Source organism: Ligilactobacillus pobuzihii E100301 = KCTC 13174, assembly GCF_000349725.1.
GTDB classification, from domain to species: Bacteria; Bacillota; Bacilli; order Lactobacillales; family Lactobacillaceae; genus Ligilactobacillus; species Ligilactobacillus pobuzihii.
Map to the genome: position 1 here is coordinate 129,776 of NZ_KB714693.1, position 57,671 is coordinate 187,446.

The following is a 57,671-nucleotide window of genomic DNA, read 5'->3' on the forward strand; positions in this document are numbered from 1 at the left end:
TGTAGCTTAGATTCCAAACATTATTTAAACAAAAAAGCAAACCGCCTTCAAGTTCATAGCACGACAGTTTTTCAAACTAAATCAATTAACTTCCCCTTTGCGAAATACACTTACTTAAGTGCACATCTTTTTATATTTTATCATATTTGGTGACAAATACCGAATTTCACATAGTCAATGTTGTTACTATAATAAACAAAAACACGAAAAAAGGCTGGGGCATAACTAACTGTGCGATTCTAAAAGATTGAAGCCTTACTGTAACAACAATTCTTATTCTGGTCCTTCGCAAAATAATACAATCATCGTTACACATCGGCTTCAAAACATCTTTTGTCTCAATCTTAAATCACATTTGTGCGTTAAAAGTGACGAAGGCCTTTTTAAACCATGGACTCGAAGTCCCAGGGAGTATGAACAACCTTAACCCCACTTTCAGTGTAAACAAAAAGTTCTGATATGAATCGATAAAAATCATTTCATATCAGAACTAATCTTAGATTGTTTATATATTAAACTTTAACGTGGTGTCTTTAATTTCAGATTGAAGAAATACGCGCCTGCAAACATAATTATCGAATACACGATTCCTGATATTAGTGGCTGAAAAGGGTTTAATGCCCCAGCCGTAGCATTACCAGTTTCACCAGCGATCCACATTAAGGCCTGCACGATCCAAGTTAATTTCAAAGAAACTCCTTCGTTAGCACTTGCCAAAACCATAAAAGCAATCAGCGAAACAATTGGCACACCCATGATCAAAGCAATTTGAGTCCGACGCTCAAATAACCCTAAAATACTGCCTATAAACATAAATGTTGCTGCAATACAAATTGTTAATAAAACTAATAAAACAAACGGCATAAAATGATTCATAAAACTATTTGAAAAGAAATGATAATACATCGTTTCTAATGAAAATGCCCCCTCCCTTTCAACTGGAGAAAAAGGGCTTACTAACAAATTATATCCAACACTAACTAAACTACCCACTAGGGCTAACAAGCCAATTACAAGTGTTTTGGAATAAAAATATGTCTTACGGCCAATCCCATTTTGAATCATATTCTGAAAACCATCATAAGTTACCGCACTATAAAATATTAAAAAGACATTTAGAGAAAACTCTAATAACCCAGCTGGTAAGAAATCATTTACACTTAGTGAATTGACTCGACCTACTAAAGCTGTTGTGATAATTGGAACAATGATGATCGCAGCTATGATCCATAGCACAGTCCAACCTAAAAGTTTAGAGCCACTCACTAGCTGATATTGAAAAGCCTTTTTTAATTTCAAAGCTGACCCTCCTTATCTGTTTGTCCGGTCAAATTAATAAACAACTTCTGCAGATCGATTCCTTCAACGGTAACTGTATCAGGTAAAACACGCTCTTCGTCCAATTGCCCAAAAACATAGTCTGAACGTAATTTTCCCAAATTATCATGACCGATCACATTAAGACCCGCAGTGTATTCTTGAACTTCTTTTTCAGGACCGGTCACAGAATAACTCTGCGCCAGTAAATTTTCAGCCGTGTCATCAAGTAGTAGTTTTCCATCCCGTATTAACAACACATTTTCGATCATACCGGCTATCTCCTCGATCAAATGAGTTGAAATCACAAAAGTCCGTGGGCGCTGCGCATAAGTCTCGACTAACTCACGATAAAATAGTTCACGGTGATTAGCATCTAAACCTAAAGTAGGTTCATCTAATAAAATCAATTCGGCATCGACACTTAATGCAATGATATCCTTTAAAATAGACCGATAACCCGTTGATAATTTACTAAAACGTAGATTTTCATTTAGTCCAAACTTAGAAGCCAGTTGATGTGCTAATTCAAAATCAAAACCAGAATAAAAGTGAGCTGTTTGACGAAAAATTTGAAAGACTTTAGCTCGGTTCGGATATAAATTAGCTTCACTCATTAAATAAATTTTCCCAAGTACTCGATCATTATTAATATTTGTTTGCCCGTCGATCAACACACTGCCAGAACTTGCTGGAATACGATTGGTCAAGATATTTAGCAAAGTACTTTTTCCAGCACCATTACGTCCAAGTAAACCGTAGATCGTATCCGGCTTAAGCTGCAAACTAATATCATTTAGGACTGTTTGTTTGCCAAATTTTTTTGTTATTTGATTTAAACTTACTTCTGTCATTTTTGTTTAAATCCCCTTTCTACTAGAGAAATAACGGTATCTTGATTTAAGCCTAAACTTTTAGCTTCAATGACCATTTTTAAAATATAATCCTGAAAGAATTCGTCTTTTCGCTTAACTCTTATTTTTTCTTGTGCATCTTCCAAAACAAACATCCCACGACCCCTTTTTTTCTGAATCAGCCCATCCGAAACGAGAATGTTCATACCCTTTAGAACTGTTGCCGGATTAATTTGAAAGTCGCGAGAGATTTCTGTGGTTGATGGAACCTGTTCTCCGGCCTCAAAACTACCTACGAAAATTGCATTTTCAATTTGCTTTGCCACTTGTAAATATAAGGGCTCCGAACTATCAAAATTAAATTGCATTATCTTCACCAAATTTCATTGTTGGCACCTCTTGTCTTATTTTTACTAGTTAATTTATTCATCCTACTTATCGATTTTTACATCTGGTAAAACGATTTGCTCATACAACTTGACAGTAATCAAATAATAAATCAAATATAACACAATAAAAATTAAAAACGGCAACCAAATTCCACGGTAAGGTGCTAACAGCAATGTTTTAAATAGTTGAAGTCCAAACAAAACATGCACGATCCCTAAAATTCCAGGTAAAACATACAAAACCATTATTTCCCGGGAAATAGAGCGACGTAAAGCTTTTCTTCTAACACCTAATTTATTCAGCATTTCATAACGATGTCTATCGCTGTTTGCTCCACTGAGGATTTTAAACATCAAACAACTTGCTAACATTGCTAAGAAAGCAATTCCCAAGAAAAAGCCCATAAATTCAAAACCACCAAAAATCTCCAAAGCAGACAAATAACTACTATATTCACCAGGAATCTCAGTACGCATTTTTTGATAATTTTCAGGATAAGCTGTTTTAACAATTTGGTCTAAGTCACTTTTATTATGCTTAATATCTTTGACTCTAAACAAATAGAATTCTTGTCGTGGGGCTTGGATCTTCTTAAATTCATCTGCTGAAACTACTTTAACCTCATTTTCAAGATCTTGTTGGTAAGAATACAGTGCGCTTGGATCTTTCTGCAATTTATTCCCATCATAGTTTTTATAGGATATATTGACATTTTTACCCTTAGCAACTTCTTTTAACCATTTATTATCTGTCTTTTGAAATGGTATTTTATTAAATTCATCCTTTAAATAATAAACTGTATTTCCTCTTTGTTTTTGAACATAGCTAACTTTCTTTTCTGTATCCAAATCAGCAACCTTTTTTTTCACCGCTCGGCTTGGATCTTTGATACCCATCGTGTAAGCACTTGTTTCTTGAGTATACAACTCCATGTCTTTTCCAAAACCCATCCCGACAGTAATCGCACCTAAAGCCAAAGCAAACAAAATCGAAACAGTGGCAAGTATTTTAGTATAATTTCTGATCCTAAATCCTAATTGTGACAGAGTAAAGTTATTAACTCCACGTTGCGCCCATTTACTTTTCTTCAGTAATACAACTAACCACACAAAAACAGCGTTAAATAAGAAATATGAACCAAGAACAATTGTGACCAATGCAATCGGGATACCTAATTCTCTAAACTTCAAAAAGTTCACCATTACATAGTATCCAATCGCCAAAGACAAGACACCCAAAACAACCTGGATAATTTGACCGATCGGTTTAAGTTGAGGGCGATTAGGCTGACTGTCTTTCTTCAACAACTCTAAGATTGGTGTTTTAGTTAATTTACGGCGATTGATCAAGCCTGCAATCACAAATAAAACCAAATATAAGCCCAATGTGATCAGAATAGCTGGTAAATAAACTGCTTGAAAGCTAGCAATATCATTTTGTAAGATATTTTGCATTAAATAAGAACCCAAACTAGCCGTTAAGATACATCCCAAAATAACACCTACGACACTTGAAATTAGCCCGATAACCAAAGTTTCTGTCAAAATTAAGTGTCCAATTTTGCTAGGTTTAGCACCTAACATCATAAAAATTCCATAATCGTGTTGTCGCATACTTAACAAAAATGAATTAGCGTAAAAAATATAAACTAACGAGATCACTGTTAATAAAACTGAACCAAATTGGAAAATAAATGAAGCCACACCCATACCATTGGTACTACTTTTCAAAAACAGTGGGTTAGTTGCTAGTGCTTCAAACATATAAAAAACTCCACTAGAAATTACTAAACCTGTAAAGAGAACTAAGTAATCACGTAAGCGACTCTTAATTCCCGTAAAAGCTAATTTTCTCAGCATTCTTATTCAGCCTCCTGCCCCTGAAAAGTACCTAGATTTTCAATGATCTGTTGATAGAATTGCTTAGGTGTCTGTTGTCCACGTTTAAGTTCCTGACCGATCTGACCATCTTGAATAAACAAGATACGTTGGCAATAACTAGCTGATAATGGATCATGTGTCACCATCAATATCGGCACATTCTGTTGTTGATTAACATCAGTTAACATCTCTAACAAATCGATGGTACTTGCAGAATCTAAGGCTCCTGTTGGTTCATCTCCAAATAAAATAGCTGGTTGACTAATTAAGGCTCGTCCTGCTGCGACCCGTTGTTTTTGGCCGCCAGAGATCTCATTTGGATATTTATCTAAGATCTCTGTGATCGATAATTGTTGAGCTAATTTGTCGATCCGCGGTTTTACCTTGGCCATTGCTACATTTTGTAAGGATAGTGGCAAAGCCATGTTTTCTCTATTAGTTAAATTTTCCAACAGTTTAAAGTCTTGAAAAATAAAGCCAATTTCTTGAGCACGAAAGTCTGCGACATCATTTCCACTTAAATTCGTTATATTTTGACCATTAATTGCAACACTGCCCGCCGTTGGTTGATCTAATGTTGTCAAAATATTTAACAATGTCGTTTTCCCAGATCCGGAAGCACCCATGATCCCGATAAACTCACCTGGCTGAACATCAAAACTAATTCCCTTTAATGCTTCGTATTGTTTTTCGCCCTTATGACCATACGTTTTTCTAATATCTTTTGCTGATACGACTGGTTGCTTTTTCATTTTGTATTCTCCTACTTCGTTAGTCGGTTAATTACTTGTGTAACTAACTATATATGTACCCCTTGCTTTTGTCAATCTTTTATAACAGATTTTTTTATACAAAAGGTCAATAAACAACTAACTCACCTTATTCCACAAAAATGTTTCACGTGAAACATTTTATTGGCAAACAAAAAGAGCATCGATTTCTCGACGCTCCCTTGTATTACTTATTGCCCTGCAAAGGTTACTTTAGTAAATTGCTGGTAATGTGTCATCATTTCTTCTGAAATATCAGGATTCGTAATTAGACGATCAACATCATATAAATTATAGAACTGATAAAAATCGTCACGGTTGATCTTAAATTTATCTGCCAACACTATTTTTTCTTTAGCATTATTCAAAGCCACACTTTGAGAAGTCCCTTCTTCAGTGTTAGCTGTCATCATACTTTCATTATGGATACCATTTACACCCACAAATGCCTTATTAAATTTGAGTTCACCTAAAGTATCATTGGCTAGCCCACCAATAAAAGCACCTGAACGCTGACGGTAATTTCCTCCAACTAAAATCAAATCAACGTTATTGTGGTTCTTCCAACTTTGAAAAATCGGAAAACTATTAGTGACTACTCGCAAATTAGAAATATTCGGTAAATATCGTTCGATCAATTCTTGTGTAGTTCCTGGTCCGATGTAAATTGTGTCGCCTTCAGTAATAAATTGTGCCGCTCTTTTAGCTATCTGTTCTTTTTCAGCCAGATGAATCTCTTTTTTTTCAACATGAGATAATTCGTTATTCTCACTACTATCAATGCTTTGAGCACCACCGTGAACTCGGACTAATTTTCCACTTTCAGCTAATTCATCTAAATCACGTCGAATAGTCATGTCAGAGACGCCTAACTGATAGATCAATTCCTTCACGGTAATAATGCCATGCTCTTGAACAAGCTTTTTTATCGTTAATAATCTTTCTCGCTTTAACATGCTCATTTCCTTACCACCTATAACTTAGTTTCGTTAGATTATTTTATGTTTATCATACGCTATTTTTAATGGCTAAAACAGAGGCTATTTATATAAAAAACGAGAGCGGGACGAAAATCGTTTTGAAACCGGTATGTAATGCCATTTACGCCATTTTTGGCCGTAGCAAAGCGCAGGACAGGAATGGCGTAAATGGCATTACATTGAGAATTCAGGCTTTTGAAACACGTTTATGCTATAAAAATTACAAGCGATAATTTGATTATTATTAGCAAAAGAAGAGACTGGAACATTGTTTTGTCCCAGCCTCGCATTCATCTATTTACTAGTATAAACCTCTTGACCAGCTAGGTATGTTGACTTTAAGTTGATTTGTGGATCAACTACGATAAAATCAGCAGTTCTGCCAGCAGCAATCAAACCACATTCATCTTCGATACCTATACTTTGAGCGGGAACATAACTAGCCATGTTAAATGCATCATATAAATCTACACGACCCCATCGTACCAAATTTTGTACAGCTTCTAATAATTTCAAAACACTTCCTGCTAAGCTTCCACCATCTTTCAAACGGGCAGCACCATCCTTAACGATCACTGGAAATTCTCCCAAGACATAATCGCCAGGTGGCATTCCACCAGCACTCATACAATCGGTAACTAAAGCAACATGATAACTACCTTTTTCTTGAATCAATAAATTAGCTACTCCTGGTTTTACATGGTGGCCATCGCAAATCAATTCAGCAAAAGTATTGGGAGTATCCATCGCCGCTCCAACCATGCCCGGAGCGTGATGATCAAGCCCACTCATTCCATTAAAAGTATGCACAAAGATACTTGCACCAGAATAAACAGAAGCTAGGGCTTCCTCATAACTTGCAGAACTATGACCAATACCAACATATACTCCTGATTGACTAACCTTCTCGATAAATTGCTTTGCTCCCTTACGTTCCGGGGCTAGCGCAATTTTTTTTATAAGACCTTGTGCCGAATCTTGCCATTTTTTGAAAATCTCAAAATCCGGATCTATCATATAATCAGGATTTTGTGCTCCCTTGTGTTCCTTCGTGAAAAATGGACCCTCAAAAAAGATTCCTTTGATCCGCGCACCTTCTACCTCAGTGTACTTGTCTCCAATCATTTTACAAATCTCATTCAAGACAGCAACGTCCGCCGTTAAAGTTGTCGGCAAAAAGGAAGTAACACCACAGGACAATAAATTTTTAGAGATCTCATTTAATCCAACAAAATCATTATCCATAACATCATTATCTGCATATCCGTGAATATGTGTATCCACTAGACCGGGGGCAACTGTACTATCACCTAAATCAACAATTTTGGCATTTGTTGGTCTTTGCTTCGTATATTTGCCAAATTTACCATCAGTGATCTCCAAATAACCTTGTTCAGAGAGGCCTGAGGCTAGTATAAACTTAGCTGCATGAACATAATAACTCATGCTTCGACCCTCCTTTAGTTATTTAAATCTATGGATCTTAACACCCTTAACGACACGATTCACTGTTCCTGTTGGTGAGGGTGTATCTGGCTTATTATCAATTTTAACTGAGGTTAACAAAGCCAGCGTTTGAGCAAACATTACATCAGCTAATGCCAAATAGCCATCAGGTAATAATAAACTATCTCGTCCAAATTCAAACTTATCACCACTAAAATTACGTTTACCAGCTTGACCAACAGTAGTCACTTTGACAGCAATATCATCGTCTTTTATTTCTTCCATTACATCAAGGTCATAATCACGTGTATATGCTTCGTTATTAACAAAATCAAAAACCAATGTTTTATCATTTACAAACGATTTTGGTCCATGTCGAAAGCCCATCGAAGAGTCAAATACTGTTGCGACTTGTCCAGCCGTCAATTCTAAAACTTTCAATTGTGCTTCTCGTGTTAGTCCAGACAAACTGCCTGAACCAAGATAGATGATCCGCTCAAAATCATGATCAACGATTTGTTTGATCTCAGCTTCACGTGCAACTACCTCATGCCCTAGCTCACTTAAAGCAGCTACATATTTTGCTTTAGTTTCAATATTTATAATATCAAACGTTAGTAATGCAGCCAATGTCATACAAGTAAAACTACCAGTCATCGCAAAGCCATCATCATTTGACAGTTCTGGCATTAGTAAAACAAAAGTATTTTCTGCCTGTTTTCCATCAACTGCTAAAGCTCCATCTTTAGCACAGGTGATCATCAGATGATGAATATTGTTAATATTGTTGCTTGCTAAATTTACAGCTGCCACACTTTCAGGACTATTTCCACTTCGAGCAAACGAAACTAATAAAGTTGGTTCATCAGCCATTAAAGTTTCATCTGGACAAGAAACGATATCAGTTGTACCAATACTTTCAAATGAATAAGCAGTGGTATCACCATTTTTCCGTAGGTACGGAACTAAAGTATCACCAACATATTGTGAGGTCCCTGCACCCGTAAAAATAACACGAATTTTCTCATCTGCCTGTTGTTTGATCTCATTTAGGAAAGTCTCTAACGCAGCTTGATTTTCTCGGTAAATCTCTAAAGTTTCTTGCCATAATTCCGGCTGTTGTTTAATTTCACGCGTTGTAATATCTGCGCCCATTTTTTCTAATTCTTTTTTTGATAATTCATACATTATATCGCCCTCCCTAATTCCTATTCATCTTCATCGTCTAAAGCCTGTATGGTTTTATTAACATCACATATCCCCTGGACTCCACCTTTTATTGGGTCAGGTTCATTATCTAACATATTAGAATTTAAATAATCGATCACCATCGACATATTCATTCCGGCATACAATTTAAACTGGCTACCTGAAAGCAATAACTTGGAAGCAACATTACATGGTGTCCCCCCATAAAGGTCAGCAAAAACAACGAAATCAGCCAAATCTTTTGTTACTGCTGTGAATTTCTGTAAAAACTCTGTTTGCCCTTCACCTGGTTGGAGATCTACTGTCTGAATCCCTTCTTGTGGGCCCATAATAAGTTCAACACTTTTCTTTAACTCTATACACAAGTTTCCGTGGCTGATCAAAATCAACGGTTTTGCCATCCTTAAACCTCCATTTCTATTTCAACGCAAAAGAGCGGGACAAAAGTCGTTTTGAAGCCGGTATATAACGTCGTTTACACCATTTTTGGCCGTAGCAAAGCGCAGGACAGGAATGGCGTAAATGGCATTACATTGAGGATTCAGACTTTTGAAACGCGTTTATGCTATAAAAATTACAAGCGATAATTTGATTATTTTTAGCAAAAGAAGAGACTGGAATATTGTTTTGTCCCAGTCTCTTAGCTTTTGTTTACCAGTATCCAAGAGACTTAATTTACTCACTTGATTTTATTGAGCTATTACTCCTAACGCTGATAAAGCTACAGAAACTATTAACACAATAAAAATCGCACGAGTTGAAGTCATATTTTTCTTACCTAACATCCAGTAGATAATTCCAACGATAGCTGCTGGTAACAATTTTGGCATCATCATATCGATCGTATTTTGGATATCTAGCGGAACTTTCCCGATCATTGGTTTCCAACCAATATGCACATTGATCATGGTAGCAATCAAAGCACCAACCATAAAAACACCTAGCAAGGTAGCTGCATCAGTTAAAGCGTTCATTTGATTTTGCATGGTTGTTACTAAATTGACTCCCTCTTTATAGGCAAACTTAAGTTGTTTCCAACGAAAAATCATAATAAAAATATTAGCTAATATCCAAATGAACAAACCTGTTGGATTCCCACTGATTGCCATGTTAGCAGCAATTGCACCAAAAATTGTTGGGACTAAGGCAGCAAACAATGAATCACCAATTGCAGCAAATGGACCTAGCAACCCTGCCTTAAGTCCAGCAACAGCATCCAATGACTCTGAACCTTGCTTTTCTTCCAGAGCCAAATCTATCCCCGTAATGATAGTATTAAAGAAATTAGAAGTATTAAAGAATTGAACATGAGTCTTCATCGCTTGTTTTAACTCTGGTGTTCCGTCACCATAAATCTTACGCAACTGTGGCAAAATCAGATAAAGATAGCCGGTATTTTGCATTCTCTCGTAGTTCCAACCTGATTGAAAGAGAAATAAACTTCTGCGGTTGATTTGCTTAAAATCTTTTTCGGTCAGTTGATATCTTTGATTTTCATTAGAGTTCGTCATCTTCGATTTCCCCCTCATCATTGTCATTTTGCTGTGAATCTTCTTGTTTTTCTGAGCTAGAATTCGAACCACTAGATCCAGATCCACCATTATTTTGTGTAATATCTTTCTTATAACTAATAGCCGCTAAACCAAAACCAATCAGAGCAATAGCTAACATTGGTAGTGAGTTAAAGGTACTGGAAAAGTCTTTAGCAACTCCTTGTAAACCGGTCCCTAAGGTTTGAATGCTTGTAAAGATAGTTGACAATAAAGCAGTCAAGGTGAAACCTAAAATCAAATATGGGAAATGTTTCTTAACTGGTAAATAACGAAGTAAAATAGCAAAACCAACTGCTGGCAAAACTGCTCCAGCAACTGAAAGCCCATCACCAAGCCACTTTAAATCTGTATTGAGATAGTTAACGACTTTAGTAACTAAACCTCCACCAAATGCTAAGGCCAAAAATACTGGGATCTGACGTGAAAGAGCCCACGGGATGTTACCAAGAAGAAAGTTACGGTTAATAGCTGAATAATTGAAATCTTCAATATTCTTATCGATCCGATGAGCAAAGAAAGTATTAGTGAAACGAGCTAAAATGTCAGTCTGTATCATTAACGAAGCAACTGGTACAGCGATAGCTGCAATTGCTTGTGTAGGTTTCATGCCGACTGCTACAGAAAAGGCTGTCGCTAAAACAGTACCAGAGTTAGCATCAATTCTAGAAGCGCCACCAAAAGTACCTACACCAAGGATCGTTAATTGCATACTCCCACCGATCAGTAAACCAGCTTTAACATCGCCCATGATCAAACCTGTAATAAAACCTGCAAAAACAGCTGAACCTGCACTAGAGTTTATTTCTAGTTCATCCAAGATCTGATAACCTGCATAAAGCGTCAACAGTAATATTTGCCACCATGAAATATCCATTGATGTTACCTCCTTTTAAGCTTGCAATAATTTCATAAAATCTTCTGCTTTTACACTTGGGTTAAGCTGCGCGAATAAATGCACACCCTTTTGATTTAATTCTTTAAAATCATCAATATCATCTTGTGTTACTGAAATCTGGTGAGTCACAGTCTTAGACGCATTATCGCGTGCCAATGTTCCAACATTGACATCATCTAAGGACACACCAGCATTCACTAAATCAACTAAATATTTAGGTTCTTTAACAATGATCAATAAACGTTGGCTATCGTACTTACCGGCCAAAATATTATTTGTCGCTTTCTTTACTGGCAAAACACTAAGACGGACTCCCGATGGGGTAGCTAACTTTAACCCACTTTTTTCAATCTTATTGTCAGCTACTTCATCATCGATCACCATAATGCGTGAAATTTGTAATTTTGTGACCCATAAATTTGCAACTTGTCCATGTATCAAACGTCCGTCCACTCTAGTCCCAATAATACTCATAACAATGATCCCTCCTACTTGATCGGCTCTTTTACCAGACTAATTTCATCACTAAATTTACCTTCTGTTTCGAAAACTATGACTTCATTATTTTTTGCACGTAAAATCCCATGTGGTAAGTACAAAGAATGAATCGGTCCTTTTTGCCAAAAACGTCCTAAATTGAAACCATTAACAACTACAACCCCTTTCCCAAAGTGTCTTAAATCAATATTTGTATCCAGAATTTTATCTAAATCAAATAAAAAACGGTAAAATGCAGGAACACCTGCTTCCCATTTGCGAGAAAAGTCAAGTCGGTCTACGCGGGAAAAATCTAGTGCATACTGTTCCCAATTTATGATGTAGTGTAAGTCACTCATAACACCAGAGCGGATTCCTTTTCGCTGTGTATCGGCTAATAATTTATGACCATAATTAACACGTCCCATATTTTCCATTAAGATAGCGATTTCATTTTCTGACTGTTCTTGAGTAACAAAGATATCATTACCGATTTCTTCTTGATATTGAGTCATTTGTAATTTCCTATTTAAGAAAAATTGTGCACGATCACGTCCATCGATGATCCGATATTTTTCATTGATCGCATCCCGCTCTGTTTTAGTTCTGTATAGTAAATAACCATAATACTGACCAACTTTTTCCATTGTTTGCGGATATTTTGAAACTGTCCGCTCACTGATCTCATCTAAAACTTCAAATAAACTAACCTTGTCTTGTAATTTTATTTTGCTTAATTCCATACTCTCTTTGGTCCATGGTTTTTCTTGTTGAATTTTCGGAAATCGTTCATGTATCATTTTTTGGATTTTAAAATAACCTGATGTTGGATTACCTTGTTCATTCAAAGGGGCACCATAATCATAAGACGTAATTTGGGGAAGATCATGGTTTTTACGTGCTGAACAACCATTCATAAAGCCGAAATTTGTTCCACCATGAAACATATACATATTAACGCTTCCATGTTCAATTACTTCTTTTAAAGCCGCGACCATTTCATCTTGGTCTCGAACATGGATCGGTTCTCCCCAACGGTCAAACCAGCCATCCCAAAATTCCATATTCATTAATGGTTGAGTTATTTTCTTCTCGTTTTGAAAACTTAAAATATTTGAAAAATTATCATTAGCTTTTGAACCGAAATTACCTGTTTCTAAAATTCCTTCCTCCATCAAGTTACCAGCCGCAAGCGTTGCATGCCACGCACCATCGGATGTAAACAAAGGCACATCTACACCATTTTTAAGCATTAAGTTACGAATACTACGTAAGTAATTTGCATCTTCGCCATATGAACCATACTCATTTTCAACTTGCATCATTATAATCGGGCCATCATGCGTGATTTGTAGTGGTGCTAAAATTTCAAATAATTTTTGATAGTAGTTTGCAACGAACTTTAAAAAATTAGGATCGTCAGAACGAATATCACAATTCTTTTCTAAAAGCCAGGCTGGCAGGCCGCCAAATTCCCATTCAGCACAAATATATGGTGAAGGACGAACAATGACATACAAACCTTCGTTTTGAGCTAATTCAATAAATTTATTCAAGTCAGCCCCTTCTGAAAAATCAAACTGACCTTCTCGTTCTTCATGAACATTCCAAGGTACGTAAGTTTCTACCGTATTAAATCCTAATGCTTTTAAATTGTGCAATGATTGTCGCCAGTCACTGGGATGAATTCGAAAGTAATGAATTGCGCCAGATAGAATTTTAAATTTACTATCATTAAAATAAAAATCATGTTTCCCAACCACAAATTTTTTCATATTATTCATCCTTTCTTCTTTTATTTTCTCACTTAGTATATTAACATAATAAGTATATAATTGTAAACGTTACCATGAATCGAATTAGATAAATATAATTGATCTGTGTAAATTACTATTTCCCTTAATTTATCGAATAGGTTAAACTTACTATAATCACGCATAAAGAAAAGAGTTGCACAATTTGAAAACACCGAAATATCTAACAATCAAAGATGATCTAAAAAATCAAATACTTAATGGAACATACACAAGTGGTGACAAATTTTATAGCGAAGCTGAACTTGTCAAAATATACGACGCTAGCTCGATCACTGTGATACGTGCAATCAAAGAATTAGTTAAAGAGGGTTTTTTAGTCCGCTATCAAGGTAAAGGGACTTACGTTTCCCGTAAACGTGTTAATAAACTTGTCCGTTTCACTGATAAAGAAATTTTTTCGTCTGATGAAGATCATGTAAAAGTTATTTCACTGGCTAAAGAAAATAATCCACAAATTTTAAAAGAATTAAACTTATCCACAAGTGAATATTATTATAAAATTGTCCGTATCAGGACAGCCGATGGTGTGCCTTACATCTATCACCATTCATATATCCCTGCACGATTCATTAAACACCCTGAAGATCCAGATTATTACAGTTCTATTTATTCACGTTTTCGTAGCGATTTTGATATTAATCTTAACGAAATGCCTTCAAAAGAAATCAACAAAATTTGTTTTCCGACGGATACTAAAGTCGCAAATATCCTTCAATTACAGGATAAACAACCTACTGTTTTTCAAGAAAAGAAAACTTGGTTATCATTAAAAAAGACTGTTGCGGAATATATCGTGACCTATAAACGCTGGGATTACTACCAAATCGAAATTGTAAATGATTAAAAAAAGACTCCAAGAAGATTTAACTTCTTGGAGTCTTTTGGTGGATCAATAAAATCCATAATATAGAGCGGATAAATTAACCTATGTTTAAACATCTAATAACATATTCGCTCGTTTTAATTTTAGTCTTCTGTTACGAATGGTAACAAGCCCATGATACGGGCACGTTTTACGGCAATCGTCAACTTACGTTGGTTCTTTGCACTTGTACCTGTAACACGACGTGGCAAGATCTTACCACGTTCAGAAACAAATCTTCTCAACAAATCTGTATCTTTATAGTCAATATATTCGATATGATTGGCTGCGATAAAATCAACTTTACGACGGCGACGTCCGCCTCTACGTTGTTGTGCCATGTTGGTTTCCCTCCTCTAGTTACTAGAATGGTAAATCATCATCAGAAATATCAATCTGCTGGCCGTTATCTGCGAACGGATCACGAGTGTCATCAAAATTAGAATTATTATTATTCTGATTCTGGAATCCACCCTGATTATTGTTGTTAGGATTGCCATACGGATTATTATTCTGCTGTGATGAATACTGTGAAGAAGGAGCAGAATTACCCTGAGAATTTGGATGTTGTTGACGATATTGCTCTGATTGAGCCTTAGACTCAAGTAATGCAAAGTTATCAACTACAACTTCTGTCACAAACACACGATTTCCCTGCTGGTTTTCGTATGAACGAGTTTGAATGCGTCCATCGATACCGATCATAGAACCCTTATGCGTAAAATTAGCAAAGTTTTCAGCTGCTTTTCTCCAAATAACACAATTGATAAAATCGGCCTCTCGTTCGCCTGAACGATTTGTAAATGGACGATCGACAGCAACCGTGAAAGATGCAACAGCGGCTCCGGAAGATGTGTAGCGCAAATCAGGATCACGGGTCAGTCGTCCGACTAATACGGCTCTATTGATCAAAATTCGTTCCCCCTTCTGATTTCAAAAAAATTAAGCTTCACGTTTAACGATCATATGACGTAAAATTCCGTCATTGAATTTAGCAAGACGATCAAATTCATTAATAGCGTCGGCATTGTCTGTCTTGGCGTTTACAACGTGGTAGATACCTTCTGTAAACCCACCAATTTCGTAAGCAAAACGACGCTTAGACCAGTCTTTTGAATCTACAACTTCAGCACCATTGTTCTTCAAAACGTTATCGAAACGTTCTACCAAATCATTCTTGGCAACTTCATCGATAGCTGGGCTGATAATGTAGGTAATTTCATAATTTGTCATGACTGTTTACACCTCCTTATGGACTTTTGGCCCCCTATCCTAACATAGAGGACAAGGAGAGCAATCTAAAATGCTTAGATACTCACGAATTAGAATTATATCACGTTTATATTGCATTTGCAATAACTGCTCAAAACAAACAAAGTTAAAAACTAACAACAACTTCTTAAGTCAAAACTTTAGTATTAGCATGTTTTAACCTGAATATTTATTACATTGTTCATTGATCCACGCTACATAATATATATACGCAAAAAAATGCAATTCGTGTTTGCTAATTTAACTTTTAGTCCAAATCGTCCTTATTTTCATTATCTTCATCATTTGAAGCTTCTACTTCACTTTGTTCATCACCGTTAATTTGAACCGTGTTTTCACTTTCTGATCCTGGTTTTTCTTCGTCTTCAACTTCTTCAGGAGCAACTTTAGCCATCGTTGAAACAAACGAACCTTCTTCTAAATTTATCAAATGAACACCTAATGTTGAACGACCAGTAGTTGATACATTAGCAACATCAAATCTGATCAAGACACCCTTATTAGTGATGACCATGATGTCTTCATCACCGAAAACAGTTGTTAAACCAACTAGAGGACCGTTTTTAGCTGTTACATTCACAGTCTTAACACCTTTACCCCCACGGCCACGAATTGCATATTCGCTGGCTGGAGTTTGTTTGCCATAACCCTGTTCAGAAATAACGAAGACATTGCTGTTTGGTCCCAAAATGTCAGCGCCAATTACATAATCATTTTCATCTAAACGAATGCCACGCACTCCAGCAGCAGAACGTCCCATTGAACGGACATTTTGCTCAGAAAATGAAACGGCATACCCACCGTGAGTACCAATGATCATATTTTGATCACCGTCAGTTTGAGCAACACCGATCAATTCGTCACCTTCACGTAAAGTTATAGCTTTCAATCCATTCTTACGAATATTTAAGAATTCTGAAACAGCCGTCCGTTTTACTACACCATTTTTAGTGGTAAAGAATAGGAACTTATCATCTGTTTCAGCATTTTCTTTATCCTTCTTAGGAACAGTGATCACTGTGGCTATTTTTTCTTCAGGGGCAATATTTAACATATTGATCACTGGTATTCCTTTAGCAGAACGACCGTATTCAGGTATCTGATACCCTTTAGAACTATAAACTTTACCAGTATTAGTAAAGAACAAAAGCTCATCATGAGTTGAAGTAGAGATCAACTGTTCAATAAAGTCTCCTTCATGAACTCCCATTCCTTGTACTCCACGACCACCACGATTTTGAGACTTAAATTCACTAGTTGGCATACGTTTAATGTAACCATTATGCGTCAATGTCACAATAACTGATTCTTCTTCGATCAAATCTTCGTCTTCGATACTTGTCACATCGCCCACAAGTAATTCAGTCCGGCGTTCATCACCAAATTTTTCTTGGATCTGTAACAATTCCTCGTAAATAATTTGGTTGATCCGCTCTTTATGAGCCAAAATATCTTCGTAGTCTGCAATTGCATCCATGGTTTTCTTGTAATCATTTTCGACTTTATCACGTTCCAAGCCAGTTAATCTGACCAAACGCATGTCCAAAATAGCTTGAGCTTGTTTATCACTCAATTGATATTCATTCATTAAACGGTCTTTAGCAATATCACCACTTTGTGAACTCCGAATAATATCAATGATTGCTTGAATATGATCTAAAGCGATCCTTAAGCCTTCAAGAATATGAGCACGTGCCTTAGCTTTTTTTAAGTCAAACTCCGTCCGGCGACGAATAACTTCTTCTTGATGTTTCAAATAATGCTGCAACATCTGCTTCAAGCTAAGTAATTTTGGAGTGCCATCAACAATAGCTAACATGTTAAACCCAAATGAAGATTGCATCAACGTTAATTTATATAAGTTATTTAACACAACTGAAGCACTAACATCGCGCCTAATATCGATCGTGATCCGCATACCTTCACGGTCAGATTCATCTTTGATATCAGTGATACCCTCAATTTTATGTTCGCGTGTTAATTCAGCGATCCGTTCGATCAAGCGAGCTTTGTTGACCATATATGGCAGTTCGTTAACAATGATTTGTTCACGACCATTTTTTAATTCATTGATATCGACCTTTGCTCTTAATACAATATGCCCATGTCCAGTTTCATAAGCCTTACGGATCCCAGATTTCCCCATTACGATCCCACCAGTTGGAAAATCAGGTCCAGGGATAGCTTCCATCAAATCAGCAACAGTTGCATCCGGATCATCCATCAGAATATGCAAAGCAGAAATGACTTCTGCCAAATTATGTGGCGGGATATTTGTAGTCATACCAACTGCGATCCCGGTTGCTCCATTAACTAGCAAGTTAGGGAAACGTGCTGGTAAAACTTTTGGCTCTCTTTCTGTTCCATCATAGTTGGGTTCAAAGTCAATCGTATCTTTATTGATATCACGTAACATTTCTAGTGTGATTTTCGACATTCTTGCTTCAGTGTAACGCATAGCAGCCGCACCATCACCATCAACAGAACCAAAATTTCCGTGTCCATCAACTAACATATAACGATAACTAAAGTCCTGTGCCATCCGTACCATTGATTCATAAATAGCTGAATCACCGTGTGGGTGGAATTTACCCATAACTTCACCGACAATTCTAGCTGATTTTTTATATGGCTTTTCTGGAGTTACACCCAGTTCGTTCATTCCGTATAATATCCGGCGGTGAACTGGCTTTAACCCGTCCCGTACATCTGGCAAAGCACGTGCAACAATAACACTCATCGCATAATCAAGGAAAGATGTTCGCATCACCTTAGATAAATCGACATTTTTAACTCGGTCTGGTATATCTACCAACTTTCAAACCTCCTATTTTATCCCCAGTTATAAATTATTTCCCGGGAAATATTACGCATCTAGATTTTCAACATATGTGGCATTTTCTTCAATAAACTGACGTCTTGGACCAACATGGTCTCCCATTAGCATTTCAAAAACCTGGTCAGCTTCTTTTGCATCTGTTGAAGAAACACGCATCATCCTACGATTTTCTGGATTCATAGTAGTTTCCCATAGTTGCTCAGCGTCCATTTCACCTAAACCTTTATACCGTTGGATAGCTGGTTTTGGTGAAGGTGGTAATTGTGATAAGACTTCTTGCAACTCTTCATCAGAATCAATATATCTAATCATTTTACCTTGACGCACTTGATACAATGGCGGCTGTGCAATATAAACATAACCAGCATCGATCATTGGCTTCATAAAGCGATAAAACAGAGTCAACAGCAAGGTCCTAATATGCGCACCATCAACATCCGCATCAGTCATGATGATTAATTTATGATAGTTAGCTTTGCTAACATCAAACTCTTCACCGAAACCAGTCCCTAGAGCAGTAAATAGCGAACGGATCTCTTCGTTAGCTAAAATGCGGTCCAAACTTGCTTTTTCAACATTTAAGATCTTACCACGAATCGGCAAAATTGCTTGAGTCAAGCGTGACCGTCCCTGCTTAGCAGAACCTCCAGCAGAATCACCCTCGACAATAAATAATTCTGAGATCTCAGGATCTTTACTTGTATTGTCAGCTAGTTTACCTGGCAGATTAGAAATTTCCAAACCATTCTTTTTACGTGTTACTTCACGTGCGCGTTTAGCAGCCACTCGCGCCTTAGCAGCAAGACTACCTTTTTCAACGATTTGTTTAGCGGTAGTTGGGTTTTCAAACATAAATTGCGAGAAAGTTTCACTAAAAAGCTTATCTGTAACAGTTCTAGCATCTGAATTTCCCAATTTAGTCTTCGTCTGACCTTCAAACTGTGGATCTGGATGTTTAACGGAAACAACCGCTGTAAGTCCTTCACGAACATCTTCACCTGAAAGATTATCATCACTATCTTTTAAAATGCCTTGCTTGCGAGCGTAATCATTGATTACTCGTGTTAAAGCAGTTTTAAAACCTGCTTCGTGAGTACCACCTTCATAAGTGTGGATATTATTAGTAAAAGTTAACAAGTTAGAATGAAAATCATCCGTATATTGAAGTGAAACTTCAACTGTAATACCCTTCATTTCACCTTCAACGTAAACTGGTTCAGGAAAAATAACTTCCTTACCCTTATTTAAAAACTCAACATAGTGTTTGATACCACCAGCATAATGAAATTCTTCAAATGTTGGTGTTTCTGGACGTTGATCAGCGATCGTTAACTTTAACCCTTTATTCAAGAAGGCCAGTTCACGGATACGAGTGGTTAAAACTTTAATGTCGTAATCATGAGTTTCATTGAAAATATCTGTATCTGGCTTAAAGTGAACCGTCGTACCATGTGTGTGTTCACTTGTTTGCCCAGTTACATGTAATTGTGTCTTAACTTTACCAAAAGCAAAGTCCATCGAATATACATTTGTATCTCCTGAACGCACCACTTGCACTTCTAATTCAGAAGAAAGCGCGTTAACTACTGAAGCACCGACACCATGTAATCCACCAGAAACCTTATATCCGCCACCACCGAATTTACCACCGGCATGTAAGATCGTGTAAACCGTTTCTACAGCTGGACGACCTGTTTTCTTTTGGATATCAATAGGGATACCACGACCATTATCACTGATGGTTATACTATTATCTTTTTCAACAGTCACGTTGATTTCATCACAAAAGCCAGCTAATGCCTCATCAATACCATTATCAATAATTTCCCAAACCAAATGATGTAAACCTTGTGTACTAGTTGAGCCAATATACATTCCAGGACGTTTACGAACAGCTTCTAGTCCTTCCAAAACTTGAATCTGACTAGCATCGTATTCATTAGCTATTTTCTCTTTGGCTTCTACTTCTCTTTCTTCATCAGTCAATTGATATCCTCCTTAACCAAATAAAATCATGCTTTCGACCAAAAACCACAGCCATATCCAAAATACAGGCTGATATATATTAATTTATCTTGTTGCCTTTAGCATGATTTAATTTAAATCTAATTATGTTATTTATATCCATGCGGATAAAAAGTGATCGTTTTTAAAAGCAATTCACCTTTGGCTGTTGTTTCAGCTACATTACCATTCTTAATCGTAAAAATTTTTGGTTCTTTGATCAAATTTCGCGCAACATCATTCATTGCTGGAGCGGTCAAAAATGTTTGAACTTTATTTTGAATCGTCTTCAATAAGTGCGTTTGTCGTTGACCATCTAATTCAGACAAAACATCATCCAGCAATAATAATGGGTATTCGCCCGTTTGTTCCTTCATCACATCGATTTCCGCTAGTTTGACTGATAAGGCAGTTGTCCTTTGTTGACCTTGTGAACCATAAGTCTGAACATTCTTATCATTGATCAAGAACTTAATATCATCTCGATGTGGACCAATTAAAGTTGTCCCTTGAAAAATTTCTTTCTCATATTGTTCTTGTAACTGCTGATACATTAACTGTTGTAATTCCTGCTCAGAATAACCAGCAATGTTTTTTAATTTCGAATCATACTCAAAGGATAATTTTTCTTGTCTTTGAGTTATCGATAAATGTAATTCTTGCGCGTACTTTTCCAAATCGTCTAAAAATTTTTGCCGTTGAGCAATAATACTACCGCCAAAAGACGCCAACTGTTCAGAAAGTACATCTAAATAAACTCGATCATTAGTTTTACGTGCGCTTAACAATTTTAAATAGCGATTACGTTGCTTTAAAACACCACGATAAGAAGTTAAATCATGTAGATAACGTGGTGCGATCTGGCCAAATTCCATATCGATAAAACGACGACGTCCATTTGGACTGCCCTTAACTAAAGATAAATCTTCTGGTGCAAACAAAATTACATTTAACTGTCCAATATATTGTGAAAGTTTTGCTTGTTCTAAATGATTGACCCGAGCTTTTTTTCCTCTTTTACCTAACTCAAGTTCCAAAGGTAAATCATCAGCACGACGATGTACAAACCCCATTATATCAGCATCATTATTTCCAAAACGGATCAGTTCATGATCATTAGCTGTCCGATGACTACGCGCAGTTGCTAAAACATAGATCGATTCCAACAAATTAGTCTTACCTTGTGCATTTTGCCCCAATAAAACATTGATCCCTGGAGAAAACTCCAACGATGTATCTTCATAATTACGAAAATTTTTAAGGTGTAACTTTTTTAAAAACATAGTTATTTTCCAGCTTTAAGCTTGATCATTCTGTCATTAACTTTAATCACATCGTCAGGATAAATTTTTTTCCCGCGCCTTGACTCAAGTGCCCCGTTTACATAAACATCGTTTTCTGCCAAGAACCATTTTGCTTGTCCGCCAGTTTGAATTAAATCAGCAATTTTTAGCAGTTGCCCGAGGGTTATGTAAGGTGTTTTTAAAGATATGTCTTGTTTCAAAAAACGACCCTCACTTTCTTTAGAATACTTGTTAATTATACCCTTTTTTTCAACGTAAAACAATTTTATTCGGCTTATATGAGCATTCTAAGCAATTTTAACTATCGTTGGATACATCTACTACTTAAACCGCTAAAAGCCCTTAGAAACTTTTTTTAGGCAAAAAAAGAGCCCTTTCGTTTAAAGAGCCTCTTTTTACCTAACTGTTAAGTTTTAGAATGTTCTGACTGGAGTAATCAATTGAACAAAATTAGCACCATCTTCTGTTGGAACTAAAGTAAATGGTCGTAACGGCAACGTTAATGACATTGTAATATCTGTTTGTCCAAATGAAGATAAAGCATCTTTCATATAATCTGGATTAAATGAAATTTCTAGATCATTACCTTCTAACTTCTTAAAGGATAAATCTTCTTCGACATTTCCTATTTCAGGCGAGTTACCATAGATCACTGCTTTTTGTGCGCCAGTTTTTAGTGATAATTTAACTACGTTATTACGTCCTTCATGTGATAACAATGATGCACGTTCGATCGAGTGTAATAGATCAACAGCATTAAATTCTACTGTTGTTTCAGAATTTTGTGGGATCAAACGGTCTGTATCTGGGTAGTTTCCTTCTAATAAGCGCGAATAAAAAGATGTATTTGCAAATGTAAATAAAATTTGGTTCTCAGCGATCCTAATTTCTACATTTTCAGTTGAATCACCTAACATCTTTGCAAGTTCACTCAATGATTTACCAGGAACAATAATATCGTAATCTTGTGTTCCCGCATCAGTTAAAGTAATTTTCCGTTGACTTAAGCGGTGTGAATCTGTCGCAACAGCTAGTAATTCTCCGTTACTATAAGCTAAATGGATCCCGGTTAAAATTGGACGACTTTCTTGGTTAGACACTGCGATAACTGTTTGCGTAATGATTTGTTTCAAAATATCAGCAGCAATCGTTAATTTACTATCTGCTTCAATTTCAGGTAAATGAGGATAAGTTTCTGAATCTAAACCGTTAATAGTGAATTCCGCTTGACCAGAAGTAATTGTTGCTTGAAAACGTTCATCAATGGTGATCGTCATCATATCTTCTGGTAATTTTTTTACAATTTCGTTAAAGAACCGTGCTGGTAATACAATACTACCAGGTTCATCGATCTGTAAGGCTGCTTTTTCATCTTCTTGAGAGATCACAGTTTCAATTGAGATGTCTGCATCACTGCCAGTTAAAGTTAATTTACTAGCTGATAATGTTATTTTGATACCTGTTAAAACATCAATTGCGGTTTTAGATGAGATCGCTCTTTGTGCATCATTTAAAGCAGTGATAAATGAGTTTCTGCGGATACTAAATTTCATAAAGTGATGTCCTCCTGTTTTTTATATTATTAATTAATAATAAAAATAGTCGTAGTAGTAGATCCTGTTAATTATGTTGATAAACATTGAAAAACAAGCAAAAACGCAAAAATGGTTGTTAATAACATGTGGATAAACATTCTTTGTTGTCCACATGTATCCACATGTGCATAATAACAAATAAAATAGTCATCATTGTTAAATACGCATTTTTTAGTTAAATTTGTTAAATAAGTTTGCTAAACTTGTAACTCTGCTTTTAGTTCATCAACTTCTCTTTCAAGTCCAGGATCATTTGCGATACTTTCAGTTATTTTTTCGTATGCGTGGATCACAGTTGTGTGGTCTTTGCCACCGAATTCTTGACCGATCCTTGGAAGGGAAGAATCAGTTAATTCTCGAGATAAGTACATTGCGACTTGTCGCGGGATAACAATAGCTTTTACTCTTTTTCTTCCTTTAAGCTCGGCAACAGTGACATGGTAATATTTAGCGACCTTATTTTGAATTGTTGGAATAGTGAGTTTATTATTATGATCTTTGCCATTTAAACTTTTAAGTGCCTCAGCCGCTAGACTAGTGGTGATCGTAGTGTGGTTCATTGACGAATATGCTTGAACGCGCATTAAAGCACCTTCCAGTTCACGAATGTTTGAATCGAATTGTCCTGCAATATAACTCAATGTTTCATTTGGGATATCTAAATGTTCTGCTTTTGCTTTATTACGTAAAATTGCGATTCGAGTTTCAAAGTCTGGTGGCGTGATATCAACTGATAAGCCCCATTTGAAACGTGAAACTAAACGTTGCTGTAACTTAGGGATCTCGTTAGGCAAGCGATCAGATGACAGTACGATTTGCTTTTTATCATCGTACAAAGCATTAAATGTATGGAAAAATTCTTCCTGGGTACCAACTTTATCTGCGAAAAATTGAATGTCGTCTACTAAAAGAAGATCGACGTTTCTGTATTCCTGTCTAAATTCTTCTTGGCGTTTTGTTTGGATAGAATTAATGAAATCATTAGCAAATGATTCACTAGTTACATACTTTACCTTAGCATTTGGCCGATTTTCTAACATTTGATGACCAATGGCATGCATCAAATGAGTTTTTCCAAGGCCGACACCACCATAGAAAAATAGTGGGTTATAAAAAACACCAGGTTCTTCGGCTACCGCTAAAGCTGCTGCATGAGCTAATTGATTACCTTTACCAACCACAAAAGTATCGAATGTATAACGGTCATTTAATTGCGCATTTTTGACAAATACTTTTGACGGAGTCTCACTTGTAGTTTCATCTTTCAAATCTTCTGAAGTTAGACTTTCTGCTGGATCATAAGCTTCCAATGGATTAGGCTCATCGGGAGTTTTTGGTAAAATCGTTAACTTGTAACCTAATGGTTCTTGTAACATCTCAACGATTTGAGGGGTTACACTTTGAGTCCAGTAATCACGATGAAGTTTTGATGGAACTTCGACAACTAAAGTTTTATCAGCAAATTGAATTGGTTTAGCTGTTTCGATCCATGTTTTATAAGTGATTGTGGAGAAAGATTCATTGAACTTTTCGCAAATAAATTGCCATAAAGTCTCAAGATCTGGCACTGGACATTCCTCCTTTATTAAATTTGCACGTCATATATTGTAGCATGTAATAAAGGAGTTTTCCACAATGTGCATAACATAAGGAAAATAAATAACAGGTTGTAAATTCTGTTATCCACAGGATGTTGATAAGTTGTGGAATATCTGCGTCGTTATTTAGTTATCCACATAAAAGAACGGAGGGATATCACTGTGACACTAAGTGATTAATGAGTTATGCACAAAGAAATCCACAGGGGAACCTTTGTTTAATAACATATTGTTAATTGTGGACAAGCCTGACAAAAACTCTGTTGATGAAAAAATGAAAATAAACAAGAAAAAAAGAGAAAGTGGATTGTTTTTAAGAGATTGTGGATAACTTTTTTAGTAAAAAACAAGGAACAATAAAAATTACTAGTGTAATGTGACTACATTTTGGCGGATAAAATTTACAAACAGAAATTTTGTTTATCAAACGATGTTTTTCAAAATTTTATTTGCATTTAAAGTCATGTATGGTAACATAAACAGGTAAGTCTGAACTTGGAATGACCGCCATTTTATGGTAGGTATAGTTATAAAAGTTCAAACCAAGGAGGTGTCAAAACCAATGAAAAGAACTTATCAACCAAAAAAACGCCATCGTCAACGCGTTCATGGTTTCCGTAAACGCATGAGTACAAGTAACGGTCGTAATGTGCTAGCACGTAGACGCCGTAAAGGCAGAAAAGTATTGTCTGCATAGATCACTGAGACCGTCAGTGGTCTTTTTATTTATCATCAAACTTTTAAAAAAATGTAGAAATAGAATGAGAGTGATAACTTTAATTGAAGTTTTGACGTTCATATTTGTATGTCTTTTGAGTATATAGATTATGTTAGTCAGCTCATTTCATTCTATATATTAGTCGAGTTTCGGAGGACAGGAGATATAGTTTAACTAATTTATTACACTATATAACGTCAGAAAGTATATTGTGTTATTTTTTTAGTACAGAAGTTTTATTTGTTTTCCGCTACTCTGTTATTTTTGGAGATGTATTATGCGTAAATCTTACCGCGTCAAGAAAGAAGCGGAATTTCAAAAAGTTTTTACCCAAGGCAAGTCTTGTGCTAATCGTCAATTTGTGATCTATATGTTAGAAAAACCTGGACAAAAGCATTTTCGGGTAGGGATCTCAGTTGGCAAGAAAATTGGTAACGCTGTGGCACGTAATTGGGTCAAGCGTCGGATCCGACAAAGTTTGACCGAGTTAAAACCGCAGCTTAAACAAGATTGTGATTTTCTTGTGATCGCACGTCCAAGTGCAGCAGGAATGTCAACTGCTGAAGTTAAACAGCATTTGATTCATGTTCTTTCTTTAGCGAACATCATTATTTAGTTAAGAATTTCAATTAAGAGAGGTAGAACACGTTGAAAAAGGGGAAAAAGGCTCTCGCTTTATTTGGAGCTTTATCTTTAGTACTAGTGCTTAGTGCATGTAGTACTGATCCGGTAACTTCTGAAAGTACAGGAATTTGGGATCATTATATTATTTGGAACTTTGTACGCGCGATCAAAGCCTTGAGTAATTTATTTGGCGGTAGTTATGGCTGGGGTATCGTTATTTTCACGATCATCGTTCGGATCATTATTTTACCGTTGATGTTTTACCAAATGAAATCGTCACGTAAGTCAATGGAAATTCAACCTCAGTTGAAAGCCTTGCAGGAAAAATATCCTGATCGTGATCAAGATTCAATGCGTGCGATGCAAGAAGAGCAAAAGAAACTGTATGCTGAAGCAGGGGTCAACCCGGTTGCCGGTTGTTTACCATTATTAGTTCAGATGCCTGTTTTGGTTGCTTTATATCAGGCTATCTTTAGATCGCAAGAATTGAAGACGGGTTCTTTTTTGTGGATGCAACTAGGTGATAAAGATCCGTACTTTATTTTGCCAGTTCTGGCTGCACTCTTCACGTTTGCAACGTCTAAATTGAGTACGATGTCTCAACCAGACACGGGACAAAAGGGTATGATGGCGGCCATGACATATGGGATGCCATTAATGATCTTTATTACAGCTCTGAGTGTTCCTTCTGCTTTGTCACTTTACTGGGTGATCACTAATGCTTTTTCAGTGGGACAAACACTTTTGATCAATAATCCGTTTAAGATCAACCGTGAACGTGCCGAAAAAGAACAAGCTAAGAAAGATCGCGAACGTAATTTGCAAAAAGCTAAGAAGAAAGCTTTGAAGAATCGTAAAAAATAGTATTTTATCTAGTCTAACGTAATGGTGTAAAATCAATTTTTTGATTTTGGACCATTTTTTAATCTCTGAAAAAATGAAAATTATAGTAAATTGGCCACAAAAAAATACGGAAATTAGTGTGATAATGACATTTTTTAAGTTAAGATACTGTTTTTTTGCTAGTTTCAATGGTATGTTAGAAAGGTAATTGATACATTATGGATTTAATAATGTTAAAATAGATATTAAACGTTTACAACGCTAATTAGATAAGCTATGATTTTAAATGTTGTATAAAACGTAAAAGGGAGAGGATCACATATGGAAAAACTGCTGGTTATTAATTCTGGTAGTTCAAGTTTGAAGTTTAAATTGTTTGTTATGCCTGAAGAAAAAGAAGTGGCAGATGGACTGGTAGATCGAATCGGTATTGCCGGCTCAAAAATTAAAATCAAATACGGTGATGGTCAAAAATATGAAAACGAAGAAGAGATCAAAGACCATGAAGTGGCCGTTGATCGTTTAACTTTCTTATTAAAAGACTTGGGTATTGTTAAAGAATTGAATGAGATCACTGCAGTTGGTCATCGTGTTGTTGCTGGTGGTGAATACTTTAAGCATTCAGTTGTTGTTGATGATGAAGTCATCAAACATATCGATGAAATTGCTGATATGGCACCACTGCATAACCCAGCTAATTTGATGGGTATCAAAGCATTTAAGGAAATCTTGCCAGATGCTTTTTCAGTTGCATCATTTGATACAGCTTTCCACCAAACAATGCCAGCTGTTAATTACTTATACAGTACACCTTATGAATGGTACAAAGATTACAGCGTCCGTCGTTATGGTGCACATGGTATCAGTCATAAGTATGTTTCTCAATTGGCTGCCGAAAAGCTTGGTAAACCAGTAGAAGATTTAAAACTGATCACTTGCCATTTGGGTGCTGGTTCTTCAGTATGTGCAGTTAAAAATGGGAAATCATTTGATGTTTCGATGGGCTTCACTCCATTAACTGGTGTGACGATGGCTACTCGTTCTGGTGATGTTGATGCTGCCTTACTGGGTTACATGATGGACAAATTGAACATTGATTCGATGGATGAAATGTTAGATATTTTGAATCACAAATCTGGTTTGATCGGTATCTCTGGTGTATCTTCAGATATGCGTGACTTGTTAGAAGCAGAAGGACAAGGCAATAAACGCGCTGGTTTGGCGATCGATATGTTTGTAAAGAATGTTGTTAAGTATATCGGTGAATATATTGCCGAAATGGGAGGAGTTGACGGTATTGTCTTTACTGCCGGTATTGGTGAAAACTCGATCCCAGTTCGTAAACGTATTATGGACCGTTTAGACTACCTTGGTTTAACTTATGATGATTCTAAAAACTCTGAAAATTATGAAGGTGTGATCTCACAACCAGATTCTAAGGTTGCAGTTTTACGTCTTTCAACGAACGAAGAATTAATGATCGCTCGTGATATTATGAAGTTAAAAAAAGAAGCCTAGGTGCTTTGATTTGAAATAATAAAAAAAGAAGCTGGGACATAGCTAGCTGTGCGATTCTAAAAGGGCCGCCGATCTAACTCCAAATTAAATGGGTTAGATCGGCGGCCCTTAAACGTGTTCCAAAAGATTTCTTATCTCGTTTTCTTTTTTAATTAATTTTTTTGACAGAGTTCCGAAGCTGCATCTGCGGGTGATGTACGATCGAGTCAAAATTTTTCCCTTTGATCAAAGCTAAGATACCTTTACCCGCTTCTTGTCCAACTCGTGTTCGTTGGTAATTCATAGTTGTCAATCCAGGGCCTAAATAAGCGGATGAGTCAAAATTATCAAAGCCAACTAGCGAGATATCTTGCGGGATAGTTAAGCTCATTTCCTTAAGTTTTGCTAAGATCTTAATAGCTAACTGGTCATTATAACAAGCAATTGCGGTCGGCCGGGTATCAGATTTTAAGTAATAGTCCATTTTTTTACTGATTTCGTCAAATGGTTCGTGTGAACTATACATAATAATATTACCTTCAGATAAATCAAGTGACAATTCTTGGTAGGCTTGCATGAACCCCCCCATACGATGGATACCTTGGGTATCATCAACTTGAAAAAGACCTAAGATATTTTTGTGGCCCATTTTTAGTAGGTAGGTAATCAAGCTTTTTTCCGCTAAAGTATCGTCATTTAAAATTACTGGTGCATCTATTTCAGGGTATTTGGCGTTGATAAAAAGCAGGGGGATCTTATTTTTTGAAATTTGCTCATAAATATCTAGATTTCGGTTGGGCTTTGCACTCTCACTAGGTTCAATGATCAAGCCTGCTACTTGTGAGTCTAGCATTTTAATCAGGCTCAAACGCTCTTTTTCTGGATCATTGTGGGTGTTTGCGAGTAATAATGAATAGTTTTCCTGTCCGATCTCCGTATCGATTTGTGAGATAACTTTTGGAAAAATATAGTCAGCAATGTGTGTACAAATTAAGCCGATCGTTTTACTTTCGGTATTTGCACACCATTTTTTATTCCATTCTTCAACGTACATTCCACTTCCTTGCACTTTATAGATAAAATGCTCATTTTGAAGCTCTGTCAAAGCTTTGCGTACAGCATAGCGTGAGACAGAAAACGTGGACATTAATTCTGTTTCTGTAGGTAATTTATCGTCCATTTTATATGAACTAAAAGTTATTTGATTCTTTAACTTCTCTTTGACCTTAGTGTAATCATTTTTCATTTTCTCTAACTCCATAATTTGTTTGAATAAATTTTATGTCATATAAATAGGATACCACAAGCAGCTTGCTTTGTGAAAAGGGCTTAATTCTCTCTTTATTATAGCTAGGTAGTACGCAATTAATACCAAATAATAAGATAAGGCAAAAAAATAAATAAAAGTTTCACAAAAAATGAAAGCTTGATATAAAAGGGCTTACAATGAAATTGTTTCACATATTTATGCGAATGAATTTTTTGAGAGGTTGAATTATTCGCATAAAATTACTATTATTAAAAACGTTTACAGGAAACGCCTAGTTCACTGAGGACGTTCTTAAACAAAAATGATGGATATAAGGGAGGAAAAATTCCGTGGCTCAAGAAAAGAAGATCTCGAGTAAATTTATTTATTTTTTTGGTTCCTTTGGTGGAATTTTATTTGGTTATGATATTGGCGTCATGACAGGTGCTTTGCCTTTTCTAAAAAATGACTGGAATTTGACCAATGCTTCTGTTATTGGTTGGATCACATCAGCCGTAATGTTTGGGGCAATTTTTGGTGGTGCCTTTGCTGGACAACTTTCAGATAAGTATGGTCGTCGTAAGATGATTTTAGTTTCGGCAGTGATTTTTGCTATTTTCTCATTACTTTCTATGGTATCGCCTGAAAATGGTTCAACGTATTTGATCATAATCAGAATGTTGTTAGGTTTGGCTGTGGGGGCTGCTTCAGCTCTGGTGCCAGCATATATGTCGGAAATGGCGCCTGCTAATGCGCGGGGTAGTTTATCTGGGTTGAACCAGACAATGATCACGTTAGGTATGCTTTTATCATATGTGATGGACTTTGTTTTAAAAGATTTACCACAAGCATGGGGTTGGCGTGTCATGCTGGGTTGTGCTGCAATTCCAGCTGTGATTTTATTGGCCGGTGTGATGAAGTTACCTGAATCACCACGTTTCTTGATCAATCATGGAAAGCCAGACGAAGCACGTAAGGTTTTGTCATATATTCGTAAAGATAAAAGTGAAATTGACTCCGAAATGCAATCGATCAGAGATACTTCTAAGCAAGAAAGTTCTGCTGCTAAAAAAACATCTTGGGGTACATTATTTACCGGTAAATATCGTTATCTAGTAATGGCCGGTGTTGGTGTTGCTACTTTCCAGCAATTTCAAGGTGCTAACGCAATTTTCTATTACATCCCATTGATCATTGAAGATGTAACTGGTAAGGCTGCTGATTCAGCTTTAGTTTGGCCAGTGATCCAAGGTGTGATCTTAGTTCTAGGTTCGCTTTTGTATATTGCGATCGCCGAAAAAGTTAAACGGCGGACATTGTTACTTATGGGTGGTACTGTAATGGGCTTGTCGTTTATCTTACCAGCTATTTTAAATGCAATGATCGATAACTTAAATCCATTCACAACTGTCGTATTCTTATTTATCTATGTTGCATTCTACTCATTTACATGGGCCCCATTAACCTGGGTCATTGTTGGTGAAATGTTCCCACTTGCTATTCGTGGTCGGGCTTCAGGTTTAGCTTCTTCCATGAACTGGGTCGGATCATGGGCCGTTGGTCTGATTTTCCCAATTATGACAGCTGCAATGTCACAAGAAATAGTTTTTGCAATTTTCGGTGTAATTTGTTTGGCAGGTGTTTTGTTCGTCCGTTACTGTGTTCCGGAAACGAAGGGACGTACACTTGAAGAAATCGAAGAAGCTGGAATGAATCATAGTAAGAACAAAGACTAGGAGGTAATTTCTGATGAATATTGCTGAAATAGCAAAAGAAATTCAGGCAGGTAAAACAGCTTTAGGGATCGAACTTGGCTCAACACAGATCAAATCAGTTCTAGTAACAGAAGATTTTAACCCCGTCGCTTCTGGTAGTTTTTTGTGGGAAAACAGTTTAAAAGATGGTGTATGGACTTATTCTTTAGACGAGATCTGGGATGGTATCAAACAAAGCTACCAACAAATGGCAGCCGAAGTTTCAACTAAATATCATATTCAACTTGAAAAAATAGGTTCGATCGGTGTTAGTGCGATGATGCATGGCTACTTAGCTTTTAATAAAGATAATGAATTATTAGTTCCATTTAGAACATGGAGAAACACGATCACAGGTGATGCTGCTGAAGAATTGACTAAGTTGTTTAATTTCAATATTCCATTACGTTGGAGTATTGCCCATCTTTACCATGCAATCTTGCAAAAAGAAGAACATGTTAAAGATGTAGACTTCATTACAACATTAGCTGGATACGTGCATTGGCAATTGTCAGGCAATAAAAATATCGGTGTCGGTGATGCATCAGGAATGTTCCCGATTGACAAAAACGGACAATTTGACCAAGAAAAAATGGCTCAGTTCGAGGACTTAGATTTGGTCAAACAATATCCTTGGAAGCTGCAAGATATTTTACCAACAGTATTAGAAGCTGGTCAAAGTGCCGGTAAATTAACAAAGGCAGGTGCTAAGTTACTTGATCCGAGTGGTAACTTACAAGCAGGTAGTGTCATGGCACCACCCGAAGGCGATGCGGGGACTGGTATGATCTCAACTAATAGTGTTAGAGAACGGACAGGTAATATTTCAGTTGGTACTTCAGAATTTTCAATGAATGTTTTAGATAAACCATTGAAAAAAGTACACCGTGATATCGATATCGTGCAAACACCCGATGGTTTACCTGTTGCGATGGTCCACATTAATAACTGTTCCTCTGATATTAATGCTTGGGCTGATATCTTTAAGGAATTTGCCGGGCGTTTAGGCATCAACCTTAAACCAGATGAACTGTATTCGACTTTATTCTTAGATACTACTAAAGGTGATCCAGATGCTGGCGGCTTAGTTAACTACAGTTATCTTTCAGGTGAACCTGTAACGAAGACTGATGAAGGACGACCGTTATTTGTCAGAACACCAAATAGTAACTTTAACTTAGCTAACTTTATGACGGCTCAATTGTACTCAGCTTTTGCTCCACTTAAAATCGGGATGGATATCTTGATCCATGAAGAAGGAGTTTCAACTGATGTAATGATCGCGCAAGGTGGTTTGTTCAAGACACCTGTTGTTGCACAACAAGTACTATCTAACGCTTTGAATTTACCGATCTCTGTCATGACAAATGCCAGCGTTGGTGGCCCTTGGGGAATGGCTGTTTTAGCACAGTATGTAGCTTCAGGAGCTAAAGAATCATTGGCTGATTACTTGGATACGAAAGTTTTCTCTGATTCAGAAACAATGACATTAAGCCCAGAAAAAGAGGGCGTTGATGGTTATGAGAAGTACATTGAACGCTATCAAGCAGGACTCCGCGTTGAAGATCAAGCTACAGTTTTAGAAGATCCAGTCGAAAAACAACAATAAAGGGTGAGTGGAATGTTAGAAGAGTTAAAACAAGAAGTTTATAAAGCCAATATGCAACTTCCGAGGTTAGACTTAGTTACCTTCACTTGGGGTAACGTTTCTGGGATCGATCGTGATAAGGGGTTATTTGTCATAAAACCATCCGGAGTCGATTATGACAAGTTGACGCCGGACGACATGGTCGTAGTTGATCTAGACGGAAATGTTGTTGAAGGTAAACTAAACCCGTCAAGTGATACACCGACTCATACAGTTTTATATAATAAGTTTCCAAATATCGGTGGGATCGTGCATACTCATTCGCCTTGGGCAGTTGCCTTTGCTTCTGCGGGAGTTGATGTTCCTGCGTTAAATACCACGCATGCAGATACATTTTATGGGCCAGTTCCGGTTTCAGATCCTTTGTCTAAAGAAGAAATCGAAGATGCCTATGAAGAAAACACAGGTAAAGTTATTGCACGGACATTTAAAGAACGCGGCATCGATGAAGATGCAGTTCCCGCTGTATTAGTTAACCAACATGGACCATTTACTTGGGGTGCTACTCCAGATAAAGCCGTTTATAATGCGAAGGTCCTTGAGGTTGCAGCTGAAATGGACTATCACGCCCTACAATTGGCAGGACATGAACAGATCGGTGTACCACAATATTTATTGGATAAACATTATTACAGAAAACATGGTAAGAATGCTTACTACGGCCAGGACAATGCCCAGTCACAATCACATGCTAAACGAAAGTAGTGAGGCTAAAATTGTTCGTTAACTAATTATGTGTATCAATTATAAAAATCGAGTGGCGTGTTAAAAAGCACAAAAGCTCAAAAAAATCTAAGGAGTGTTTTGAATGTTATCAGTACCAGAGTATGAATTTTGGTTTGCCGCAGGTAGTCAACCTCTTTATGGTGAAGACACATTGAAGAGTGTGGCTGATGATGCTAAAAAGATCGTTGAAGGTTTGAACGAAAAGGCTAACTTACCATATAAGATCGTCTTTAAAGATGTTTTAACAGATGCTGATGGTATCACTCAGTTTATGAAAGATGCTAACTACAACGATAAGGTCGCAGGTGTGATCACATGGATGCACACATTTTCACCGGCCAAAAACTGGATCCGTGGTACTAAATTATTACAAAAACCTTTGTTGCACTTTGCTACACAATATGCAGAAGGTATTCCTTATGAAACAATGGATTTTGATTACATGAACTTGAACCAAAGTGCTCATGGTGATCGTGAATATGGATACGTCAACGCTCGTTTGAATAAACAAAATAAAGTCATTTATGGTTTCTGGGGCGATAAAGATGTTCAAAAAGAAATCGCTGATTGGGAAGATGTTGCGGTTGCTTACAACGAATCATTCAATTTAAAGGTTGTTCGTTTCGGTGATACAATGCGTGACGTTGCTGTTACAGAAGGTGACAAGGTTCAAGCTCAGATCCAACTTGGCTGGACGGTTGACTACTACCCGATCGCAGACTTAGTTGAAGAGATCAACAAAGTTACTGAAAAAGAGATCGATGCTGAATACGAAGATTTGAAGTCTAAGTATGAATTAGTTCAAGGCGATAATGATACTGAAAAATACGAACATGCAGTTCGTTATCAATTGAAACAATATATCGCTATGAAACGGTTCTTCGAGCGTGGTGGTTACTCAGCATTTACAACTAACTTCCAAGACTTACATGATATGGAAGAATTACAAGGCTTATCCGCTCAATTGTTGATGCGCGATGGTTATGGATTTGCTGGTGAAGGTGACTGGAAGACGGCTGCTTTATTGCGGATCTTCAAGATTATGACACATAACAAGCAAACAGCCTTCATGGAAGACTATATCCTTGACTTGCGTAAAGGTCATGAAGCGATCCTCGGTTCTCATATGCTAGAAGTTGATCCTTCGATCGCATCTGAAAAACCACGTGTTGAAGTTCATCCATTAGATATTGGGGGTAAAGATGATCCTGCACGTTTGGTATTTACTGGTTCTGAAGGTGACGCTATCGATGTTACAATGGCTGATTTCCGTGATGGCTTTAAGATCATCAGTTATCCAGTTGAAGCTAATAAACCAGAAAGTGAAACACCGCATTTGCCAGTTGCTAAGCAATTATGGACTCCAAAAGTTGGCTTGAAGAAGGGTGCTACAGACTGGATCCACGCTGGTGGAGGTCATCATACAGTATTCTCATTCACTGCTAGTGAACAACAAGTTGCTGATTTAGCAAACTTATACCAAGCAAACTTGGTTGAAATCAAATAAGAAATAACTATGATTGTTTCACGTGAAACAATTTAGTCAGGAAAACACATACGACGTATAAAGTTTGAATCATAAGGTTAAACAGAGCAGTTCTTGATCAGGGGGGCTGCTCTGTTTTTATGCGTAAAAGGGGGCTGGGACAAAACTAGCTGTCCAATACTAAAAGGGCTGTCGATCTATCCCATTAAATGGATAAATCGACAGCCCTTAAACGTGTTCCAAAACATCTTTTGTCTCACTCTTTAAAATAGCTTTTTTAATTTAAGATGCTAACCCATCACCGTATACGATCACAGGCATGCCTTGTTGACTACGAGCAAATAGTTTTTTCATATCAGCTGGAGCGACATTGATGCAACCGTTTGAACCTTGTTCGTGACGTACTGCTGGATTTCCTAATGTTTTTTTGGGGACCCACGGCGCTGAGTGAATAAAGATCCCATCATCAGTTAGATCCATGGCTTGGGGCACATGCGATTCATATTTAGAACCGTCATTAGATGTACCACGCATAGTCATAGGAGCTTTACGCCATTTAATATAATAATAACCAGTCGGAGTCGCGATGTTAACCTTGGGCGAACCGGTATTAACGGGGGCTTTTTGAACAACTTTGTTGTTTTCTACCAGATAAAGTTGTTCGTGAGTTAAGTCAACTTCGATGTGATTTTCTTTTTTAATGTCATTCAAAGTATCTTTATCGAATTTTTGTTCAGCGTTATTGATGTTTTTTGCGGCGATATCAAGCTTTCCGTTTAATAATTGTTCTTGTAAATAGCGTCCTTCATCATATTCCTTTAGATTCCAGCCAAGAGTCCCTTGTGTATTTTCAAAAGAAACATTTTGTCCTTGAACAGTTGTGAAATCAGCTTTTTGTGAACCGGATAAAGCATATTTTTGATTGATCTTATGAATATAGTTGGAGCTGGGACTTAGGTTTAAATCAGGGCCCTTTTCAGTGATCGTACCTTCAGTTAATACGTCCTTAACAGGTGTAGTTTCTGTTTTGCCCATTACTTTATACTTGAAGTCTTGCCCTAAAATATCATTTATTTTTGCATATTCTTTTTTGCCATCCCAAGAAGGCTTTTTCATAATGACATTCAACGTTTGTTTTGGATCATTATTGGGATCCAATTTTGAACTAACCTTTTTGAAGGTTGCTTCTGGATCGATCTGATCACCAGCTTTTGCTTCTTGTAACTGGGCTTTTCCATCTGCCAGCTTGATTTGCGCGTTTTGTGGTGCAGTTCGCTGCTGGTTAGATTGCTTGATTTTTTGTGTAATTTGTTTTTTTTGTTTATCTAAACTGTCAATGGCAGCTTTCTTATCGTAGATACTAGTCTTTTTGGCTGGGTCAGCTTTGCTGGCAAACGGATGAATGCGTCTTTGATGCATTAAATCTTTTAATTCATCACGATAAGCGTGGTTGGCGGCTATTTTCAATTGTCCTTGATAGATAGTCTTCTTAGTTTTAGGATCCTTGAGCGTAAATTCTGGTTCCTTCAGATTCGAACTAATTTTAGTGTCTGCGTCTTTATAGGATAGTTTGCCGACTTGCACACCTTGAACAACAGTATCTTTGGCAAAGTGTGTGGCGCGCCAGCCATAATAGCCACCTCCGCTTGCAGCAAGTATAGCGATCACGACTACTAACCAGATCTTATTATTAGTTTTCAAATTTAAAACACCTTTCTGAGCTTTAAATTAAGCGGTTTATTTAAGTTAAAAATTAGTTTTTAGCTTGAGAAAATAAGCTTGTTAAAAAAAAACTCATATTAGCGTATAATAGCACAAACATTTGTAAGAATACAATATGTTGTTCTTTAAGATACAGGACAGATTGAATTTTTTTATTCAATAACAAAAATAATTTATATGAAAAAATAGTCTAAAATATATTTAAAATAATTATACTATACCAATTTAAGGTATGAAAAAATATACTTTGTGAATAATTACGGCTAAAATTAATGCTTGTTAATTAGATCTGAGCAAATACATATATCAAGCGGTTGAAAATGCTTAATTTAAGTAATATCATAGTTATATTAACTTTGAATAAAATATATACGCTAACTTTGTGAGGTAATCATAATGGTACACGGTTCAAATCAACCAAACCAATTTAAAAATACAGAAGAAACAAACGAAAGACAATATTTACGTGAAATAATGGAGGAAAGATTTCCGACAAAAGAAGCAGCGGTTGCGGAAATTATGAACTTAGAGGCTATTTTACATCTGCCGAAAGCAACAGAACATTTTGTGAGTGATCTACACGGAGAATACAGTGCGTTTGATCATATTTTACGGAATGGTTCAGGGAATATAAAAAATAAGATCATGGATGTTTTTGGTGGCAGATTAACAGCAAGCCACTTACAAAACTTTGCAATCTTAATTTATTACCCCGAAGAAAAACTTGAATATAAGAAACGGCAACTTCAATATGATGAAGATGGTACTTTAGAGCAATGGTATTTAGATACAATCCAGCGGCTGATAGAGTTATTAGAATTTGTATCGACTAAATACACTAGGTCTAAAGTCCGGAAGGCTCTTGACCCAAATTTTGCCTATATAACGGAAGAATTATTGTACACAGATCCCCAAGAATTTGATAAGCGGAGTTATATCGATCAATTGATGACTAACTTAGTTTCTTTAGGAGTCACAGATGAATTTATTATCGCTACTTGTTATACGATCCAACAATTAGTTGTTGACCATTTGCATGTTTTAGGCGATATCTATGATCGAGGTGAGCACCCTGAGTTGATCATGGATCGTTTAATGTCGTATCATTCCGTTGACATTCAGTGGGGTAATCATGACATGTTATGGGTCGGTGCATCATCAGGGTCAGCTTTATGTATGTTGAATTTGTTGCGGATCAGTGCTCGCTATAATAATTTGGCAACGATCGAGGATGCGTATGGGATCAGCCTCCGTCATTTATCTCGTTTTGCTGAGCAAAATTATTCTGATAATCCTGCTTTTCGCCCGAAGTTGGTTGAAGGTGATACCTTTAGCTTTGACGGTGAGAAATTACAGTTGACCCAGATTCAACAGGCTGTTTCGATTATGCAATTTAAGATGGAAGTCCAAACCATCGCCAGAGAACCAGATTTTGATATGAATGATCGGGCTTTACTAAATGAGATCGACTACGATAAAAAGACGATTCAGATACATGGTAAAACTTACCAGTTAACTAATACTTGTTTTGATTTGATCGATCCTAAAGATCCTGGCAAATTGACGTCAGAAGAACAAGAATTGATCGAAGGTTTATTACATTCTTTCGTGGAATCTAAGAGTTTACAGCGGCACTTGGATTTCTTAGTGAACAAGGGCAGTATGTATCTGTGTTATAATAACAACTTGTTGTTACATGGTTGCATGCCAGTTAATGAGAAGGGTGAATTGTTACCGTTTAAGTATCATGGTCGAGAATATCGTGGTAAACAATTGGTGGATTTCTTCGACCAACAAGTGCGCCACGCATATAATGATCCGTGTGGTAATGATCATAGCGCAGCAGATCTGATCTGGTATTTGTGGCAAGGACCAATTTCTCCATTATTTGGGAAACAAGCGATGACTACCTTTGAACGTTATTTTATCAAAGATAAGGCTTCGCATGAGGAAGTAAGAAATCCGTATTTCAAATTACGGCATAATGAACAATTTACTGACAACTTACTAAAGGAATTCGGTTTGGATCCAGCGGATGGACATGTGATCAACGGGCATACGCCTGTCAAAAGAGGACATGATGCGATCATGGCAAATGGAAAGATGCTAGTGATCGATGGTGGTTATTCTAAAGCCTATCAGCCGACCACTGGATTTGGTGGTTATACGCTTTTATATAACTCATATGGCTTACAACTGGTCGAACATCATCCATTTACATCAAAGAAAGATTCGATCGTAAATGGAACAGATATTGTTTCTTCTAGAAGAGTGGTCAATCATGAAGTCCACCGTAAATCGGTAGCGGATACGGATATTGGGTCACGTTTGAAAGAAAACGTCAAAATACTGCGTGGGCTACTGGATGAATATTAAAAGGGCATAGTAAAACAAAAAAATAAGTTTTACCAGGACCCATGTTATAGGGTGTTATGTTCGAGATGCTCGAAAAAATTAAAAAAGAGTCCAGGAAAGTTTTTATGCTTTCTTGGACTCTTTTCATATATTTTTGTCTCAGGATAATAGTTCAAATCCTGGAGCAATGACTGTGACATCTTTTGGATCTAAGCCACTGACTAAGATTTTATTGTCCTTAGTTATAAAGACCGCGCCGTATAAGTTAGGGTCATTTTTACCCCAATCTTTGACTGGTTTTCCAGCAAAGAATAATTCTGTTGTGTGGATCTCGCCATCGATCGAATATTTCGAAAAAACAGTGACACTCGCCAAATTATTGCTGCGAGGGTAACCAGTTTTTGAGTCTAAAATATGGTGGTAACTCTTGCCATTAATATCTAAATGTCGTTCGTAGATTCCACTAGTTACGATAGAACATGCCGGAGTCTTAACGACTGCAACGGCTTGACCACGCTGATCTTTAGGTGCTTGAACGCCAACACGCCATAAACCATCATCATGTACAGGTTGTTTTCCTATAAGTAAAAGATTACCGCCCAAGTCGATCATTCCGTTATTGATCCCGCGTGCAGCCCAGAGGTCCTTGATCCGGTCAGCGATAAAGCCCTTTGCGATCCCACCAAGATCGATTTTCATGCCTGTTTTCTTTAAAAAAACGGTTTGGTCTTTGTCGTTTAATTCAATTTGAGCGGGATCAACGATCGGCAAACGTTCGTTGATTTCTGCTTGGGTTGGTAGTTGAGCATCGTCGAAACCGATTTCCCATAACTTGACCAAGGGCCCGATAGCAGTGTTAAAACCTAAGTGTTGCCGACTGATTTCAACAGCTCTTTTGATCAGGGCGTAAACACCATTTGAAACTTGAACGGGCTTTTTTCCGGCAGCGTGGTTGACAGCCATCACTTCAGATTCTGGACGATTAACTGTAAGTAGGTCTTCATAGCGAACAATCAAAGCATTGGCTGCGTCTAGGTCAGCTTCGGTAGTAGCACCGAAAGTAGTTAAGGTGATCTTGGTTCCTAAACCATAGTATTGTTTAGTTAAGCGTTGTTCCGCAACTTTTTTTACTGGTTCTGAATGCAGATCTGTCCAAAGAACTGTATTTTCGTTAGTCATATTTTTCATCCTCATCTCATATAACACAAAATTAACTTTCGTATTTCATTTTAACACAGGCCATTAAGTAGACGATAGTTATAATGAATGCGCAACCATTAATCTAAATACTTTTTTGGGCACATTTATGGGCCGTTGATTTAACCCGTTTAACGGGATAGATCAACGGCCCTTTTAGGGTTGGACAGCTAGTTTTGTTCCAATGCCGTTTTTGTTATGACTTAAACTTATTGTTGGGTACTTAATAATTCAATAATTTCATCTTGTGGGATACCGGCAAAGAAACGTGAAAGGTCGATCGTTTTCAGCTTATCTTTGATTTTTCCTTGAGCATACTGTGTTCCCTTTAAGCTATCTTGTAACTCGTCCACATTTTCTGGTCCAAAGAAGTCACCATAGATCACGGCATTTTCAATTACCCCATTTTGGACATTGAAGCGGGCGTCGATCGTTCCACCATTAAAGTGTTTACGTCGTTGTACGGTAAATTTAGGTGATTTGCCATAAACCCAGTCCCAATTATAATAAATATCTTGTTCAAGTTTGGCGATTTCTTTTTTGTCTTCATCATCTAAAAAGTAAGCATAGTTTTCTTCAGCTTCTTTGATCGAATTTGTTTTCCAAATCTTTTTGATTAATTCATCGCGGAGTTGGAAGGTATTCATGTTACGGTATTCTTCCTTTAAATATGGCTTAATGTTGACGACACGTGAGCGGACAGATTTGATCCCCTTGGATTGGATCTTATCTTTGGGAACACGTAAAGCATTAGTAACGACATCTGTATCAACGTCAAACATGCATGTTCCGTGCGAGAAAGTTTTCCCATCACGAGTATACATTGCATTACCTGAGAATTTCTTTCCATCTAGTACGATGTCATTACGACCAGTAACTTCAATGTTAGATGCGCCCATTTCTTTCAAACCGTCAACAACCGGTTGGACCATTGATTTGAAGTCACCAAATTTCTGGTCTTTAGCAGGTACGACCATACTAAAGCACATGTTACCAAAATCCTGATACATTGCACCACCACCTGATAGACGACGTGTGATAGTAATGTTGTGTTCGCGACAGTATTCAGGATCGATCTCTTCCATTGTATTTTGGTTTCGGCCCACGATGATACATGGTCCTTCAATGTAAAACAGCATGAATGGTGGGGTCATCTTACCACTATTCATTAAGTACTGTTCAGTTGCAAGGTTAGTCCGAATATCCTTGGTGTCCATTGCGATGTATTGCATGTTAAGTTTCTCTCCCTTATTTAAAGAACAGCTGAGAAACATGGTGTATAGCGGTTGTGCTAATATTAGTCTAATATTTACCCAACTGTTCTTTTTTAATTATTATTCAAAAAAGTTAACTAAAATAAAACCGTGATTTTTGAACTTTGGTAGGTCAACGATCTTTGCGTACGCTTTCATGCTACCATTAAAAATATTTTAATTCAAAAAAGTTTGCTGTGCCTAATATTTTGGTATTAGATAATGATTTTAATTATTTGTCATAAAAAAATCCCCCAAAAAGAGGGATCAATTTATTGAAGAATTCTAGATGTTAGTTGGGAAACCTAAACCAACATCAGCAGCATCCATAACACCTTCAGCTAAGGATGGGTGTGGATGGATCGTCAAAGCAACATCATCAAGTGTTGCACCTGATTCAACAGCTAAAGTCAATTCAGTGATCAAATCAGCAGCGTTTGCCCCAACGATTTGAGCGCCGACGATTTGTTTTGTATCTTTAACGAATACCAAACGGATGAAACCTTGAGTTGCATCCATCGTGATCGCACGACCATTTGCTGCAAATGGAAATTGTGCTTTCTTGACATCAAGGCCTTGATCTTTAGCTTCAGCGACTGTTAGACCAGTCGTAGCAATTTGTTCGCCAGTATAACAAACAGCTGGCATTGCACGATAATCAACGATACTTGATTTACCAGAAATAGCTTCAGCAGCGATCTTGCCTTCGTAACTAGCTTTGTGAGCCAATGCCGAGCCAGCGACAACATCACCGATCGCAAAAATGTGAGAAACATTTGTCCGACCTTGGTTGTCAACCTTGATCAAGCCACGGTCATCAGTTTCAACCTTAGCTTGTTCAAGACCCATTTCAGTTGTGTTTGGTTTACGTCCAACTGAAACAATGCAGTAGTCAGCTTTGAAGCTTTTAGTTTCACCATTAATTTCAGCGGTAACCGTGACAGAATCATCAGTTTGTTCAGCTTTTTGTGCCATAGCTGAAGTATAAATATCAACGTTGTGGTCAGTCATACCTTTTTGTACGACTTTGACCATGTCAGATTCATAGTTGGCTAAGATCGAATCCATTCCTTCTAAGATCGTTACATGAGCGCCAAGTTCAGCGTAGGCTGAGGCTAATTCACTACCGATATAGCCCCCACCGATCACAACTAATTCTTTAGGAACTTCTTTAAGTGCTAAGGCACCCGTTGAATCAATTACACGACCTTCAAATTTAAAGTTTGGGATCTCGATCGGATGACTACCAGAAGCCACGATCAAGTTATTAAAGTTATAAGTCTGGGCGGAATCATCATCACTTATCACACGTAAGCTATGGTCGTCTTTCAAGAAAGCCTCGCCACGTAAAACATCGATATGATGTTTCTTGAAGAGGCCAGAAACGCCACTTGTCAGTTTATTGACAACGGAACTTTTCCACTCCTGAGTTTTTGTAAAATCGATCGTTGCATCTTTAGTAGCGATCCCCATATCACTTGTACCTAGAGCGTGCTGATAACGGTGAGCTGCTTCGATCAAAGCCTTAGAAGGGATACAGCCAACGTTTAAGCAAACACCACCGATAAATTCGCGTTCGATCACCGTAACTTTTTGTCCTAATTCAGCTGCGTGGATCGCTGCAACATAGCCACCAGGGCCAGCACCGATCACAACAGTATCTAAATCTTCTGCAAAATCTCCAACTACCATTTAATTATCCCTCCATCAAAAGTAATTCTGGGTCACCCAGTAGTTCTTTCAGACGGTTAACTGCACGTTGCGCGGTTGCACCATCGATCACACGGTGGTCAAAAGCCATCGTCAACTTCAAGACACGAGCTGATTTAACTTCACCGTCGATCACAACTGGTTCTGGGCTGATCTTACCAATACCTAAGATAGCAACTTCAGGGAAGTTGATAATTGGGGTAAAGAAACCACCTCCAACTGAACCGATGTTAGTAATTGAAATTCCTGTGTGGCTCATGTCACCTGAACTTAACTTACCTTCTTTAGCTTTTTCTGTATTAGCGCTGATCGAACGTGCAATATCGAAGAGACTTTGTTGGTCAGCATGTTTAACGTTTGGAACAAAGAGGCCACGGTCAGTATCAGTAGCGATACCGATGTTGATATAGTCTTTAAAGATGCTTTGTTTATTATCCATATCAACTTGTGAGTTGAAAATCGGGAACTCTTTCAAAACAACGGCAAGTGCCTTTGTAACGTAAGCTAAGAATGTTAAGTGAACACCCTTAGAAGCAGCGAGTTCTTTGTATTTCTTACGGTGATCCCACATTTTGTCGACGACAACTTCATCAAAGATGTGTACATGAGGAATATTGTCGTTTGAACGACTCATTGCTTTAGCTGTAGCAAAGCGAATGCCTGACATCTTTTCTGTGTGTTCTGGCCAGTCTGGTGAAGTTGAAACTGGAGCTGCAGCTGTCTTTTGCTTTTCAGCGGGTTGTTCTGTTGTTTCAGTTTCAGCAGTGGCTGTGCCACCAGCTAAGAAGCTGTCAATATCAGTTTTTAAGATCTGTCCATGATTACCACTACCACTGATTTGTGTTAAATCAGCACCTTTATCGCGTGCATACGCACGAACACCGGGCATTGCTAAAACTGGCAAGGAGTGGTCTTGTTTTTCACCAGTTGGGGTTGCAGCAGGTGCACTCGCTGCTGATTTTTCCTTAGGACTTTCAGCAGGAGCCCCAGCTTCACTAGTGTCACCTTCAACGTTACCTTGGCCCGCAGCAACTGCGAATTCGACGATCGTTTGACCGACGTCAGCAGTGTCGCCTTCACCGACCAAAATTTTTGTAACAGTGCCAGAAACAGGTGCTGGTAATTCTTCAGTCGATTTATCGTTTTCGATGGAAACTAGATCTCCATCTGCTTCAACTTTATCTCCTTCTTTGACATACCATTCACCAATCGTACCTTCTGCCATTCCTTCACCGACATCGGGTAGTTTAAAGGCGTAAGTTTCTTGACCGCCATTAGTAGCTGGCGCTGCTTCTTTCTTTGTTTCGGCTGGTTTTTCTTCAGTTTCGCCGCCAGAAACATTACCTTTACCATCAGCAACTTCTAGTTCGACTAAAGGTTGACCCACTTCGGCAGTCTCACCTTCAGGAACTAAAATTTTGCTAATTTTGCCACCAACAGGTGCGGGAAGTTCTTCAACGGACTTATCGTTTTCGATTTGAACCAAATCTCCGTCTTCTTTAACTTCGTCGCCTTCCTTAACATGCCATTCACCGACTGTACCTTCAGCGATACCTTCGCCAATATCAGGCAGGTTGAATTGATATTTCTCCATTTGTTATATACCCCCGTATATTTGATCGAATTTATATGAGAGACCAGCAAAACTTATTTAAAGACTCATACTATGAGCAAGCTAAAAATAATATGAGCCTTTAATAAGGCCTGCTTATCTGCCCCATCACGCCTGATGCTTAATAATTTACGATTTCTTTAGCTTTTTCAATAATATCGTCCTTATTTGGAAGCCATATTTCTTCTGCTTGACTGAATGGATATGGAGTATCTGGTGCTGAAACTCTACCAATTGGTGATTCAAGTGATAAGATCGCTTTTTCAGCAATGATCGAAGCAACTTGTCCCATGACTCCAGCCTGATTTTGAGCTTCTTGTACTAAGACAGCTCGACCAGTCTTTTTAACAGAATTGATGATCGTTTCTTCATCCAACGGGGAAATCGTTCGTAAGTCGACTACTTCAGCTTCGATACCTTCTTTAGCTAAAGCATCTGCGGCTTTCAAACTTTCCTGGACCATATAACCGTAAGAAACAAGTGTAATATCTTTACCTTCACGTTTAACATCGGCTTTGTCCAATGGAACAGTGTAAGAGTCTTCTGGAATTTCTTCTTTAAATGAACGATAAAGTTTCATGTGTTCTAAGAATACAACCGGATCATCAGAACGGATCGATGAAGCTAGTAAGCCCTTAGCGTCATATGGGCCACTTGGTATAACAACACGTAGACCGGGTGTTTGAGCTAATAAGCCTTCCAAACTATCAGCGTGGAGTTCTGGTGTGTGAACACCACCACCAAATGGAGCACGGATCGTGATCGGCATCTTACGTGAGCCGCCCATCCGGTGGCCTGTCCGTGAAATTTGTCCAGCGATCTCATCCATTGTTTCAAATACAAAACCAAAGAATTGAATCTCAGGCACGGGACGGAAGCCTTCTAAAGCAAGTCCCATTGCTAAACCATTGATCCCTGATTCGGCTAATGGTGTATCAAAAACACGGTCTTCACCGTTTTCATCTTGTAAACCGTCTGTGGCACGGAAAACACCACCGTTACGGCCAACGTCTTCACCGAAAACTAGAACTTTTTCATCTCGTTTGATTTCTTCATCTAGGCCTTGAGTAATTGCCTTGACCATCGATAATTTAGCCATTCTTAGTCACTCTCCTTTGCAGTATAAGCATCGATCTCCGCTTTGATCGTAGGTGGGGTGTCGATGAACGTATTCTTCAGGAAGTCACTGACTTTTTGTGGTGCAATACTTTCAGTTTTCTTGATTGCTTCGTCAATTTGTTTGTTGACTTCATCTTCCCAAACTTTTTCTTGATCTGTTGACCAGATACCTTTATCTGTCAGATACTTACGCATTCTGATCAATGGATCTTTACGTTGCCAGTCATCAACTTCTGCTGATGTTCTGTAACGTTTGGGATCGTCACCAGATAATGTGTGTGGACCGTAACGATAAGTTAAAGTTTCGATCAAAACAGGACCATTGCCGGCTGCTACCCAGTCACGAGCGGCTTTAGTTGCTGTATAAACAGCCAAAGCATCCATCCCGTCAACTTGGATCCCAGGGATACCAGCTGCGACAGCTTTTTGTGACAAAGCAGGGGCAGCAGTTTGTTTTTCACGTGGGACAGAGATAGCGTAGCCGTTGTTTTGTACAAAGAAGATCGCTGGAGCTTGGAATGCACCTGCGAAGTTGATACCTTCATAGAAGTCGCCTTGGGAAGTACCGCCATCACCAGTATAAGTGTATGCTACAGTTTTTTTATCGTTTTTCTTAATACCTAAAGCAACTCCGGCTGTTTGAACATATTGGGCACCGATAATGATCTGTGGTGGCACAGCGTTAAAATTGTCTGGATACTTGTTGCCATCAACGTGACCACGAGACCATAGAAATGCCTGATAAAGTGGGAGACCATGTTGTACTAATTGGGGTACATCACGGTATGCGGGGAGAATAAAATCATCTGTTGTCATTGCGAAATTAGAACCGATCTGACTAGCTTCCTCACCAGATGTTGGTGCAAAGAAACCTAACCGACCTTGGCGATTTAATTTAGTTGAACGTTCATTTAAGACACGAGACCAAACCATTTGTTTAAATAATTCAGTTAATTCTTCGTCTGAAAGATCTGGCATTAAATCTTGGTTGACGACTTGACCGGATTCATCCAAAATGCTGAGGGTCTCAGTATTTGGAGTACTCTTGAGTTGTTCAAAATCTATTTTTTTCATTTGTAAATTTTCCCTCCTCGAAAACTTGCTAATGATACTATGAAAAGCCTTAACATAACGCTTTCATCCCTAATGCTAATACGTTTTTGTACAAATGTAAACTTTAACAAATTATGCACATTATATTTATTTTTTTGATTGCTTTAATTAAAGGAAAGGCACATAAAAATTAGTTTTTAAACCGTTAATATGTGAACGGTTTCACTCAAGCTGTTTTGATACTATCAAAAAAAATAACTAAATCCTAAAGCTTGTTACAACTTATTTTAGGCTTCTTGCTAAGGCAACGATAAAATCCGAACTCTTACTTTATTTTAGATAAAAAAGTTTGGCATCCACGAAAATTCACAAACTTTTAGAGTATGGATCCTGAAATTCGTAAATAATGCGTAAAAATTGAAGTTTTGTTTTTGAAACCAGGTAGCATATTATAGAAGTAGTTAATTTTAATCGAGTTGCTCAAGTCAAGTTTTTCCGCCTATCGGACATTGACAACATATCCGGTTTTTAGGATGTGGTGTCAATGTCCGATAGTGCTCGAGCCTTAAGCGACTTGTTCCACTCTGTTTTTAGTCAGGTTACGTGAGCTAGAAGTCTGCGCCTATCCAACTTTAAACAATACATCAAAAACCACGATGTCTTGTTTAAAGTCCGATAGTGCTCGAATTCTGAACAAGCTCACTTCACCTTGTTTTTATTAAGGGGAGATTTTTTATGGCAGATAAATTTGTGGCTTACCCGGTTGTGATAACACATGAGACAAATAATGAATATTATCAGTATCTAGTTTTTTTACCTGATTTTGGAACATTTTGCCAAGCAAATAGTGTGCTCGAAGCGTTGCGCGTAGCATACAAATTTATTGTCGACTATAGTTTGACGCGTGAATTACCACCAATGAAACTGGAATTACCACAAGTTTCGTCACGACAAATTGCAACTTTCGTGAATGTTAATATAAGAAAATGATAAGGATCTGGGATAGAAGGATATATTGTTTGTTAATTAAGTAAATTTGCGATATTACTAAGCTAGGAAAAAAGAGGAGAGGCTGATTATGACACAAATTTATGATTTTGATGAAACAGAAATGAATGGTCAAAAACTGTCTTTAAAAAATTACGAAGGTAAAGTGGTGATCATTGTTAACACAGCTAGTAAGTGTGGACTTGCACCACAGCTTAAAGGTTTAGAAAAAATTTATCAGACATATCATGATCAAGGGTTAGAAGTATTGGGACTACCGTCAAATCAATTTCACCAGGAATTAGAAACTGATGATGAAGCGAATGATTATTGTCAAGTTCACTATGGGGTCACATTCCCAATGACAAAAAGGGTGCAATTAAATGGCGATGGGTCAGACCCATTGTTCACTTATTTGAAAGATGAATCTGGTCACGGCAATATTAAGTGGAATTACACTAAGTTTTTAATTGGACGTGATGGTCGCTTGATCCATCGTTATGCTCCGACAACTAAACCAGAGAAAATGGTCGAGGCAATAAAAAAGGCTTTATCAGTTGAATGAATTTATGTAAAACTCAAGAGAGACAAAACATCTTTTGGAACACGTTTAAAGGTCGTCGATTTAACCCATTTAATGGGTTAAATCAGCGGCCTTTTTAGAACTAGTTATGTCCCAGCTTTGAGTTGTTTTTGTTTTATAGTATTTGGACAGATTTTGTCTGCACGGTAAAGTGGCAGAATTATTTTTTTCTCTTCATTTTAGATGTGTCAGCTAAGGGACAACCAATATCGACACAAGAGTGGCAATTAGAACCATTTTTCTTGATAAATTTTTGATAAACTACATATGCAAAAAAACCAAAAATCAAGACCCCTAAAATTATTGTTGCTACCATCTTTTTAAAACCTTCTTTCAGTTATATTTGGCGAAAAATTTAGATCAGTGCTTGCTTTTTAACAGATGACTTTTCCTTTTTTACCACTAATCCATATATGATAAGCGAGACTCCCATAGTGGCATATAAGATGTTAGTTGTAGTAAAATTACCGACTAAAATTAACCAACATTGATAAATCGAAAGCGCCACAATATATGCGAGACATGTTTGGTAAAATACCGCACGTACAGTCCAACGTTTATCTCCATATTCTTTATACATTGTGCCAATAGCTGCGAAACACGGTGCACTCAATAGGTTAAAGACTAAAAATGCGTATCCTGCCATGGGTGTAAAAGTGCTAGTTAGCGTTTGTACAAATGATTGCGCTGAGTTACTGCCAAAGGTTAATCGTAAAGTCCCCACACAATTTTCTTTGGCGATCAATCCGGCTAGAGTTGCTACAGTCGTGCGCCAGTCACCAAAACCAAGCGGTGCAAAAATGGGTGCGATCACACTTCCAATAGATTTTAGAATACTATGATTTTGATCGACCATATGCATTTGCCAGTTAAAATTGGAGAGAAACCAAATGATAAAGCACGAAGCAAAAATGATCGTTCCAGCTTTTTGAACAAAGCTCTTACTGCGACTCCAAACATAGTGCAAGATATTGCTTGCACGAGGAAAATGATATGCTGGAAGTTCCATTACAAATGGTTGCGGTGGTCCAGCAAACATGCGGGTCTTCTTTAAAAAGATACCTGATCCCACCACCGCTAACATACTAATAAAATAAGCCGACGGAGCGACCCAACTTTGTTGAGTGAAAAAAGTTCCAGAAATCATTGCGATCACAGTTAGTTTAGCTGAACAGGGCATAAAAGTGGTCAACATGATCGTCATTTTGCGGTCCTTTTCAGATTCAATAGTTCGTGTGGCCATGATGCCCGGTACGCCACAACCGGTTGAGATCAACATGGGGATAAAAGATTTACCAGAAAGGTTGAAACGATGGAATATTCGGTCCATCACAAAAGCGATCCGCGCCATGTAACCACAGTCTTCCAAGAGACCTAAACAGAAAAAAAGCATCATAATTTGTGGAACAAAACCAAGTACAGAACCAACACCTCCGATGATCCCGTTTAAAATCAGACCTTTCATCCAAGCAGAAACATGCCATGTATTTAAAAGATCGCTAGTTATATCTGGGATCCACTGGCCAAATAAAACATCATTGACCCAATCAGTTCCGAAAGTGCCGATCGTTTGAATCGATAAGTAATAAACTAACCACATAACTAATACAAAAATTGGTAAAGCTAGCCATTTATTAGTTACGATCCGGTCGATTTTATCACTGAGACTCATTTGAAAGTCATTGCGATCAATCACACACATTGCCATGATCTGTGCCACATAATCGTATCGAGCATTGACAATGATGCTGTCACTAGATTCAGCAAAGATATTTTCTGCAGTTGTGATAATATCTTCCACTTCTTGTTGTTGGTGTGAAGTTAGTTTGATCTTTTGGATAACTTTCTCATCACGTTCGAAAAATTTGATCGCGTACCAGCGTAGTTTAGAAGGAGCCACATGATCTTGAATTTGTTGACTGATCATTTCTAAGGCAGATTCTAAGCGATTGTCATATTCAGGGTAGGTATATTTTGGAGGCTCTTGTGCAGCTTTTTTTACCTGTGTCACTAGACCAGAGATGTTTTCCTTTTTAACAGCGCTTAAGGGGATAACGGGGACAGAAAGTAAATATTCCATCTTTTTTAAGTTGATAGTGCGTTTTTGTTTTTTTAACAGATCCCACATATTTAAAGCTAAGACGATAGGTAAACCAGTTTCCATTAGCTGCAAGGACAGATACAAGTTACGCTCTAAGTTAGTACTATCTAAGATGTTTAAGATGATATCGGGAGGTTGTTCGATCAGATATTTACGTGAGATCCGTTCTTCTAGTGTATAAGGAGAAAGAGAATAAACACCGGGTAGGTCAAGTAGCATCAGTTGTTTGTCATTTTTTAGATGTCCCATTTTCTTTTCTACGGTCACGCCCGGCCAGTTACCCACGTATTGATTAGTACCTGTTAGTTCATTAAATAGTGTGGTTTTTCCACTGTTTTGGTTACCAGCAAGAGCAATTAGGTTCATAATTATACCTTCTTTACCAAAATCTGTGTGGCTTCACTTTTACGAATACTTAACTTGTAACCACGGACTTGTAATTCGATTGGATCACCTAAAGGAGCAATATGGTAAACTTGAATCAGAGTGTTTCGGGTCAACCCCATATCCATCAAGCGTTTACGCACGGCTTTATCACCATTTAACTGATAAATAATACAAGAATTATGTATAGAAATGTCAGTTAAGGGAACTGGACTTGTATTTTCTTGCTCATCCAAGGAAGTGACTTCTATCAGTTTAGATAAAGAAACGCTAATTGCCAAGCGCTGTCCTGCGAGATAAATCACTAGTCCACTCTCATTTTTAGTGGGGCTGACCACCGTTATCACTTTTCCGGTGCTTAAACCCATTTCAGCTAATCGTATAGTTAAAGCATGCTCACCAGTGATTTTAGTAACAATGTATTTATGATTGGTTTTTCCATTGATCAGCGTTGCCATAGTTTTTCTTTCTTTGATTATAATTGAGAATCATTTTCATTTAGGTTAAAAATAGCATAATGTGAATAAAACTTCAATGTATCTTCAAAAAATAATAATTGTAAGTAGTAATGTTTGTTTTGACAAGGATTTGGAAGGGTGTAAGTATTGTGAAATATAACAAGAACATAATTTGATAAATTTAAAATATCTTGTTTTTGACACTTGTATGGAAATAAAATAGACTAATACCAATCTTAGGATAAGGAGTTAGCTGATAGTCTGACTTACAACAAAGATCGTATTTTCAGAGCAAATTGTTTCACGTGAAACAATTTGACAAAATTAATGCCGATTTAACATGTAGAGTGTATGATTAAGAATGTAAGGAAGAACTAAAAGGAGGTCGGTTAAATGCTAGCTTTTATTTGGGCAGAAGATAGTGATCATGGGATCGGCTATCAAGGCCAATTACCTTGGCATATGCCAGCTGACATGAAATTTTTTAAAGATAGGACAACAGGAAATACGATAGTTGCCGGTAGAAAAACATTTGAAAGTTTTAAGCACCCTTTGCATAATCGTAAGAATATTGTTTTGACGTCACAGGATGAAAAAAACTTTCCTGAAGGAGTGGTTGTCTTTCATAGTATTAGAGAAGTTTTAGAATATTATACCAGGCAGCCTAGTCAGAACATGTTTATTATTGGTGGAGTCCAACTATTTAAGGACTTTTTACCTTATGTGACTGATCTTTATCGTACAACGATCGACCATAAATTTGCGGTAGACACGTATATGCCAGAAATCGACTATTCACATTTTATGCTGAGCGATTTCGTTGAGGGTAAAGTAGATGAAAAAAATCCATACCCGTATCATTTCGAGCATTTTATGCGGGTTGAACCAGCAAGTGACTAATAGTAATTGAGATATAAGATGAGGGTAACTCCAATGTGAGTAACCCTTTTTTAGGATAAGGAAAGAATAGAATGGGGCGATTGTAATGTTAATGGATTTGAAAGAAAAAATTAATCAAAGTGTTGACCCTAAAGAATTGAAATCTTATCTAGAACCATTGACAGACATGGAGTTTTGTCAAGTAATTGCGGATTGTGCGGACCAAAAAGAATTAGACAACTTTGTACCACAACACAAATTTCCGGCTTATACGATCATTTTACACTGTATTGACCACCAAAAAATTAGCAGCAAGCAACGTAAAACGATTCAGAATTTGTTTTTAGCGACGAAAGCAGAGAACACTAATGCGTGATAGTAAAGGTTTATTAAAAGCGTTATTGATAGCATTACTTTTTTTGTTACTGGCATCACTTTATTTTGGAAGAGAATCTTTTGAGCCTGACAAAGCGGTGAAAAATAACAATATAGAATTAGTCAAGGAAATTTGAGCAAAACAAATTACAGATGATGTTTAAAGAACAAGAAGAGGTGGTTTAAACGTACATCGGTATATCTTGATCGGTACAAGGACATGGTCTATGATCAAGTAGGTAATAGTGTATTAAAGCTATCGATAATTAGACTAGGCTTTTGGCAAATAATTATGGCCCAGTTCCAGGGAGTGCTGAAGAAAACTTTGGGAAGCTCATGAATGATAATATGAAAAATTATCGTGATGAAATGATCATTTCTTCTAAAGCGGGTTGTGAAATGTGGCGTGGGCCGTACGGTATTGGGGTTCAAGTATTGGGGCTAGTCGTCCACAGCAGTTGGTTGATAACTATAATGCTTTGCATAATTTAGAATTTTCGAGTCGAGAATTAACACAGATCGATCGAATTTTGGACGACCAACCGCAAATTGATTGGCATAAGAAGTAAAATTTTTGTAATGGATAAAGTATCTGTGACTATAAAAAATGACAAGATCAATTACATTAAAGATTGATCCTGTCGCTTTTTTATTTCCAAATTGACGATAGGCTAGAAAAAACTTTTTGTTATTACTCTTGAGGTTCTAACTGTCTAACGGCATTTAAAATACCACTAGCTGCAGAATTGACCTGTTTTTGCGAAACTGTATCACTCCTAAGGTCAGCATTGCCAAGCTCCACTTTCTTTTCCAAGTTTTCTAAAGAAGCTTTTGAATAGTAGCCTGTTTGTTTGAGATAATTTTGTGCCCCATAGACATAAGTTTGTAAGACACTTTTATCGACCTTACCTGTATTTGGTGATGGTTTAAGATCTCTAACAGCGTTAATAATATCGCGGCTTTTGTTGTTAATGTCTTGTTGAGATACTGTGTCACTCCTCAGACCAGCATTACCAAGTTCCATTTTCTTTTCCAAATTATCTAAAGAAGTTTTTGAATAGTAGTCCGTTTGTTTGAGATAACTTTGTGCACCATTTACATCAAGTTGTAGAGCACTCTTATCTACTTTATCTACCTTTTGATCACTTACTGTTTTTTGTTGAGGCGCTACTTGGCTTGTCTTGATCGCAGTGTTTTGTTGGCTTGTGTCAGCGTTGGTGCTTTGAGTCCAGCCACCCAGCAACGCTATTGTTGCAGCACCTAAAAATAGGTTAACAGATTTCATATATCTTTCTCCTTTCATAAAGTCCGGTGTCAGATATTATTAATGATCATTAATTATCTGGATAATACAACAATGGAACAAATAAAACAATAAAAAAAGCACAAAAATCACTATCTTAAAACTTATTTAATTTATTACATTTACCTAATGAGTAGAGTGGAGCAAATATATTGTGAGAGTAATTTTATTTTGGAAAATAGTAAGAAAAACAAAGTATAAATGCATCATGTAAGGTTAAGGTCAAATAGTTGATCGTGAGTAATAGGTTATTTAAAATTTTAGTTTGCTCAAAAAAGGTATTTGCTAGTATCGTGCAGTTAGGTATCCAATAAATGTGCTATAGTAAAAACAATTACGAGGGGCCTATCTGTGAGAAATAGACCTTCACTAAGGAGAAAGCATGAGGCCTAACATTAAAGTCTCAGATACATTGACAAACCAGCATTATGCTCTACTACTTGAAGCGGATCCTAATAAAGAATTAGTAAACACCTATTTGCAGCGTTCTTTTTGTTTCGATGCAACTTATAATGATGAGCTAGTAGGAGTATTAGCTCTTTTGCCTACTCATCCTGAAACTTTGGAAATAGTTAATATTGCTGTTATTTCAGAACAAAGAAATAGGGGAATTGGCCAACAGTTACTTAGCTTTGCTGAAAAATACGCACACCATTATAATTACAAGTGTCTTGAAATTGATTAAGATTTCTTTACGATTCATTATGATAATGAAATTGTTGAAAACAATCTTATTTTGAAAGATATGATACGACTAGGGAAAATACTTAATTGATTTAATAAATAGAGATATTTTTAAAACTCACTATGTAGTAATAAAAAAAGACAAAGCTAAATTAGTATTTAATGCAACCGTTATTTTTGATAGAGTTTTATCTAAAGGGAAATGAATATATTTAAATAGGGATTATTTTTAAGACACACAAAATCTTTTCAACGCCAAATGACAAGGGATAAAAACTGTTTATATTTAAAAGTCGCAATAGAAAAATCCCTTAGACTATTTACATTTAAATCAGCTTAGTACCTAGAAAATGTCAGACAATATTGATTTTGAGTAAGCGGAAAGGAATTTTTATCATGAAAGAACTCTACTTAATGCGTCATAGTAAGACTTTATTTAACCAGTTACACCGGATTCAAGGTGCCAGTGATTCTCCGCTGACGGCCCAAGGAATTGAAGACGCTCAAGAAGTTGGACGTTATTTTAAGCAAATAAATCTAAATTTTGATCATGCCTATGCTTCAACACAAGAACGAGCTTGCGATACACTTGAAAACATTACTAAACAACCTTACAAAAGGCTAAAGGGATTAAAAGAGTGGAATTTTGGTGTTTTCGAAGGACAAAGCGAGCAACTTAATCCCAAAGATGATTCTAGCCGTCATTCTTATGGTGATTTTTTTGTCCAATATGGCGGCGAATCGGACTTGCAAGTTCAAGAAAGAATGAACCAAACTTTAACTGCGATCATGGAACGGCCTGACCATAACCGTGTTTTAGCGGTTAGTCACGGAGGTGCTTGTTTTATGTTTTTACAAAAATGGCTTTCCTTTGAGGAAATACAGCGGCATGTGACGGATTTTCATAATTGTTGTATATTAAAATTTGTTTATTCAAAAAAAGGTTTTGAGTTTATTAAAACAATCAACGTGAAAGAACTTTAATAGTGATTGATGCCAGGACGGTCGGAAAAGAACAAGGGAAAGGAATGTCTGCTGGTTTCCCATGTTCAAATTTCTTGTCAGCTCTTTCAAGATTACTATCAACAGTGCGTAATTTGTATTGGATAGAAATTAAGTTGGAAGATGAGCAACGTAAGTATTTCTCTTTAGCTCATGATAAAGCATATGAGACTGACAAAACTATCAGTAAAGCTAATTTGACAGTTGGTTGGATTTTGGCAGGTAAAAAACAAAATAAACATAGGGTAATGGTAGATATAATTGGAGTTGCCATTACCCTATTTTTATTGTTTTACTTTCCGATATCTCGTCCAAAAAGTCGTTCTGATAAGCCTAATTTATTTGCTAAAAGAATGTAAATTAACAAAGCAATCACACCGATTATGCCACAAAAGATAAATCCCGAGACCTTACCAGCTGGTAAATAAACCTGTCTAGCTAATAAGGTAAGTAATGTGATAAAAACAAAATAAACAACATTCACAATAATGATCGGTATTAAATGACGTAAGCTAAATCCAAATTGTTCATGAATCTTATGATAACTTAAAAGACAAACAACACTAAAAGCGACTGCGGTGGCCATGACCGCCCCCATTCCTTGGAAATAGTAAACTAGCGGTAGTTGGCACACGATCTTGGTGATCAAACCAAGCAGCAGATAAGTCATAGCTTTGCGACTGTAATGAAGTGATTGCAAAAGTGTTAATCCGTTGATCGCAATTGCCATAATGACGCTTTGCCATATATTAACGTACAAAAATAATGCGCCATTAGAATCATAAGTAAAAAATATACCATTGATTTCAGGCGATAAGACTCCCAGCATAGTTGCTGCTGGAAATAATACAAATAGCAGAAAAGGTAAATTTTGTTCTAATAACTTCTTGATACTGACATGATCATGAATTGCATTTTTGGCCGCAATCAAAGGTAAACTGGTTTCAGCCAAAGCTGTCGCTAAAGCAATAATGACAGCTGTGATCTTAGAAGGGTTAGCTGAAAAAATCGTGTAGATATATTGAGTGTATTCGGCACTTTTATGAAGCATACTTTGCATGATCTGTTTGAAAAAAAGTTGATCAATAATTTGACATAAAGTGATCCCAGCACCAACGATCACAAAGGGAACTGATTCATAGGCTATCATGAAAAGAATATGCTTGATCCCATGCAAGTCAAGGGCGTGGCTTTTGCTTTCTTCCGCGCGGTAAAGCGGTATTTGTTTATAATAATGGTGTATTAAGTAGATATAACTTGCTAGTGCCCCGACAAAAGCTGCAAATA

At 37.2% G+C, this 57,671-nt stretch carries 52 protein-coding genes and 2 pseudogenes (1 of these 54 cut by a window edge); 19 read left to right on the forward strand and 35 right to left on the reverse strand.

Features of this window, described 5'->3' with window-relative positions; translation table 11 throughout:
- Window positions 1–519 precede the first annotated feature (519 nt).
- The 13 genes from LACPOB_RS0104700 to LACPOB_RS0104760 form a co-directional block, all read right to left on the reverse strand.
- Complete coding sequence (locus LACPOB_RS0104700) at window positions 520–1,299, reverse strand: hypothetical protein (RefSeq protein ID WP_017867678.1); 780 nt, start codon at window positions 1,297–1,299, stop codon at window positions 520–522.
- Complete coding sequence (locus LACPOB_RS0104705; protein ID WP_017867679.1) at window positions 1,296–2,171, reverse strand: ATP-binding cassette domain-containing protein; 876 nt, start codon at window positions 2,169–2,171, stop codon at window positions 1,296–1,298. Before LACPOB_RS0104705 ends, LACPOB_RS0104700 begins: the two co-directional genes overlap by 4 nt.
- Window positions 2,168–2,539 carry a GntR family transcriptional regulator gene (locus LACPOB_RS0104710; protein WP_017867680.1) on the reverse strand — a complete coding sequence of 124 codons (372 nt, stop codon included), beginning with the start codon at window positions 2,537–2,539 and terminating at the stop codon, window positions 2,168–2,170. Before LACPOB_RS0104710 ends, LACPOB_RS0104705 begins: the two co-directional genes overlap by 4 nt.
- A 63-nt stretch (window positions 2,540–2,602) precedes the next feature.
- The gene (locus tag LACPOB_RS0104715; protein WP_017867681.1) at window positions 2,603–4,420 is read right to left on the reverse strand and encodes an ABC transporter permease; all 1,818 of its coding nucleotides are present in this window, start codon (window positions 4,418–4,420) and stop codon (window positions 2,603–2,605) included.
- 2 nt (window positions 4,421–4,422) lie between these two features.
- A complete protein-coding gene (locus LACPOB_RS0104720; protein WP_017867682.1) occupies window positions 4,423–5,193 on the reverse strand; it encodes an ABC transporter ATP-binding protein in 771 nt (256 codons plus the stop codon).
- A 209-nt stretch (window positions 5,194–5,402) separates the two neighbouring features.
- The gene (locus LACPOB_RS0104725) at window positions 5,403–6,167 is read right to left on the reverse strand and encodes a DeoR/GlpR family DNA-binding transcription regulator (RefSeq protein WP_026142753.1); all 765 of its coding nucleotides are present in this window, start codon (window positions 6,165–6,167) and stop codon (window positions 5,403–5,405) included.
- A gap of 318 nt (window positions 6,168–6,485) precedes the next feature.
- Window positions 6,486–7,637 (reverse strand): N-acetylglucosamine-6-phosphate deacetylase, encoded by a 1,152-nt coding sequence (gene nagA / locus LACPOB_RS0104730; protein ID WP_017867684.1) that lies wholly within the window; start codon window positions 7,635–7,637, stop codon window positions 6,486–6,488.
- Between the two features lie 18 nt (window positions 7,638–7,655).
- Window positions 7,656–8,825 carry an SIS domain-containing protein gene (locus LACPOB_RS0104735; RefSeq protein ID WP_017867685.1) on the reverse strand — a complete coding sequence of 390 codons (1,170 nt, stop codon included), beginning with the start codon at window positions 8,823–8,825 and terminating at the stop codon, window positions 7,656–7,658.
- A gap of 20 nt (window positions 8,826–8,845) precedes the next feature.
- Window positions 8,846–9,247 carry a PTS sugar transporter subunit IIA gene (locus LACPOB_RS0104740; RefSeq protein ID WP_017867686.1) on the reverse strand — a complete coding sequence of 134 codons (402 nt, stop codon included), beginning with the start codon at window positions 9,245–9,247 and terminating at the stop codon, window positions 8,846–8,848.
- A 288-nt stretch (window positions 9,248–9,535) separates the two neighbouring features.
- On the reverse strand, window positions 9,536–10,357 hold the full coding sequence (locus tag LACPOB_RS0104745) for a PTS system mannose/fructose/sorbose family transporter subunit IID (RefSeq protein WP_017867687.1): 822 nt from the start codon (window positions 10,355–10,357) through the stop codon (window positions 9,536–9,538).
- A complete protein-coding gene (locus LACPOB_RS0104750) occupies window positions 10,344–11,273 on the reverse strand; it encodes a PTS mannose/fructose/sorbose/N-acetylgalactosamine transporter subunit IIC (protein ID WP_017867688.1) in 930 nt (309 codons plus the stop codon). Before LACPOB_RS0104750 ends, LACPOB_RS0104745 begins: the two co-directional genes overlap by 14 nt.
- Before the next feature lie 15 nt (window positions 11,274–11,288).
- Entirely contained in the window at window positions 11,289–11,768 is a 480-nt protein-coding gene (locus LACPOB_RS0104755) for a PTS sugar transporter subunit IIB (RefSeq protein ID WP_017867689.1), read from the reverse strand.
- Between the two features lie 14 nt (window positions 11,769–11,782).
- Window positions 11,783–13,546 (reverse strand): glycoside hydrolase family 35 protein, encoded by a 1,764-nt coding sequence (locus LACPOB_RS0104760; protein ID WP_017867690.1) that lies wholly within the window; start codon window positions 13,544–13,546, stop codon window positions 11,783–11,785.
- 184 nt (window positions 13,547–13,730) lie between these two features.
- On the opposite strand from LACPOB_RS0104760, the gene LACPOB_RS0104765 reads away from it, so the two are divergent.
- The gene (locus LACPOB_RS0104765; RefSeq protein WP_017867691.1) at window positions 13,731–14,432 is read left to right on the forward strand and encodes a GntR family transcriptional regulator; all 702 of its coding nucleotides are present in this window, start codon (window positions 13,731–13,733) and stop codon (window positions 14,430–14,432) included.
- Window positions 14,433–14,554: 122 nt separating this feature from the next.
- Here LACPOB_RS0104765 and rpsR read toward each other — a convergent pair whose 3' ends face one another.
- From rpsR to dnaA, 9 genes are all read right to left on the reverse strand, one after another.
- Window positions 14,555–14,791, reverse strand: a complete 237-nt coding sequence (gene rpsR, locus LACPOB_RS0104770) for a 30S ribosomal protein S18 (RefSeq protein ID WP_017867692.1) — start codon at window positions 14,789–14,791, stop codon at window positions 14,555–14,557.
- Between the two features lie 22 nt (window positions 14,792–14,813).
- The gene (gene ssb, locus LACPOB_RS0104775) at window positions 14,814–15,362 is read right to left on the reverse strand and encodes a single-stranded DNA-binding protein (RefSeq protein WP_017867693.1); all 549 of its coding nucleotides are present in this window, start codon (window positions 15,360–15,362) and stop codon (window positions 14,814–14,816) included.
- Window positions 15,363–15,392: 30 nt separating this feature from the next.
- Window positions 15,393–15,683, reverse strand: a complete 291-nt coding sequence (rpsF, locus tag LACPOB_RS0104780) for a 30S ribosomal protein S6 (RefSeq protein ID WP_017867694.1) — start codon at window positions 15,681–15,683, stop codon at window positions 15,393–15,395.
- 286 nt (window positions 15,684–15,969) lie between these two features.
- Window positions 15,970–18,537, reverse strand: a complete 2,568-nt coding sequence (gene gyrA, locus LACPOB_RS0104785) for a DNA gyrase subunit A (protein WP_017867695.1) — start codon at window positions 18,535–18,537, stop codon at window positions 15,970–15,972.
- Window positions 18,538–18,588: 51 nt separating this feature from the next.
- Window positions 18,589–20,547 (reverse strand): DNA topoisomerase (ATP-hydrolyzing) subunit B, encoded by a 1,959-nt coding sequence (gene gyrB, locus LACPOB_RS0104790; RefSeq protein WP_017867696.1) that lies wholly within the window; start codon window positions 20,545–20,547, stop codon window positions 18,589–18,591.
- 128 nt (window positions 20,548–20,675) lie between these two features.
- On the reverse strand, window positions 20,676–21,848 hold the full coding sequence (gene recF / locus LACPOB_RS0104795) for a DNA replication/repair protein RecF (protein ID WP_017867697.1): 1,173 nt from the start codon (window positions 21,846–21,848) through the stop codon (window positions 20,676–20,678).
- Window positions 21,849–21,850: 2 nt separating this feature from the next.
- Entirely contained in the window at window positions 21,851–22,069 is a 219-nt protein-coding gene (yaaA, locus tag LACPOB_RS0104800; protein ID WP_017867698.1) for a S4 domain-containing protein YaaA, read from the reverse strand.
- A 213-nt stretch (window positions 22,070–22,282) separates the two neighbouring features.
- Window positions 22,283–23,422, reverse strand: a complete 1,140-nt coding sequence (gene dnaN / locus LACPOB_RS0104805) for a DNA polymerase III subunit beta (RefSeq protein WP_017867699.1) — start codon at window positions 23,420–23,422, stop codon at window positions 22,283–22,285.
- A gap of 239 nt (window positions 23,423–23,661) precedes the next feature.
- A complete protein-coding gene (dnaA, locus tag LACPOB_RS0104810; RefSeq protein WP_017867700.1) occupies window positions 23,662–25,032 on the reverse strand; it encodes a chromosomal replication initiator protein DnaA in 1,371 nt (456 codons plus the stop codon).
- A gap of 592 nt (window positions 25,033–25,624) precedes the next feature.
- On the opposite strand from dnaA, the gene rpmH reads away from it, so the two are divergent.
- The 4 genes from rpmH to LACPOB_RS0104830 all read left to right on the forward strand — a co-directional run bounded on the left by rpmH (window position 25,625) and on the right by LACPOB_RS0104830 (window position 28,765).
- A complete protein-coding gene (rpmH, locus tag LACPOB_RS0104815) occupies window positions 25,625–25,759 on the forward strand; it encodes a 50S ribosomal protein L34 (protein ID WP_003701411.1) in 135 nt (44 codons plus the stop codon).
- A 298-nt stretch (window positions 25,760–26,057) separates the two neighbouring features.
- Window positions 26,058–26,396 (forward strand): ribonuclease P protein component, encoded by a 339-nt coding sequence (gene rnpA, locus LACPOB_RS0104820; protein ID WP_017867701.1) that lies wholly within the window; start codon window positions 26,058–26,060, stop codon window positions 26,394–26,396.
- A 32-nt stretch (window positions 26,397–26,428) separates the two neighbouring features.
- On the forward strand, window positions 26,429–27,268 hold the full coding sequence (gene yidC / locus LACPOB_RS0104825; RefSeq protein WP_017867702.1) for a membrane protein insertase YidC: 840 nt from the start codon (window positions 26,429–26,431) through the stop codon (window positions 27,266–27,268).
- Window positions 27,269–27,568: 300 nt separating this feature from the next.
- Window positions 27,569–28,765, forward strand: coding sequence for an acetate/propionate family kinase (locus tag LACPOB_RS0104830; protein WP_017867703.1), 1,197 nt, complete (start codon window positions 27,569–27,571; stop codon window positions 28,763–28,765).
- 148 nt (window positions 28,766–28,913) lie between these two features.
- Here LACPOB_RS0104830 and LACPOB_RS0104835 read toward each other — a convergent pair whose 3' ends face one another.
- The gene (locus tag LACPOB_RS0104835; protein WP_017867704.1) at window positions 28,914–29,990 is read right to left on the reverse strand and encodes a GntR family transcriptional regulator; all 1,077 of its coding nucleotides are present in this window, start codon (window positions 29,988–29,990) and stop codon (window positions 28,914–28,916) included.
- Window positions 29,991–30,343: 353 nt separating this feature from the next.
- Between LACPOB_RS0104835 and LACPOB_RS0104840 the strand changes: the two genes are divergently transcribed.
- The 4 genes from LACPOB_RS0104840 to araA all read left to right on the forward strand — a co-directional run bounded on the left by LACPOB_RS0104840 (window position 30,344) and on the right by araA (window position 35,628).
- Entirely contained in the window at window positions 30,344–31,729 is a 1,386-nt protein-coding gene (locus LACPOB_RS0104840) for a sugar porter family MFS transporter (protein WP_017867705.1), read from the forward strand.
- Between the two features lie 13 nt (window positions 31,730–31,742).
- Window positions 31,743–33,356, forward strand: a complete 1,614-nt coding sequence (locus LACPOB_RS0104845) for a xylulokinase (RefSeq protein WP_017867706.1) — start codon at window positions 31,743–31,745, stop codon at window positions 33,354–33,356.
- A 12-nt stretch (window positions 33,357–33,368) separates the two neighbouring features.
- On the forward strand, window positions 33,369–34,100 hold the full coding sequence (locus LACPOB_RS0104850) for an L-ribulose-5-phosphate 4-epimerase (protein ID WP_017867707.1): 732 nt from the start codon (window positions 33,369–33,371) through the stop codon (window positions 34,098–34,100).
- Between the two features lie 103 nt (window positions 34,101–34,203).
- Window positions 34,204–35,628: an L-arabinose isomerase gene (gene araA / locus LACPOB_RS0104855; RefSeq protein ID WP_017867708.1), complete on the forward strand. Its 1,425-nt coding sequence runs from the start codon at window positions 34,204–34,206 to the stop codon at window positions 35,626–35,628.
- A gap of 261 nt (window positions 35,629–35,889) precedes the next feature.
- Here araA and LACPOB_RS0104860 read toward each other — a convergent pair whose 3' ends face one another.
- A complete protein-coding gene (locus tag LACPOB_RS0104860) occupies window positions 35,890–37,308 on the reverse strand; it encodes a L,D-transpeptidase family protein (RefSeq protein ID WP_017867709.1) in 1,419 nt (472 codons plus the stop codon).
- Window positions 37,309–37,725: 417 nt separating this feature from the next.
- On the opposite strand from LACPOB_RS0104860, the gene LACPOB_RS0104865 reads away from it, so the two are divergent.
- Window positions 37,726–39,705, forward strand: coding sequence for a fructose-bisphosphatase class III (locus LACPOB_RS0104865; protein ID WP_017867710.1), 1,980 nt, complete (start codon window positions 37,726–37,728; stop codon window positions 39,703–39,705).
- Window positions 39,706–39,843: 138 nt separating this feature from the next.
- On the opposite strand, the gene LACPOB_RS0104870 is transcribed toward LACPOB_RS0104865, so the two are convergent.
- From LACPOB_RS0104870 to pdhA, 6 genes are all read right to left on the reverse strand, one after another.
- Complete coding sequence (locus LACPOB_RS0104870; RefSeq protein WP_017867711.1) at window positions 39,844–40,863, reverse strand: FAD:protein FMN transferase; 1,020 nt, start codon at window positions 40,861–40,863, stop codon at window positions 39,844–39,846.
- Between the two features lie 227 nt (window positions 40,864–41,090).
- The gene (gene lplA / locus LACPOB_RS0104875; RefSeq protein ID WP_017867712.1) at window positions 41,091–42,113 is read right to left on the reverse strand and encodes a lipoate--protein ligase; all 1,023 of its coding nucleotides are present in this window, start codon (window positions 42,111–42,113) and stop codon (window positions 41,091–41,093) included.
- Window positions 42,114–42,419: 306 nt separating this feature from the next.
- A complete protein-coding gene (gene lpdA, locus LACPOB_RS0104880; RefSeq protein WP_017867713.1) occupies window positions 42,420–43,826 on the reverse strand; it encodes a dihydrolipoyl dehydrogenase in 1,407 nt (468 codons plus the stop codon).
- A gap of 4 nt (window positions 43,827–43,830) precedes the next feature.
- A complete protein-coding gene (locus tag LACPOB_RS0104885; protein WP_017867714.1) occupies window positions 43,831–45,438 on the reverse strand; it encodes a 2-oxo acid dehydrogenase subunit E2 in 1,608 nt (535 codons plus the stop codon).
- A 139-nt stretch (window positions 45,439–45,577) separates the two neighbouring features.
- Complete coding sequence (locus LACPOB_RS0104890; protein ID WP_017867715.1) at window positions 45,578–46,555, reverse strand: alpha-ketoacid dehydrogenase subunit beta; 978 nt, start codon at window positions 46,553–46,555, stop codon at window positions 45,578–45,580.
- Window positions 46,556–46,557: 2 nt separating this feature from the next.
- Window positions 46,558–47,649: a pyruvate dehydrogenase (acetyl-transferring) E1 component subunit alpha gene (gene pdhA, locus LACPOB_RS0104895; protein WP_017867716.1), complete on the reverse strand. Its 1,092-nt coding sequence runs from the start codon at window positions 47,647–47,649 to the stop codon at window positions 46,558–46,560.
- Between the two features lie 714 nt (window positions 47,650–48,363).
- Here pdhA and LACPOB_RS0104900 point away from each other — a divergent pair.
- Entirely contained in the window at window positions 48,364–48,618 is a 255-nt protein-coding gene (locus tag LACPOB_RS0104900) for a hypothetical protein (protein ID WP_017867717.1), read from the forward strand.
- 88 nt (window positions 48,619–48,706) lie between these two features.
- Window positions 48,707–49,180: a glutathione peroxidase gene (locus tag LACPOB_RS0104905; protein ID WP_017867718.1), complete on the forward strand. Its 474-nt coding sequence runs from the start codon at window positions 48,707–48,709 to the stop codon at window positions 49,178–49,180.
- Between the two features lie 178 nt (window positions 49,181–49,358).
- On the opposite strand, the gene LACPOB_RS12620 is transcribed toward LACPOB_RS0104905, so the two are convergent.
- Genes LACPOB_RS12620 through LACPOB_RS0104920 form a run of 3 tightly spaced genes read right to left on the reverse strand, consistent with a single transcriptional unit; the run spans window position 49,359 to window position 52,141 of the window.
- Window positions 49,359–49,514, reverse strand: a complete 156-nt coding sequence (locus LACPOB_RS12620) for a hypothetical protein (protein WP_017867719.1) — start codon at window positions 49,512–49,514, stop codon at window positions 49,359–49,361.
- 39 nt (window positions 49,515–49,553) lie between these two features.
- Window positions 49,554–51,665 (reverse strand): ferrous iron transport protein B, encoded by a 2,112-nt coding sequence (feoB, locus tag LACPOB_RS0104915; RefSeq protein ID WP_017867720.1) that lies wholly within the window; start codon window positions 51,663–51,665, stop codon window positions 49,554–49,556.
- Between the two features lie 2 nt (window positions 51,666–51,667).
- Window positions 51,668–52,141 (reverse strand): FeoA family protein, encoded by a 474-nt coding sequence (locus LACPOB_RS0104920; protein ID WP_017867721.1) that lies wholly within the window; start codon window positions 52,139–52,141, stop codon window positions 51,668–51,670.
- A 393-nt stretch (window positions 52,142–52,534) separates the two neighbouring features.
- On the opposite strand from LACPOB_RS0104920, the gene LACPOB_RS0104925 reads away from it, so the two are divergent.
- The 4 genes and pseudogenes from LACPOB_RS0104925 to LACPOB_RS13010 all read left to right on the forward strand — a co-directional run.
- On the forward strand, window positions 52,535–53,041 hold the full coding sequence (locus LACPOB_RS0104925; protein ID WP_017867722.1) for a dihydrofolate reductase: 507 nt from the start codon (window positions 52,535–52,537) through the stop codon (window positions 53,039–53,041).
- A gap of 85 nt (window positions 53,042–53,126) precedes the next feature.
- Complete coding sequence (locus LACPOB_RS0104930) at window positions 53,127–53,396, forward strand: hypothetical protein (protein ID WP_017867723.1); 270 nt, start codon at window positions 53,127–53,129, stop codon at window positions 53,394–53,396.
- A complete protein-coding gene (locus tag LACPOB_RS12720; RefSeq protein ID WP_017867724.1) occupies window positions 53,389–53,532 on the forward strand; it encodes a hypothetical protein in 144 nt (47 codons plus the stop codon). The genes LACPOB_RS0104930 and LACPOB_RS12720 overlap by 8 nt, the downstream gene beginning before the upstream one ends.
- 83 nt (window positions 53,533–53,615) lie before the next feature.
- A pseudogene (locus tag LACPOB_RS13010) lies at window positions 53,616–53,856 on the forward strand (L-glyceraldehyde 3-phosphate reductase); the annotation flags it as partial.
- A 230-nt stretch (window positions 53,857–54,086) separates the two neighbouring features.
- Here LACPOB_RS13010 and LACPOB_RS0104945 read toward each other — a convergent pair.
- A complete protein-coding gene (locus LACPOB_RS0104945; RefSeq protein WP_017867726.1) occupies window positions 54,087–54,680 on the reverse strand; it encodes a hypothetical protein in 594 nt (197 codons plus the stop codon).
- Window positions 54,681–55,080: 400 nt separating this feature from the next.
- On the opposite strand from LACPOB_RS0104945, the pseudogene LACPOB_RS11770 reads away from it, so the two are divergent.
- From LACPOB_RS11770 to LACPOB_RS0104960, 3 genes and pseudogenes are all read left to right on the forward strand, one after another.
- Window positions 55,081–55,473: pseudogene (locus tag LACPOB_RS11770) on the forward strand (GNAT family N-acetyltransferase).
- Between the two features lie 305 nt (window positions 55,474–55,778).
- Window positions 55,779–56,366 carry a histidine phosphatase family protein gene (locus tag LACPOB_RS0104955; RefSeq protein ID WP_017867728.1) on the forward strand — a complete coding sequence of 196 codons (588 nt, stop codon included), beginning with the start codon at window positions 55,779–55,781 and terminating at the stop codon, window positions 56,364–56,366.
- Between the two features lie 2 nt (window positions 56,367–56,368).
- Window positions 56,369–56,743, forward strand: a complete 375-nt coding sequence (locus tag LACPOB_RS0104960) for a hypothetical protein (RefSeq protein WP_026142756.1) — start codon at window positions 56,369–56,371, stop codon at window positions 56,741–56,743.
- Here LACPOB_RS0104960 and LACPOB_RS0104965 read toward each other — a convergent pair.
- Window positions 56,677–57,671, reverse strand: the 3' portion of a protein-coding gene (locus tag LACPOB_RS0104965; RefSeq protein WP_017867729.1) for a putative polysaccharide biosynthesis protein. Its footprint extends 589 nt past the window's final position; only the last 995 of its 1,584 coding nucleotides appear in the window; its start codon lies off the right edge, out of view — the gene reads right to left on this strand; its stop codon occupies window positions 56,677–56,679. The two genes, LACPOB_RS0104960 and LACPOB_RS0104965, sit on opposite strands and share 67 nt — an antisense overlap.

Excerpts from the sequence above, each read along its gene's own strand:
- LACPOB_RS0104905 (WP_017867718.1), top strand. The coding sequence starts at position 48,707 with ATGACACAAATTTATGATTTTGATGAAACAGAAATGAATGGTCAAAAA.
- LACPOB_RS0104920 (WP_017867721.1), bottom strand. The coding sequence starts at position 52,141 with ATGGCAACGCTGATCAATGGAAAAACCAATCATAAATACATTGTTACT.
- LACPOB_RS0104850 (WP_017867707.1), top strand. The coding sequence starts at position 33,369 with ATGTTAGAAGAGTTAAAACAAGAAGTTTATAAAGCCAATATGCAACTT.
- rpsF (WP_017867694.1), bottom strand. The coding sequence starts at position 15,683 with ATGACAAATTATGAAATTACCTACATTATCAGCCCAGCTATCGATGAA.
- LACPOB_RS12720 (WP_017867724.1), top strand. The coding sequence starts at position 53,389 with ATGCGTGATAGTAAAGGTTTATTAAAAGCGTTATTGATAGCATTACTT.
- LACPOB_RS0104760 (WP_017867690.1), bottom strand. The coding sequence starts at position 13,546 with ATGAAAAAATTTGTGGTTGGGAAACATGATTTTTATTTTAATGATAGT.
- pdhA (WP_017867716.1), bottom strand. The coding sequence starts at position 47,649 with ATGAAAAAAATAGATTTTGAACAACTCAAGAGTACTCCAAATACTGAG.
- LACPOB_RS0104930 (WP_017867723.1), top strand. The coding sequence starts at position 53,127 with ATGTTAATGGATTTGAAAGAAAAAATTAATCAAAGTGTTGACCCTAAA.
- lpdA (WP_017867713.1), bottom strand. The coding sequence starts at position 43,826 with ATGGTAGTTGGAGATTTTGCAGAAGATTTAGATACTGTTGTGATCGGT.
- LACPOB_RS0104870 (WP_017867711.1), bottom strand. The coding sequence starts at position 40,863 with ATGACTAACGAAAATACAGTTCTTTGGACAGATCTGCATTCAGAACCA.
- LACPOB_RS0104925 (WP_017867722.1), top strand. The coding sequence starts at position 52,535 with ATGCTAGCTTTTATTTGGGCAGAAGATAGTGATCATGGGATCGGCTAT.
- LACPOB_RS0104830 (WP_017867703.1), top strand. The coding sequence starts at position 27,569 with ATGGAAAAACTGCTGGTTATTAATTCTGGTAGTTCAAGTTTGAAGTTT.
- LACPOB_RS0104735 (WP_017867685.1), bottom strand. The coding sequence starts at position 8,825 with ATGTATGAATTATCAAAAAAAGAATTAGAAAAAATGGGCGCAGATATT.
- LACPOB_RS0104890 (WP_017867715.1), bottom strand. The coding sequence starts at position 46,555 with ATGGCTAAATTATCGATGGTCAAGGCAATTACTCAAGGCCTAGATGAA.
- lplA (WP_017867712.1), bottom strand. The coding sequence starts at position 42,113 with ATGCAATACATCGCAATGGACACCAAGGATATTCGGACTAACCTTGCA.
- LACPOB_RS0104955 (WP_017867728.1), top strand. The coding sequence starts at position 55,779 with ATGAAAGAACTCTACTTAATGCGTCATAGTAAGACTTTATTTAACCAG.
- rnpA (WP_017867701.1), top strand. The coding sequence starts at position 26,058 with ATGCGTAAATCTTACCGCGTCAAGAAAGAAGCGGAATTTCAAAAAGTT.
- LACPOB_RS0104845 (WP_017867706.1), top strand. The coding sequence starts at position 31,743 with ATGAATATTGCTGAAATAGCAAAAGAAATTCAGGCAGGTAAAACAGCT.
- LACPOB_RS0104710 (WP_017867680.1), bottom strand. The coding sequence starts at position 2,539 with ATGCAATTTAATTTTGATAGTTCGGAGCCCTTATATTTACAAGTGGCA.
- LACPOB_RS12620 (WP_017867719.1), bottom strand. The coding sequence starts at position 49,514 with ATGGTAGCAACAATAATTTTAGGGGTCTTGATTTTTGGTTTTTTTGCA.
- LACPOB_RS0104745 (WP_017867687.1), bottom strand. The coding sequence starts at position 10,357 with ATGACGAACTCTAATGAAAATCAAAGATATCAACTGACCGAAAAAGAT.
- rpsR (WP_017867692.1), bottom strand. The coding sequence starts at position 14,791 with ATGGCACAACAACGTAGAGGCGGACGTCGCCGTCGTAAAGTTGATTTT.
- LACPOB_RS0104705 (WP_017867679.1), bottom strand. The coding sequence starts at position 2,171 with ATGACAGAAGTAAGTTTAAATCAAATAACAAAAAAATTTGGCAAACAA.
- LACPOB_RS0104720 (WP_017867682.1), bottom strand. The coding sequence starts at position 5,193 with ATGAAAAAGCAACCAGTCGTATCAGCAAAAGATATTAGAAAAACGTAT.
- LACPOB_RS0104945 (WP_017867726.1), bottom strand. The coding sequence starts at position 54,680 with ATGAAATCTGTTAACCTATTTTTAGGTGCTGCAACAATAGCGTTGCTG.
- nagA (WP_017867684.1), bottom strand. The coding sequence starts at position 7,637 with ATGAGTTATTATGTTCATGCAGCTAAGTTTATACTAGCCTCAGGCCTC.
- LACPOB_RS0104740 (WP_017867686.1), bottom strand. The coding sequence starts at position 9,247 with ATGGCAAAACCGTTGATTTTGATCAGCCACGGAAACTTGTGTATAGAG.
- rpmH (WP_003701411.1), top strand. The coding sequence starts at position 25,625 with ATGAAAAGAACTTATCAACCAAAAAAACGCCATCGTCAACGCGTTCAT.
- LACPOB_RS0104865 (WP_017867710.1), top strand. The coding sequence starts at position 37,726 with ATGGTACACGGTTCAAATCAACCAAACCAATTTAAAAATACAGAAGAA.
- LACPOB_RS0104885 (WP_017867714.1), bottom strand. The coding sequence starts at position 45,438 with ATGGAGAAATATCAATTCAACCTGCCTGATATTGGCGAAGGTATCGCT.
- recF (WP_017867697.1), bottom strand. The coding sequence starts at position 21,848 with ATGTTTTTAAAAAAGTTACACCTTAAAAATTTTCGTAATTATGAAGAT.
- LACPOB_RS0104715 (WP_017867681.1), bottom strand. The coding sequence starts at position 4,420 with ATGCTGAGAAAATTAGCTTTTACGGGAATTAAGAGTCGCTTACGTGAT.
- LACPOB_RS0104725 (WP_026142753.1), bottom strand. The coding sequence starts at position 6,167 with ATGTTAAAGCGAGAAAGATTATTAACGATAAAAAAGCTTGTTCAAGAG.
- LACPOB_RS0104755 (WP_017867689.1), bottom strand. The coding sequence starts at position 11,768 with ATGAGTATTATTGGGACTAGAGTGGACGGACGTTTGATACATGGACAA.
- LACPOB_RS0104835 (WP_017867704.1), bottom strand. The coding sequence starts at position 29,990 with ATGAAAAATGATTACACTAAGGTCAAAGAGAAGTTAAAGAATCAAATA.
- araA (WP_017867708.1), top strand. The coding sequence starts at position 34,204 with ATGTTATCAGTACCAGAGTATGAATTTTGGTTTGCCGCAGGTAGTCAA.
- LACPOB_RS0104750 (WP_017867688.1), bottom strand. The coding sequence starts at position 11,273 with ATGGATATTTCATGGTGGCAAATATTACTGTTGACGCTTTATGCAGGT.
- dnaN (WP_017867699.1), bottom strand. The coding sequence starts at position 23,422 with ATGAAATTTAGTATCCGCAGAAACTCATTTATCACTGCTTTAAATGAT.
- feoB (WP_017867720.1), bottom strand. The coding sequence starts at position 51,665 with ATGAACCTAATTGCTCTTGCTGGTAACCAAAACAGTGGAAAAACCACA.
- LACPOB_RS0104900 (WP_017867717.1), top strand. The coding sequence starts at position 48,364 with ATGGCAGATAAATTTGTGGCTTACCCGGTTGTGATAACACATGAGACA.